This is a genomic window from Pseudomonas sp. BNK-45, from assembly GCF_047456255.1.
Lineage (GTDB): Bacteria > Pseudomonadota > Gammaproteobacteria > Pseudomonadales > Pseudomonadaceae > Aquipseudomonas.
The window spans coordinates 6339982-6397280 of sequence record NZ_CP179909.1 but is presented as its reverse complement, the minus strand read 5'-3'; the positions used below and the strand labels follow the sequence as shown (position 1 = coordinate 6397280).

Annotated in this window: 49 protein-coding genes (2 of these 49 only partly in view); 31 read left to right on the top strand and 18 right to left on the bottom strand. The window is 64.5% G+C overall.

Translation table 11 applies throughout. The annotated features are described in order from the left end of the window. Positions 1–475: the end of an ATP-binding protein gene (locus ACMGG8_RS29075; RefSeq protein WP_060837695.1), read on the top strand. It extends 3131 nt beyond the left edge of the window; only the last 475 of its 3606 coding nucleotides appear in the window; the start codon falls outside the window, past its left edge; the stop codon is at positions 473–475. Between the two features lie 91 nt (positions 476–566). Next, positions 567–1832: an EAL domain-containing protein gene (locus tag ACMGG8_RS29070; RefSeq protein WP_414158860.1), complete on the top strand. Its 1266-nt coding sequence runs from the start codon at positions 567–569 to the stop codon at positions 1830–1832. Here ACMGG8_RS29070 and ACMGG8_RS29065 read toward each other — a convergent pair. Then, positions 1829–2482 (bottom strand): response regulator transcription factor, encoded by a 654-nt coding sequence (locus tag ACMGG8_RS29065; protein WP_173655887.1) that lies wholly within the window; start codon positions 2480–2482, stop codon positions 1829–1831. The two genes, ACMGG8_RS29070 and ACMGG8_RS29065, sit on opposite strands and share 4 nt — an antisense overlap. A gap of 218 nt (positions 2483–2700) precedes the next feature. Here ACMGG8_RS29065 and ACMGG8_RS29060 point away from each other — a divergent pair, with 218 nt between their 5' ends. Continuing rightward, positions 2701–2988: a DUF3509 domain-containing protein gene (locus tag ACMGG8_RS29060; protein ID WP_060837698.1), complete on the top strand. Its 288-nt coding sequence runs from the start codon at positions 2701–2703 to the stop codon at positions 2986–2988. A 168-nt stretch (positions 2989–3156) separates the two neighbouring features. Here ACMGG8_RS29060 and ACMGG8_RS29055 read toward each other — a convergent pair whose 3' ends face one another. Next, on the bottom strand, positions 3157–4008 hold the full coding sequence (locus ACMGG8_RS29055; RefSeq protein ID WP_414158859.1) for a TIGR02285 family protein: 852 nt from the start codon (positions 4006–4008) through the stop codon (positions 3157–3159). A gap of 76 nt (positions 4009–4084) precedes the next feature. Then, positions 4085–5284: a CaiB/BaiF CoA transferase family protein gene (locus ACMGG8_RS29050; protein ID WP_060842569.1), complete on the bottom strand. Its 1200-nt coding sequence runs from the start codon at positions 5282–5284 to the stop codon at positions 4085–4087. 316 nt (positions 5285–5600) lie between these two features. Between ACMGG8_RS29050 and ACMGG8_RS29045 the strand changes: the two genes are divergently transcribed. The 6 genes from ACMGG8_RS29045 to ACMGG8_RS29020 all read left to right on the top strand — a co-directional run bounded on the left by ACMGG8_RS29045 (position 5601) and on the right by ACMGG8_RS29020 (position 15821). After that, positions 5601–6221 carry a YjfI family protein gene (locus ACMGG8_RS29045; protein ID WP_414158858.1) on the top strand — a complete coding sequence of 207 codons (621 nt, stop codon included), beginning with the start codon at positions 5601–5603 and terminating at the stop codon, positions 6219–6221. Between the two features lie 15 nt (positions 6222–6236). Further along, positions 6237–6932, top strand: coding sequence for a PspA/IM30 family protein (locus ACMGG8_RS29040; RefSeq protein WP_060837701.1), 696 nt, complete (start codon positions 6237–6239; stop codon positions 6930–6932). Positions 6933–6998: 66 nt separating this feature from the next. Beyond that, the gene (locus ACMGG8_RS29035; protein WP_414158857.1) at positions 6999–7640 is read left to right on the top strand and encodes a hypothetical protein; all 642 of its coding nucleotides are present in this window, start codon (positions 6999–7001) and stop codon (positions 7638–7640) included. A gap of 36 nt (positions 7641–7676) precedes the next feature. Then, a complete protein-coding gene (locus tag ACMGG8_RS29030; protein ID WP_060842570.1) occupies positions 7677–9752 on the top strand; it encodes a flotillin family protein in 2076 nt (691 codons plus the stop codon). A 195-nt stretch (positions 9753–9947) separates the two neighbouring features. Further along, the gene (locus ACMGG8_RS29025) at positions 9948–15092 is read left to right on the top strand and encodes a DNA repair ATPase (RefSeq protein ID WP_414158856.1); all 5145 of its coding nucleotides are present in this window, start codon (positions 9948–9950) and stop codon (positions 15090–15092) included. A 39-nt stretch (positions 15093–15131) separates the two neighbouring features. Next, positions 15132–15821, top strand: a complete 690-nt coding sequence (locus tag ACMGG8_RS29020) for a phospholipase D-like domain-containing protein (protein WP_060842572.1) — start codon at positions 15132–15134, stop codon at positions 15819–15821. A gap of 29 nt (positions 15822–15850) precedes the next feature. On the opposite strand, the gene ACMGG8_RS29015 is transcribed toward ACMGG8_RS29020, so the two are convergent. Beyond that, on the bottom strand, positions 15851–17581 hold the full coding sequence (locus tag ACMGG8_RS29015) for a hypothetical protein (protein WP_060842573.1): 1731 nt from the start codon (positions 17579–17581) through the stop codon (positions 15851–15853). Positions 17582–17719: 138 nt separating this feature from the next. Beyond that, positions 17720–19456, bottom strand: a complete 1737-nt coding sequence (locus ACMGG8_RS29010; protein WP_414158855.1) for a hypothetical protein — start codon at positions 19454–19456, stop codon at positions 17720–17722. Between the two features lie 219 nt (positions 19457–19675). On the opposite strand from ACMGG8_RS29010, the gene ACMGG8_RS29005 reads away from it, so the two are divergent. The 6 genes from ACMGG8_RS29005 (at position 19676) to ACMGG8_RS28980 (ending at position 25594) form a co-directional block, all read left to right on the top strand. Then, the gene (locus ACMGG8_RS29005) at positions 19676–20218 is read left to right on the top strand and encodes a YaeQ family protein (RefSeq protein ID WP_060837708.1); all 543 of its coding nucleotides are present in this window, start codon (positions 19676–19678) and stop codon (positions 20216–20218) included. Between the two features lie 57 nt (positions 20219–20275). Then, positions 20276–21985, top strand: a complete 1710-nt coding sequence (recJ, locus tag ACMGG8_RS29000) for a single-stranded-DNA-specific exonuclease RecJ (RefSeq protein ID WP_414158854.1) — start codon at positions 20276–20278, stop codon at positions 21983–21985. Positions 21986–22338: 353 nt separating this feature from the next. Then, positions 22339–22722 carry a hypothetical protein gene (locus ACMGG8_RS28995; RefSeq protein ID WP_414158853.1) on the top strand — a complete coding sequence of 128 codons (384 nt, stop codon included), beginning with the start codon at positions 22339–22341 and terminating at the stop codon, positions 22720–22722. A 233-nt stretch (positions 22723–22955) separates the two neighbouring features. Next, on the top strand, positions 22956–24062 hold the full coding sequence (locus ACMGG8_RS28990) for an NADH:flavin oxidoreductase/NADH oxidase (protein WP_060837711.1): 1107 nt from the start codon (positions 22956–22958) through the stop codon (positions 24060–24062). A 396-nt stretch (positions 24063–24458) separates the two neighbouring features. Next, positions 24459–24761 (top strand): transposase, encoded by a 303-nt coding sequence (locus tag ACMGG8_RS28985; protein WP_414158852.1) that lies wholly within the window; start codon positions 24459–24461, stop codon positions 24759–24761. Positions 24762–24787: 26 nt separating this feature from the next. Beyond that, entirely contained in the window at positions 24788–25594 is an 807-nt protein-coding gene (locus ACMGG8_RS28980) for an IS3 family transposase (protein WP_414158851.1), read from the top strand. 270 nt (positions 25595–25864) lie between these two features. Here the strand turns inward: ACMGG8_RS28980 and ACMGG8_RS28975 are convergent, their stop codons facing one another. Then, complete coding sequence (locus tag ACMGG8_RS28975; RefSeq protein ID WP_414158850.1) at positions 25865–27484, bottom strand: glucan biosynthesis protein D; 1620 nt, start codon at positions 27482–27484, stop codon at positions 25865–25867. Positions 27485–27685: 201 nt separating this feature from the next. Between ACMGG8_RS28975 and ACMGG8_RS28970 the strand changes: the two genes are divergently transcribed. Continuing rightward, a complete protein-coding gene (locus tag ACMGG8_RS28970; RefSeq protein ID WP_047301982.1) occupies positions 27686–28219 on the top strand; it encodes a GNAT family N-acetyltransferase in 534 nt (177 codons plus the stop codon). Here the strand turns inward: ACMGG8_RS28970 and ACMGG8_RS28965 are convergent. The 10 genes from ACMGG8_RS28965 to ACMGG8_RS28920 all read right to left on the bottom strand — a co-directional run bounded on the left by ACMGG8_RS28965 (position 28216) and on the right by ACMGG8_RS28920 (position 39326). Next, the gene (locus ACMGG8_RS28965) at positions 28216–29409 is read right to left on the bottom strand and encodes a DUF418 domain-containing protein (protein ID WP_414158849.1); all 1194 of its coding nucleotides are present in this window, start codon (positions 29407–29409) and stop codon (positions 28216–28218) included. The two genes, ACMGG8_RS28970 and ACMGG8_RS28965, sit on opposite strands and share 4 nt — an antisense overlap. A 170-nt stretch (positions 29410–29579) precedes the next feature. Then, positions 29580–30590: a hypothetical protein gene (locus tag ACMGG8_RS28960; protein WP_235758902.1), complete on the bottom strand. Its 1011-nt coding sequence runs from the start codon at positions 30588–30590 to the stop codon at positions 29580–29582. Positions 30591–30625: 35 nt separating this feature from the next. After that, a complete protein-coding gene (locus ACMGG8_RS28955; protein WP_060842578.1) occupies positions 30626–31036 on the bottom strand; it encodes a hypothetical protein in 411 nt (136 codons plus the stop codon). Positions 31037–31241: 205 nt separating this feature from the next. Beyond that, positions 31242–32666 carry a gamma-aminobutyraldehyde dehydrogenase gene (locus ACMGG8_RS28950; RefSeq protein WP_414158848.1) on the bottom strand — a complete coding sequence of 475 codons (1425 nt, stop codon included), beginning with the start codon at positions 32664–32666 and terminating at the stop codon, positions 31242–31244. 39 nt (positions 32667–32705) lie between these two features. Beyond that, entirely contained in the window at positions 32706–33515 is an 810-nt protein-coding gene (locus ACMGG8_RS28945) for an ABC transporter permease (RefSeq protein ID WP_060837717.1), read from the bottom strand. Next, positions 33505–34449, bottom strand: a complete 945-nt coding sequence (locus ACMGG8_RS28940; RefSeq protein WP_060837718.1) for an ABC transporter permease — start codon at positions 34447–34449, stop codon at positions 33505–33507. The genes ACMGG8_RS28945 and ACMGG8_RS28940 overlap by 11 nt, the downstream gene beginning before the upstream one ends. A 1-nt stretch (position 34450) precedes the next feature. Beyond that, positions 34451–35488 (bottom strand): ABC transporter ATP-binding protein, encoded by a 1038-nt coding sequence (locus tag ACMGG8_RS28935; protein WP_235758898.1) that lies wholly within the window; start codon positions 35486–35488, stop codon positions 34451–34453. 85 nt (positions 35489–35573) lie between these two features. Next, the gene (gene ydcS / locus ACMGG8_RS28930) at positions 35574–36725 is read right to left on the bottom strand and encodes a putative ABC transporter substrate-binding protein YdcS (RefSeq protein ID WP_414158847.1); all 1152 of its coding nucleotides are present in this window, start codon (positions 36723–36725) and stop codon (positions 35574–35576) included. Between the two features lie 88 nt (positions 36726–36813). After that, complete coding sequence (locus ACMGG8_RS28925) at positions 36814–38304, bottom strand: gamma-aminobutyraldehyde dehydrogenase (RefSeq protein WP_082729824.1); 1491 nt, start codon at positions 38302–38304, stop codon at positions 36814–36816. 107 nt (positions 38305–38411) lie between these two features. Continuing rightward, entirely contained in the window at positions 38412–39326 is a 915-nt protein-coding gene (locus ACMGG8_RS28920; protein WP_060837722.1) for a LysR family transcriptional regulator, read from the bottom strand. Between the two features lie 190 nt (positions 39327–39516). Here ACMGG8_RS28920 and ACMGG8_RS28915 point away from each other — a divergent pair, with 190 nt between their 5' ends. From ACMGG8_RS28915 to ACMGG8_RS28880, 8 genes are all read left to right on the top strand, one after another. Then, positions 39517–40242, top strand: coding sequence for a tellurite resistance TerB family protein (locus tag ACMGG8_RS28915; RefSeq protein WP_108544445.1), 726 nt, complete (start codon positions 39517–39519; stop codon positions 40240–40242). A gap of 269 nt (positions 40243–40511) precedes the next feature. Further along, entirely contained in the window at positions 40512–42074 is a 1563-nt protein-coding gene (locus ACMGG8_RS28910) for a methyl-accepting chemotaxis protein (protein ID WP_414159990.1), read from the top strand. Then, a complete protein-coding gene (locus ACMGG8_RS28905; RefSeq protein WP_060842585.1) occupies positions 42074–42610 on the top strand; it encodes a chemotaxis protein CheW in 537 nt (178 codons plus the stop codon). The genes ACMGG8_RS28910 and ACMGG8_RS28905 overlap by 1 nt, the downstream gene beginning before the upstream one ends. Then, positions 42607–43896 carry a CheR family methyltransferase gene (locus ACMGG8_RS28900; protein WP_060837726.1) on the top strand — a complete coding sequence of 430 codons (1290 nt, stop codon included), beginning with the start codon at positions 42607–42609 and terminating at the stop codon, positions 43894–43896. Before ACMGG8_RS28905 ends, ACMGG8_RS28900 begins: the two co-directional genes overlap by 4 nt. Then, positions 43893–44582, top strand: coding sequence for a chemotaxis protein CheW (locus ACMGG8_RS28895; RefSeq protein WP_060837727.1), 690 nt, complete (start codon positions 43893–43895; stop codon positions 44580–44582). The genes ACMGG8_RS28900 and ACMGG8_RS28895 overlap by 4 nt, the downstream gene beginning before the upstream one ends. Beyond that, positions 44579–46882, top strand: a complete 2304-nt coding sequence (locus ACMGG8_RS28890) for a hybrid sensor histidine kinase/response regulator (RefSeq protein WP_060842588.1) — start codon at positions 44579–44581, stop codon at positions 46880–46882. Before ACMGG8_RS28895 ends, ACMGG8_RS28890 begins: the two co-directional genes overlap by 4 nt. Continuing rightward, positions 46879–47889 carry a chemotaxis response regulator protein-glutamate methylesterase gene (locus ACMGG8_RS28885; protein WP_060837729.1) on the top strand — a complete coding sequence of 337 codons (1011 nt, stop codon included), beginning with the start codon at positions 46879–46881 and terminating at the stop codon, positions 47887–47889. The genes ACMGG8_RS28890 and ACMGG8_RS28885 overlap by 4 nt, the downstream gene beginning before the upstream one ends. Positions 47890–47937: 48 nt before the next feature. Then, positions 47938–48939 carry a response regulator gene (locus ACMGG8_RS28880; RefSeq protein ID WP_016967768.1) on the top strand — a complete coding sequence of 334 codons (1002 nt, stop codon included), beginning with the start codon at positions 47938–47940 and terminating at the stop codon, positions 48937–48939. An 18-nt stretch (positions 48940–48957) separates the two neighbouring features. Here the strand turns inward: ACMGG8_RS28880 and ACMGG8_RS28875 are convergent, their stop codons facing one another. Continuing rightward, positions 48958–49341 carry a hypothetical protein gene (locus ACMGG8_RS28875; RefSeq protein ID WP_231979007.1) on the bottom strand — a complete coding sequence of 128 codons (384 nt, stop codon included), beginning with the start codon at positions 49339–49341 and terminating at the stop codon, positions 48958–48960. Between the two features lie 426 nt (positions 49342–49767). Between ACMGG8_RS28875 and prfB the strand changes: the two genes are divergently transcribed. The 7 genes from prfB (at position 49768) to ACMGG8_RS28840 (ending at position 56523) form a co-directional block, all read left to right on the top strand. Then, a protein-coding gene (gene prfB / locus ACMGG8_RS28870; protein ID WP_108544449.1) for a peptide chain release factor 2 occupies positions 49768–50863 on the top strand; the annotation gives its coding sequence in 2 pieces (ribosomal slippage) (positions 49768–49839 and positions 49841–50863; 1095 coding nt in all). Positions 50864–50978: 115 nt separating this feature from the next. After that, on the top strand, positions 50979–52481 hold the full coding sequence (lysS, locus tag ACMGG8_RS28865; protein WP_060837731.1) for a lysine--tRNA ligase: 1503 nt from the start codon (positions 50979–50981) through the stop codon (positions 52479–52481). A 105-nt stretch (positions 52482–52586) separates the two neighbouring features. Continuing rightward, positions 52587–53303, top strand: a complete 717-nt coding sequence (locus tag ACMGG8_RS28860) for a TetR/AcrR family transcriptional regulator (RefSeq protein WP_060837732.1) — start codon at positions 52587–52589, stop codon at positions 53301–53303. 69 nt (positions 53304–53372) lie between these two features. Then, positions 53373–53918, top strand: a complete 546-nt coding sequence (locus tag ACMGG8_RS28855) for a hypothetical protein (protein WP_060837733.1) — start codon at positions 53373–53375, stop codon at positions 53916–53918. A 35-nt stretch (positions 53919–53953) separates the two neighbouring features. Continuing rightward, positions 53954–55231, top strand: coding sequence for a flavohemoglobin expression-modulating QEGLA motif protein (locus ACMGG8_RS28850; RefSeq protein ID WP_414158846.1), 1278 nt, complete (start codon positions 53954–53956; stop codon positions 55229–55231). Between the two features lie 54 nt (positions 55232–55285). After that, positions 55286–56200, top strand: a complete 915-nt coding sequence (locus ACMGG8_RS28845; RefSeq protein WP_060841879.1) for an alpha/beta hydrolase — start codon at positions 55286–55288, stop codon at positions 56198–56200. Next, positions 56197–56523, top strand: a complete 327-nt coding sequence (locus ACMGG8_RS28840) for a hypothetical protein (protein WP_016967760.1) — start codon at positions 56197–56199, stop codon at positions 56521–56523. The genes ACMGG8_RS28845 and ACMGG8_RS28840 overlap by 4 nt, the downstream gene beginning before the upstream one ends. 115 nt (positions 56524–56638) lie before the next feature. On the opposite strand, the gene ACMGG8_RS28835 is transcribed toward ACMGG8_RS28840, so the two are convergent. After that, positions 56639–57299, bottom strand: partial view of an OmpA family protein gene (locus ACMGG8_RS28835; RefSeq protein ID WP_016967759.1) — the 3' portion only. 128 nt of this gene lie beyond the right edge of the window; the window shows 661 of its 789 coding nt (coding positions 129–789); the start codon falls outside the window, past its right edge; its stop codon occupies positions 56639–56641.

Genomic DNA, 57299 nt, shown 5'->3' with positions numbered 1-57299 from the left:
CTGTCCGGTGATCGGTTGTACCGCCAATGCTTTCGAAGACGAGCGAGAGCGCTGCGAGCGTGCCGGCATGGATCAATTGCTGGTCAAGCCGGTGACCCTGGATCAATTGGCTCAGTCCCTCGCGCGTTTCCTGCCGTCACCGTCATTCAATATCCAGACCTTGCGCGGGATGACTCAGGCCGATGAGCCGGTGCTGCAGCGCATGTTGCAGGAGTTGTTGCGTAATCTCGACGAGGAGCAGCAGGCGCTGGAGGCGGCCCTGGCGGCGCAGGATTGGCGGGGCCTGGGAGGCACCTTGCACCGTCTCAAGGGGGTGTGTTGCCTGATTGACGCCTTGCCCCTGGCCAAGGTCTGTATCGCGTTGGAAGAGGTGGTCAAGGGGCAGCAGGCGCAGGCGCTGGCCAGTCATTGGCCGGAGTTGCGAGACGTTATCGGGATCTTGCGTAGCGACATTCAGGCGGCTCTGGACGAATAAGACTTGTCCTATGTGTGCCTAGGAAATATCTGACTACCGTGTCGGCTCGTAGTGGACTGTTTCACTTGCGCCGTCTCGGAGGTTGCCCCCCATGCATACGCTTAACGTGCTGATTCTCGAAGATAACTCGTTCCAGTTGATGGCCTTGCACCAGATGCTCAACGCCAATGGCGTTTTCAACGTGCTGGCTGCCGAGAACGTGGCATCCGCGCGGCGTTCGCTGGACAGCAAGGGGCCGGTGGATATCGCCATCTGCGATCTGTACCTGGAGCAGGCTGACGGCCTGGAACTGATCCGTGATCTGGCCCGGCACCAGCAGGCCAAGGCCCTGATCATTCTCAGCGACGCGGAGCCGGATGTGCTTGAGGGCGCGTCCGGCATGGCCCGTGAATTGGGCCTGAAAGTGCTCGCATGCCTGCCAAAACCGGCGTCGGCCGCGGTGATTGGCGACTTGCTCTGTGCCTATCAGTTGCACTCCAGGGCCGATGGCCCCGAGCTGAATCAGACACTGCTCCGGGACTTGCTGGGCCTTGAACCCTTTGTTCGCGAACCTGTGACCACGGACGAGGGGCTGGCGGCGGTGCTGGGTTGTGGCGTGGCGCACTTTCAGCCCGTCATCCACCAGCAGGGCGGGTTGCAGGGTGTCGAGGCACTGGCCCGCTGGCAGCATCCCGAGCGGGGCTTGCTGATGCCGGGCGAGTTTCTTCCCCTGATCGAGTTCGCCGGCCTGCAAGAACTCTTCACCTGGCACATGCTGGAGCAGGCACTTGAGCTGGTGGCCGGGGTGAAGCTGGTGCTGGGCTACTGGCTGCCGATTGCGGTGAACATTCCCACCAGCATCCTTGAGCGGCCGCTGTTCCCTCGGCAGTTGGAAGCCTTGCTGAGGCGCTTCGAAGTCCCGGCGCGGATGTTGACCCTGGAGCTGGTCGACACCACCCAATTGCAAACCGATAGCGCCCATGTCGAGGCACTGTTGCGCCTGCGGATGCTGGGCTGCAAGTTGTCCATTGGCGATTTCGGTACCGGGGGCACCAGTCTGCAGCGCCTGCTGGAGCTGCCTTTCACCGAGCTGAAGATCCCTCCGGTGTTTGTTGCAGGCATGGCGGCCGATGAACGCAAGCTGGCACTGGTCGGTGGCGCCACGAGCATGGCTCGGCGCATGTCCCTGGCGGTGGTGGTGACGGGCATCGAGAGTGAGGCCGACTGTTTGGCGGCCAGGGCGTTGGGGGCGGTTCATCTGCAGGGTTGTTTTATCGCGCCACCGATGAGCGCCGCCGAGTTGCGCCAATGGCTGGTCGAAACTTCAGGAGCGGGATGCAATGGGCCGGGCGAGCAGTTGGCCGGTTTGTGTGCCTAGGACAGCCCATGTTCCTGAACGTAGATGTATAGCGCCGCTTCGCTGGAAAGACCCAGTTTGCGCATGGCGCTGACTTTCTGTGCGCTGACGGTCTGTTTGCTGCGGTTGAGCCGGGTGGCAATTTCCCCCACGGCATGGCCGGCGGCCAGCAGGCGGATCACTTCCAGCTCCCGGGGGGACAACTGGTCCTTGGACACCAGGCGATCCGGGCCCACTTCGCCGGCAAGGCTCAGGGCCCGGCTGATGGCCTGGGCGACATAGCGCTTGTGCTGTCGTGCCCGGGCAATGGCGGACGGCAACTCATCGGCCAGGCTGGCCTTGCTCAGCAGGCCCATCACGCCGAGGTCGAGGATCGAGCGGAACAGTCCGGCGTGGTTGAGCATGGTCACCACCACGATGGGCAGATCGGGATGATGCCGGCGCAGTTGTTCGATCAGGCGCAGGCCGTCGTTCTGTTGCTCCTCGGGCATCATGAAATCCGTTACCAGCACATCGCATTCCGTGTCCTGCAGCAACTGGACGAGGGCGGAGGGGGATCGGGCTTCACCGACGATCATCAAGCTGTCGTTTTGCTCCAGCACGGCACGCAGGCCGATCAGGAAGATCGGGTGGTCGTCGGCAAGGATGATGCGCAATCTGTGGTTCGACATTGCTTTCAAAGCTTGGGCTCCAATGCAACGGCGGCGTGGGTTGCGCCTGGTTGGCCGTTTTATATCTGTCATGTTACCCGTGCATGCTCGATTGACTCAGGTCGGCAGCAGTAGGCGTGGCGAACTTTCTTCTCTGAGCGATGGTCACTTGAATGTCAGAAAGCTACCGGCATTTTTGTTTTCGAACCTCTAATTCGAGCTATTGAGTGGTGATCTAGATGGAAAGTATCAGTCTTTTATTGAGTGAGTCGTTGAGTCCCTACCAGGTCACGCTGATGCCCTGTGGCGCCCACGGTGAATGCCTGGTGAGGCTGAAGAATACCGCTGGCGCGATTGTCGTGGAGCGTGAGGTCAATCAGGCCCAGCTCACCGACAAGCGCCTGCTGACCGATGTGGTCGATGGGCTGCACCGTGATGTGTTGATCGCTGAAGGGCGGCTGGAGCCTTGCGTGATCGCAGCCTTGCGCCACGCCGCCGAAGGCAAGGTGTTCGATCAGCACCGCTGATGCAAATTTTTACGGAACCTTCCGCCAGTCGTATCAGTCAGACTCAGTATCAGCAGGATCAGGCATTGTGCTCCGGTGCTTGCAGCCGGCTGATACCGGTCGTCAAAGACCGCGTTTAACCCCGAGTCGTCTCCCCACTTCTCGGGGTTTCTTTTTGCCCGGGATTTGTCAGTGGTCGTGCAGGTCCTGGAAGTAGGCGCGGGCGTCGGCGCGGTATTCGTCGCGCATTCCGGGGTCCAGCCAGGCGGCATACAGCTCCACCAGTTGCTCTTCGCGCAGCTTGAGCAGGGCCAGGTTGATCTGGGTGATGGCCTGCCTGCCCTGTGGGGTGTCGGAGCAGCCGACGTGGATTTCCTGATACTTGCTGGTGCCTTCGATCGGATAGAACTCCAGATCCTGCGGGTCGATACCCTGCTGCATGGCCTGATAGCGGATTTCCGGCCAGTAGCCCAGGAGCAGTTGCAGGCGGCCCAGGCGCTGCATCTGCAGCAGGCTGCCCAGGGCGTCGTTGCCATAGTGGGCGCGAATCTGCTGCGGCGACACTTGCTGTAGCAGGTTGTCGAGCTGTTGCCCGTAGCTGCGCTCGGCCACCACGCCAATCAGTTCCTTGCCGCTCTCGAGCAGGCCATGCAGGTCGACCTTGCCGTCATGCAGGAAGTGCGCGAGTTGTTCGCGGTCGGCGCGGCGGATCGCCAGGCCATTGCTCAATACGCGAAAGCTGGTGATGGAGTAGGCGACCCACTGCGCGCGCTCCTTGCTCCAGATCAGCGCCGGGTCGCAGGTGAAGCTGGGCTCGCGCAGCATCTGCATGCCTCGGGCGCGATTGACCCGGACCAGCTCGTGCTGGTACTCGGGCAGGCTGGCGATCAGTTGTGGCATCAGCAGGTCGATGACGCCGCGGCCTTTCTGCTGGCCTTCGAACACATTCAAGGGGGGCAGGTCGCGCAGCAGCCAGGTGAGCATTTCCCCGGCGTGGCCGGGTGGGCAGGGCAGCCACAGCAGGCACACCGCGAGCGCCATCGTCAGTCGGCCAAGGCCGGGGTTCGAGCGTCGATGTGCCGGTTGTGGAGCGTCGGTGTGAGACGGCTGTTTCAGGTTAGATTGCCCCAGAGTTGCGCAAGTGCTGGATCTGCTCGCTGCTGTAGCCCAGGCCCTCCAGGACCTGTGCCGAATGTTCGCCCAGTTCGGGGCCGACCCAGTCCGCGGAGCCGGGCGTCTCAGAGAGTTTCGGCACGATGCCGGGCATCTTGAAGGCCTTGCCGTCCGGCAGCTTGGCCTGGAGGAACATTTCCCGGGCCAGAAATTGCGGATCGTTGAACATGTCTTCGGCGCTGAAGATCCGGCTGGCCGGGACTTCGGCCTGGTTCAGTTGCTCCAGCACCCGTTCCAGGGGCAGGGACGCCACCCAGCGATCGATCACCCCGTACAGTTCGTCGCGGCGAGTGTCGCGTCCGTCGTTGCTGGCCAGCGCGGGGTCGTTGGCCAGGTCGTCGCGGCCAATGAGGTGCATGAAGCGCTTGAAGATCGCGTCGCCGTTGGCGCCGATCTGCACATGCCTGCCGTCGGCGCTGGTGTGGATCGACGACGGGGTGATGCCGGGCATGATGTTGCCGCTGCGCTCGCGGATAAAGCCGAACACGTCGAACTCCGGAACCATGCTCTCCATCATGGCGAAGATCGCCTCGTACAGCGCCACGTCCACCACTTGCCCCTGGCCGCCGTTGACCTCGCGATGACGCAGGGCCATCAGGGCGCCGATCACGCCCCACAGAGCGGCGATGGAGTCGCCGATGGAAATTCCGGTGCGCACCGGCGGGCGGTCCTCGAAGCCGGTGATGTAGCGCAGGCCACCCATGGATTCGCCCACGGCGCCGAAGCCCGGCTGGTCCTTCATCGGTCCGGTCTGGCCGAAGCCGGACAGGCGCACCATCACCAGTTTCGGGTTCAGGGCGTGCAGCACGTCCCAGCCCAGGCCGAGCTTCTCCAGCACGCCGGGGCGGAAGTTCTCGATCAGGATGTCCGCTTCGCCCAGCAGCTGCTTGAGCACCGCCAGGCCTTCGGGGTGCTTGAGGTTCAGGGTCAGGGATTTCTTGTTGCGCGCCTGGACGAACCACCACAGCGAAGTGCCTTCATACAGCTTGCGCCACTTGCGCAACGGATCGCCGCCGTCCGGGGATTCGACCTTGATCACCTCGGCACCGAACTCGGCGCAGATGCGCGAGGCGAAGGGGCCGGCGATCAAGGTGCCGAGTTCGATCACTTTCAATCCGGCGAGGGGCTTGCTGAGACTGTTCATGGGGCATCCGCTGGGCAGGAAAATCCGCCTAGCCTAGACCATTGGTCGTGATTAAGTCAGCGTCCGGTGCCGGCCCGCGTTGATTATTTCCGGGTGGCTGCGCAGACAATTGTGCTTCTCATTCCCTTTGGTGACAGGTTTAATGACGCCTTTCGAGAGAACGCGCTTGCAAAGGACGCAATCTGGTCTATGTCCGTGACGGAGCCTGTGCTCTTGCTGGAACGGTAAGTCTGATAAATCTCGTTACAAATACTCGATCAAAAACTTACATGTGATGAATTGAACTCCTTACATGTGATGCTCTAGTCTGTGCGCCATGGAAAACAAATCCTCAGCCCATTACCAACGTTTATTCCGCCAGCGCCTGCGTGATCAGGGCCTGGTGAAAAAGGAAGTCTGGATACTGCCGGAGAACGCCCAGGCGTTGCTGGCGGTTGAACGCAAACTGCGTCAGCCCTCCAAGGGGCTGGCTCCTGTGGAAAAGGATGGAGAAATGAGCATGCCGCAGATCTGGAATGCCCGATCGCTGTGCCAGGCCCTGATGGCCACCGAGTTGTTCAGCAGCGGCGAAGCCTGCGTTGAGCTGCTTGAAGGCGCCGAACCGAGCTTGCACGTGACCATGCGCGAATACGGCGACCTGCCGCTGTTCATTGCCCTGTCCGGCGAGCAGATCCTGGTCGAAGCCCTGCTCTGGCCGCAAAGCGAAGTGACCGATGTGCAGGCCTTCAATGAAGAGGTCCTGCTCAGTCGCCAGCTGTTCCCGCTGTCGAGCATCGGCCTGGAAACCCGGCTTGGCGGCGAGCGCTTCTACATGATGTTCGGCGCGCTCAGCGCCACCTCGATCCTCTCCAACGTGCTCTACGAGATCGAAACCCTGGCCAGCAACGTGATCAGGGCTACCGAGGCCTATGAAGGCTACCTGAAGGCTCAGGCCTGACCTGGAGGAATGCACATGAACGTATGGAGCAAGTTGCTTACCGCCCTGCGCGGTGGCGCCAACGAAGCGGGTGAAGCCCTGGTGGACAGCCAGGCACTGAGGATTCTCGATCAGGAAATCCGCGACGCCGATCAGGAACTGCGCAAGTCCAAGGAGGCCCTGGCCGAGATCATGGCCCGGCAGAAACTCGCCGCCGAGCGCGCCAATGGCAGCGCGGCGAAGATCGCCGAATATGAAACCTACGCCCTCAAGGCCCTGGAGTCGGGCAACGAACAGCTCGCCCAGGAAGTGGCGCAGAAAATCGCCAACCTGGAGAACGACCTGGCCGTGGAACGCGAGCAGGCCGACGGTTTCGCCGCCAGCGTGGCCCAGTTGCGCAAGGCCGTGACCCAGGCCGAGGGCAATATCAAACATTTGAAACAGCAGGTGGATACCGTCAAGGCCACCGAGAGCGTGCAGAAGGCCCAGCAGGCCGTGGCCCAGCGCTACGGCGGCTCCCAGAGCAAGCTGCACACCGCGGTGGAGTCCCTGGAGCGGATCAAGCAGAAGCAGGCCGAGCGTGCGGCGAAGATGGAAGCCGCAGCGGAGCTGGCCAGCACCAGCAACCCCGACGACGCCCTGGACGCCAAGTTGCGCGAGGCCGGGATCGTCGCCGGCAGCACCAGCGCCGACAGCGTTCTGGCGCGCCTCAAGGACCGTAACAAGTCCTGATTCATCGTTGTGTTGTAGGGGCGGGGTCGTCGGGCCTTGCCCGGCTTTTTCAGGGATAGGAAAGCAATGGAAATCTTCCTGCAGACAGTGTTGTCGTTCCCCACAGTGCTGTTCAGCTTCATGCTCTGCCTGGCCGTGATCTACTGGGTCGTGGTGGCCATGGGCATGCTTGAAGTCGACCTGCTGGACTTCGAGGCCGACTCGCTGCTCGACAGCGCCCACGCCGGCGAAGGCCTGGCCGGGCTGCTGATCAAGTTCAAGCTCAACGGGGTGCCGGTCACCCTGGTGCTGACCCTGCTGATGTTCTTCAGCTGGTTTTTGACCTATTTCGCCGAACTCTACGTCCTCAGCCACCTGCCCCTGGGCTGGCTGCGCTATCCCCTGGGCCTGTTGCTGGCCGTGGTTGCGCTGTTTCTGGCAGCGCCCATCAGCGCGGCCATCTGCCGCCCGCTGCGTCCGCTGTTTCACAAGATGGAAGCCACCAGCAGCCAGTCGGTGCTGGGGCAGACCGCTGTGGTGCGTAGCGGCAGAGTCACCCTGGAACACGGCGAAGCCGTGCTCGAGAACGGCGGCGCGGGCCTGATCCTGCGTGTGCGTGCCGATGAGGCGCGAGCTTTCAAACGCGGCGATCGCGTCGTGTTACTGGAGTATCTGGAGGCGCAACACGCCTATCGGGTCATTACCGAGGACGAGTTTCGCGGCCTCTGAGCCCGGGCTTCCTCAGAATCAAAGGAGATTGATTGCATGAATTTACCGTCGCTGCTGCCCATCCTGCTCGGGATCGGCCTCGTCGTCCTGGTGGTCTTCGGCCTGCTGGCCCTGTTCAAGGCCTTCTACATCAAGGTCCCCCAAGGCACGGCGCTGATCGTCAACGACATGTCCTCGACCCCCAAGGTGCACTTCACCGGCGCCCTGGTGTACCCGGTCATCCACCTCAAGGAGTTCATGCGCATCTCGCTGATCACCCTGGAAGTCGACCGTCGGGCCAAGGATGGTCTGATCTGCCGCGACAACATGCGCGCCGACATCACCGTGGCCTTCTACCTGCGGGTCAATGAAACCCAGGAAGACGTGCTCAAGGTGGCCAAGGCCATCGGTGTCGACCGCGCCTCCGACCGCGCCGCGGTCAACGAGCTGTTCAACGCCAAGTTCTCCGAAGCGCTGAAGACCGTGGGCAAGCAGTTCGACTTCGTCCAGCTGTTCGAAAACCGCCAGGACTTCCGCGACCGCATCATCGAGATCATCGGCAACGACCTCAACGGCTATGTGCTGGAAGACGTGGCCATCGACTACCTGGAGCAGACCGCCAAGCACTCCCTGGACCCGAGCAACATTCTCGACGCCGAGGGTATCCGCAAGATCACCGAGCTGACCGCGGCGCAGAACGTCATCACCAACGAACTGGAGCGCAACCAGGAATTGGCGATCCAGAAGAAGAACGTCGAGACCCGCGAAGCCTCGCTGTCGCTGGAACGCCAGCAGGCCGATGCCGAAGCACGGCAGAAGCGCGAGATCGAAACCATCCGCGCCCGCGAGGAAGCCGAGACCGCCAAGGTCAAGGAAGAAGAGCGTCTGAAGGCCGAACAGGCCCGTATCCAGGCGCAGCAGGAAATCGACGTGCGCACCGAGAACCATCAGCGCGAAGTCGAAGTGGCCCAGCAGAACCGCCAGCGCGCGGTGGTCATCGAAGTGGAGAAAGTCACCCGCGCCAAGGACCTGGAAGTGGTGGCCCGCGAGCGTGAAGTGGAACTGCAGCGCATCGAGAAAGAAAAGGCCCTGGAAGAGCAGCGCAAGAACATCGCCACGGTGATCCGTGAGCGGGTCGCGGTGGAGAAGACCGTGGCCCAGGAAGAAGAGCGGATCAAGGAAGTGCGCGAGGTTTCCGAAGCCGAGCGTGCCAAGCAAGTGGTGGTGATCCAGGCCCAGGCCGAAGCCGAGCAGGATCTGGTACGCCAGGTCAAACAGGCCGAAGCCGACGAAACCCGCTCCAAGCACAAGGCGGTGGAAATCAACAACCTGGCCCAGGCCGAGCTGGAAGCCGCGGCCAAGCAGGCCGAAGCCAAGAAACGCCTGGCCGAAGGCCTGGAAGCCGAGCGCGCCGCGCCTGGCCTGGCCGATGCCCGCGTGCTGGAAATCACTGCAGCGGCCCAGGAAAAAGAAGGCCTGGCGCAAGCCCGCGTCCGCACCGAGCAACTGATTGCCGAAGCCCGTGGCGAGCAGGAAAAAGGCCTGGCCGACGCCCGCATCATGGAAGCCCAGGCGGCGGCCAAGGAGAAGGACGGCCTGGCCGAAGCCAAGGTCATGGAAGAGAAACTCGGGGCTCAGGCCCGTGGCGAAGAGCAACTGGGCGCGGCCAAGGCCAAGGCCACCAAGGACCTGGGTTCGGCCGAAGCCGAAGTGCTGCTGCAGCGCCTGAACGCCGAAGCCGAAGGCCTGGGCAAGAAGTTCGGTGCCCTGGATTCCCTCAGCGACAGCGCGCGGTCCCACGAAGAGTTCCGCATGCAACTGGAGAAGAACTTCGAGGAAGCGATGGCCGCCATCGCCGCCAACAAGGAGATCGCCAAGGACCAGGCCGAAGTGCTGTCGGCGGCCCTCAGCAAGGCCAAGATCGAGATCGTCGGCGGCGAAGGCGACTTCTTCAACTCCTTCGCCAAGTCGCTGTCGGTGGGCAAGGCCATCGAGGGCGTGGTGGGCAAGAGCCCGGTGGTCCAGGACGTCCTGGCACGCCTGCTCAATGGCAAGGGCGCCCCGGCGGTTGCCGCCGAACTGGCCGCCGCTGCCGTCTCGCGCAAGGCCGACGCGCCGTCTGCCGAAGCCTGACCCACACCTGACACACCTGTAGCCGCTGCCGAAGGCTGCGACCGACTCCGTAGGAGGCGCAGCCCTTGAGGGCTTTCGGGCCCTCAAGCACGCACGCAGCCCGCGGCAGCGGCTACCGGCCTTGTGTCGGGCACCGGGCTCCAGGTTTGAGGAGCCCGCTTTTTTGCACACCGCCGTAGATCCAGGAAGGCCACGATGTCGGACGCTCAAGTCGCAACTCCCCCGCAGGACGTATTGGATAAGGCCGTCGCCGAAGGCGGCGCCTATGAGGTGCTGCACAAGCGCCTGCTGGAGCAGGGCCAGCGCCTGCGGGCCACCACCGACGACCTCAACCAGAGGCGTCTCGACGAGTTCGGCAACAGCCGCATGGAAGTGGTCGGGCGGGTGCGCATCCGCACCGAGAACAACTGCATCGCCCGGGACATCGTCCAGGTCGGCGACTGCCTGTTGTTCGGCTACAACGTGTTCATCGGCCTGAAGAAGGAAACCAGCGTCGCCGACGTGTTTTCCCTTTACCGGCTGGTGGAGGAGGGCGAAGGCTACGAAGCCGAGCCGGTGCCCCTGGAAGGCAGCTTCCTGGCGGCCCAGGGCTTCCTCAACGATTTCAACGAGCTCTACACCTATTACAAGAACACCCGCCTGCTGCAACTGGCGATCCGTGACGGCAAGCTGCTGGCGAGTTTCCAGATCGGCGAGCGCGTCACCGATGTGCGGGTGTTCCGCTGGTCGATCTCGGTGGACGGGCGCGAAGTCCGTTACATCGACAACCGTGGCGAACGGGATATCGCCCTGCCAGCGCCCTTCGACTTCGAATGGAAGAAAGCCACCCGCGAGATGGTGGTCGAAGGCCGCTTCCCGCACCTGAACATCCTCGACACGGTGTTCGTCGAAACCATCGGCGGCGACCTGACCATCAAGGTCGAGAACAACACCGAATCGGGCCTGGGTATCTACCGTGAAGAGGTGCTGGACAAGACCCAGTCCCTGGACGACTCGCAGATCGAGTTCGCCCGCCTGGGCAGCCTGATCCTGCTCAAGGTCCTGCCGTACCGCGAAGAGCAGTGGCGCTACCTGGTGTTCAACAGCCTGACTCGCCAGGTGGAGCGCATCGACGCCATCGGCCTGGCCTGCGTGCAACTGCCGGAAGACCACGGGATCATCTTCCCCGGTGGCTATTACCTGCAGAGCGGCGAGTACAAGACCTTCGAACAGTCCATGGACGGCATGCGCTTCAAGCGCTCGGTGCGCTCGCCCAACGGTGAAGATGTGCAGTACATCTTCTACCACCCGGAGCAGGGCCGCTCGGTGCTGCTGACCTACAACATGATCAACCGCCAGTTGCAGAACCCGCTGTTCGGCCACGGTTACGCGCGCCTGGAAGACGGGCGCATGGTGATCTTCGCCGCCGAAGGCGACGAGCCGACCCGGGTCCACCCGATGCAGGTCTGGCAGACCCCGTTCTTCACCGAGGAATACGCCGCGCGGCAACCGACCCGCAGCGGTTTCCTCGGGCGCATCGGCAATGCCGAGCTGGTGCGCAGCGTTTCCGATCTCTACGACCTGTGCCGCGAGATCGACACCCCGGCGGTGTCGGTGCAGCGCTATTCGCTGCTGTGCCAGAACACCCGGCGCCTGTTCGATGTGTACCACTGGCTGGGTAGCGCCGAGCTCGAAGGCCTGGCCCCATTGCTGCGCGAGGTGGCCTCGACCTCGGAGCTGGTGCTGGATGAATACGAGAAAGTCGAAAGCATCCGCCGCCAGTCGGACCAGGCCATGGTGGCCGCCGAGGCCAAGCAGAAAGCCCTGCTCGACAGCCTGCTGGTGGACAGCTGGGACCAGGTGCAGAGCTTCGTCGATGCGCTCAACGGCATCACTGCCCAGCGCGGCCTGCTGCTGACCATTCGCGACTACCGCTACATCGACGTGGCGCGCATCGACGCCATGGAAGCCGAGCTGCTCAAGGCCCAGGAGCGCACCGCCGCTGGCACCGCGACCTTCCTCGCCAGCGACCAGGCCCTGCTGCCCTTCGTCACCCAGTTGGAAACCCTCGACGCCCAGGCGCAGAAAGCCGAAACCGTGGCCCAGCTCAACGAGCCCCTGGGCGCCCTGCAAGCCATGGCCGGCGACCTGGACATGCTGTCGAGCCTGATGGCCTCGTTGCAGATCGACGACGCCACCCAGCGCACCCGGATCATCGAATCGATCTCGCAGATCTACGCCCGCCTGAACCAGGCCAAGGCCCGCGCCGAGCAACGGCGCAAGGGCCTGGGCTCGACCGAGACCGTGGCGCAGTTCGGCGCGCAGTTCAAACTCTTCAGCCAGGGCATCACCAACGCCCTGGCCCAGGCCCAGGACCCCGAGCGTTGCGACGAGCAACTGTCGCGGCTGCTGGTGCAGCTCGAAGAGCTGGAGAGTCGCTTCGGCGATCACGAACAGTTCCTCGGCGACATCCTCGGCAAGCGTGAGGAACTGCTGGAAACCTTCGAGGCCCACAAGCAATCGCTGCTCGACGAGCGCCAGCGCAAGGCCCAGGGCCTGCTGGACGCGGCGCGGCGGATTCTCGACAGCCTCGGCCGGCGCACCGCCAAGTTCACCCAGGCCGAGGAACTCAACGCGTTCTTTGCCGCCGACCCGCTGATCCTCAAGCTGCGGGAGCTGGCCGAGCGCCTGCGCGAGCTCAAGGACAGCGTCAAGGCCGACGATGTCGAGTCGCGCCTCAAGGGCGCCCGGGATCAGGCCGTACGTGCCCTGCGCGACAAGACCGAGCTGTTCGAAGAGGGCGGCAATGTCATCAAGCTGGGGCCGCGCCACCGCTTCAGCGTCAACACCCAGGAGCTGGACCTGACCCTGATGCCCCGGGGCGACGAACTGCACCTGCACCTGACCGGCACGGATTTCCTCGAACCGTTGCGCGACCCCGAGCTGGAAGCCCTGCGGGACTTCTGGCAGGTGGCCCTGGAGTCGGAGTCGGCCCAGCTGTACCGCGCCGAGTACCTGGCCGGGCAAGTGCTGGATGCCGCCGACCGCGGCCAGGAAGGCCTGAGCCTGGAAAGCCTGAAACCCTTGCTGGCGCACCCTGAGGAACTGGCGCGGGTGATCCGCGACTTCGCCGCGCCGCGCTACAAGGAAGGCTACGAGAAGGGCATTCACGATCACGATGCCGCGGCGATCCTCCTGCAACTGCTGCCCCTGCGCGACAGTGCCGGCCTGCTGCGCTTCGGCGCGGCGGCGCGGGCTTTTGCCGCGTTGTTCTGGGACCGCCAGCAGCACCAGCCGCAACCGCAGCAATGGGCCGAGCGGGCCCGCACCAGCCGGCATATCCAGCAACTGTTCGGTCGTCGTGAAGGCTTGTTGCAGTTGCAGGACGAAATCTTCCTGGCGCTGCAGGACTGGCGTCAGCAGCAGGCCTTCAGCCTGCCGGCGGAGCTGTTGCCGGAAGCCGCCGAGTACCTGGTGCAGGAACTGGCTGCAGAACGCATCGAGTTCACCTTCAGCAAGTACGCCAGGCAGTTGCAGGAAGCCCTGACCCTGCGCCTGCAAGGCGCGCGCATGTGGGACGACTACCAGCAGGCCCTGGCCCAACTGGCCGAGCGGCCCGCCGCGCAGTGGGCGCTGGCCGGCAACTGGCTGTCGGCGCTGTGTGCCGAGGGCGAGTTCGCCGAGTGGAGCGACTACGTGCCCGAGGCCGTGGCCCTGTCGCTGTTGCGGGACGACTTTGCCAAGCGCATCACCGAAGTCGACCTGCGGTTCAGCGTCGGCAACCTGATGGGCGAACACCCGCGCATCCAGGAGCGCAGCCTGTCCCTCACCGTGGACGGTTTCTTTGCCCGCCTGCGGGCCCACCGCGAACAGTTCCTGCCCGGCCTGCAGCGCTACCAGGCGCTGCGCCAGGGCATCATCAGCCGCGAACGCTCGGCCCTGCGCCTGAGCGAATTCAAGCCGCGGCCGCTGAGCTCGTTCGTGCGTAACAAGCTGATCAACGATGTGTACCTGGGCTTTATCGGCGACAACCTGGCCAAGCAGATGGGCACCGTGGGCGAGAACAAGCGCACCGACCTGATGGGCCTGTTGATGCTGATTTCGCCACCGGGCTACGGCAAGACCACCCTGATGGAATACGTGGCGCACCGCTTGGGCCTGATCTTCATGAAGATCAACGGCCCGGCCCTGGGGCACCAGGTGCGCTCCCTGGATCCGGCCCAGGCGCCGGACGCTACTTCGCGCCAGGAGCTGGAGAAGCTCAACCTGGCCCTGGAGATGGGCAACAACGTGATGCTCTATGTCGACGACATCCAGCACACCCACCCCGAGTTCCTGCAGAAATTCATCTCGCTGTGCGACGGCACCCGGCGCATCGAAGGCGTGTGGAAAGGCCGCACCAAGACCTACGACATGCGCGGCAAGAAGTTCTGCGTGGTGATGTCGGGCAACCCGTATACCGAGTCCGGCGAGGTGTTCAAGATCCCCGACATGCTGGCCAACCGGGCCGACATCTATAACCTCGGCGACACCCTGGGCGGCATGCAGGAAGCCTTCGCCCTGAGCTACATCGAGAACGGCCTGACCTCCAACCCGGTGCTGGCGCCCCTGGCCACCCGCGACATGGCGGACGTCTACCGCTTCGTCGCCAAGGCCGAAGGCAAGGCCTTCTCCAGCAACGAACTGAGCCACAGTTACAGCGGCGCCGAGATCAACGAAATCACCACCACCCTGCAACGCCTGATGCAGGTGCGCGACGTGGTGCTGCGGGTCAACCAGCAGTACATCGCCAGCGCCGCCCAGGCCGACCAGTACCGCAGCGAGCCGCCGTTCAAGCTGCAGGGCAGCTACCGCAACATGAACAAGATGGCGGAGAAGATCTCGGCGGTGATGAACGACGCCGAGCTCCTGCAACTCTTGGCCGACCACTACCAGGGTGAATCCCAGCTGCTGACCACCGGCGCCGAGGAAAACCTGCTCAAGCTCGCCGAGCTGCGGGGCAACCAGACCCCGGAGCAGAGCGAACGCTGGGCCCAGATCAAGCGCGACTTCGTGCGCAACCGCTCCATGGGCGGCAGCGACAGCGATGTCGGCACCCGGGTGGTGGCCCAGCTCAACGATCTGGTGGAAGGCGTGCGCGGCCTGGCCCGGCCGGCGGAACAGCAGGGCATGCGTGAAGTGCTGGAAAACCTCTCCGAGCACCTGGAGCAGAGTTTCCTGCCGCTGCTCAAGGTCATGCACAAGAAGATCGACGTCGACCTGCACAGCCACCAGCGCATTGGCGACATCGCCACGCGGGTGGACGAATTGAGCCGCATGCTCAGCCACGGTGATGTGCCGACCCTCAAGGACCCCCAATAGTAGGAGCCGGCTTGCCGGCGAACAGCCAAGGATCACGACATGGATTTTGCCCACCTGGACCGGCAACTGCGCGACAGCCTGCTGGACCTGAAACTGAGCAACGAAGAACGGGACGAACTGCGCCAACTGGGCAGCGAACTGGGCAGCGACCAGGTGCGCTACCTGCGCAACCGGGCCTTTGACCTGGTGCGCGAGCTGGCGCTGGCGGACAGCGCCAATGTGCTGCCGGCGCTGAAATGGCTGGAGCAGGTGATCAAGACCCTGGACACCCACAGCGCCCCGGTGCGCGACATGGCCAGCGCCCACTTCAGCCCCGGTGAAGACTGCCGGCGCAAGATCCGCGACCTGTGCCGCCAGGCGCGAGTCTCGGTGGATATCTGCGTGTTCACCATTTCCGACGATCAACTGAGCGACGAAATCCGCGCCTGCCACCAGCGCGGCGTGGCCGTGCGGGTGATCAGCGACAGTGAAAAGCAATTCGATGTCGGCAGCGATATCGCCGCGCTGCGCGAGGCCGGGGTTCCGGTGCGGATCGACGACACGCCGTTCCACATGCATCACAAGTTCGCCGTGTTCGATGGTCGAACCCTGCTCAATGGCAGCTTCAACTGGACCCGCAGCGCCACCACCGGCAATGAGGAAAACCTGCTGGTGATCGACCACCCGCAACTGGTGGCCAGTTACCTCAAGGAGTTCAACGAACTCTGGGCCCGCTACGCGCCGCGTTAAGGCGTGTAGCGGCGGGTCAGCACCCGGCCTCAGGCAGCGCTCGGCTGACTCCAGAGGCTGTCGTCGGCCAGCCTGTCGAGGAGTTTCTGGCGCAACCTATAGGCCTGTTCCGGGGCGCTCTGGCTCAGGGTTTCCAGGGCTAGGTGCAACTGCTGCAGCGGGTTTTCGCTGTTAAACAGGCTGCCCAGTTCCAGGCCGGCAATGGCTTCTTCGAAACGTTGCTGACGGATATGGTTCAGCAGCGTGGCGTGGCTCAACTGGCTGGTATAGGAAACGTGCTGTTCCAGGCGGCTCTTGAGCTCGGCGGCCTTTGCCTGCTCGTCGATGTAGAGGTAGACCAATGCCAGCTGTGCCAGGTGGTAGTTTTTTTCCGCTGGGTCCATCGCCGCATTCTGAGCTTCGTCGTCGAGCGCTTGCACGGTCTGGTCCAGCAGTTCGATGGCTGGCCGGGTCTGTTCCAGGTCGTGCAGTAATTTGGCCTGTGCTGTCTGTTTCACCGGGCGATCGGTGTATTCGAGCTGGGTGTTGAGGAGCGCCATTTCCTCAAGACCGTTGCGGATCAGTTCGCTATCCCGCCGCTCGGGCGCCAGGGCAGCCTGCACCCACAACTGGGTTTCCACGATCAGCAGGCGATGCCACGGCCATTGCTCAGCGCCACGCCAGGTCTCCAGTGTCAGCAGGGCCTGCTCCAGCAGGTGGGCGCACCAATGCGGGTGTTCCTCGAAATAGGTGCGCCACAGAGAGAGCAGGCACCACAGACGCTGCGAGGGCGCGACTGCGCAGGCCTGCAAGGCCGCCTCGGCCTCGGCCAGCTCATGGCGCGCGACATGCCAGTGCAACAGGCTCAGCAGCATCTCGCTGGCGTGTCTCACCGGCACCTGGGCGATCAGCGATGCCGCCAGATCCGGACGGCTGGCGTCCAGGATCAGCTTGAGCAGCGGTGGGTAGCCGCAGTAGTCCTCGGGCTCGGGGTTCTGCGCCAGCAGTTTGAACCCGGCGTCGAATTCCCCGGCTTGTATCAGCAAGACCACGACGATGATCTGGGCCGACGCGGGCAATTGCGCGGCCATGGTCGGGAACTGCACGTCCTGCCCCTGGGCACGGTACTCGCGCAGGGTCTGTTCCACTTCATACGGGTCCAGTTCGTCTGCCGGCTGTTTGAGCAGCAGTTGCCAGGCCAGGCCGATGCTGATGGCGGCTTGCTCGGCCAGGCCCACACTGCGTTGCAGGGTTGCCAACTTTCGGTGCTCACTGGCACAGCCCTGGTTCAACTGCTCGACACCGAAGGTCACCAGCAAGGCGCGGGCCTGCTCAAGCTCACCGCGGGCCACCAACAGCGGGATGCGCAGCAGGGGCGCTGACGGCAGGGGCTGATGCAGGCGCTCCAACAGGCTCAGCACCGCCTGCGGGCCGTCCTTGTCGAGCAGGGTTTCGAGCAGTCGGTACAGCGCCATGGGCTGGTAGGTTTCATCGAGCTCGGCCAGGATCTCCAGGGCCTGGGCCTGGTTGCCTTGCCGGTACAGCGCGGCGGGCATCGGCAGCAGCCCCTGTTGCCGGGCTTTGCCCGTCAGGCGCTGGGCCAGTTGCAGGGCCACCTGCGGTTCGACGGCGCTCAGGTACGCCGCGCGATAGATCTGCGCCTCCTCGTCCAGGTTGATGCCCAGGCTGCTGCCCTGGTCATTGCTGCTGCCCTTGTGGGCGTAGACCACCAGCAGCGAGATCACGCCGGTGATGAGCAGCAGGATGAGAAACACTTCCATGATTCGGTTTTCCTTGGGGGCGAGAACTGAGCCTGGCGGACCGCGGCAATCTGCTGCCGGCATTGAAACGGCTGGAGCCGATGGTCAAGCCCTTGGACGCCAACAGCGCCCCGTTGGGGGGCGCCAAAGGCCGCTGGGTCAGTTCGCCTGAGAGGCGCGCCAGGCCTGCCCGCTGCTGAACCGCTCCATCAGCTGTTGCTGAAGTTCGGCGGCGCGCTCGGGGGCGCGCTGGTGCAGCTCTTCCAGGGCCTGATACAGGCGTGACAGAGGTTTCTTGTCGCTGAGCAGGACGCTCAGGTTCAGGGCCTCGATGGCCTGGGCGTAGCGCTGGTGCTCGATGTGATTGAGCAGCAGGTCCTCTTCCAGGTCGCGACTGCCGGCCTCCAGGCTGTGCAATCGATCCTGCAGGGCCTGGGCCTGCTGTGCTTCGTCGATGCTCAGGTAGGCGCTGGCGATGTCCTCCAGGTAGAAGGTTTTGTCCATCTCATCGACCTCCGGCAGGCTGTCGCTGTCCAGCAACGCCAGGGCCTGCTCCAGCAGGGTCCTGGCCTGGGCCGTCTGCCCCAGGTTGTGCAGCAGCTTGGTCTGCTCGCGAATGCACAGCAATTGCTGTTCGCCTTCCTCCTGCTGATGCAGCCTGTGCAGTTCCTCAAGGCTGCTGCGTACCAGCCAGCTGTCCCGACGATGGGCCGGCAGTCGGCTTTGCAGCTGGAGTTGGGTTCGCAGCGCCTGGATGCGCATGCCGCTCCAGAACTCATGGTCATGCTTGTAACCGTCGATCTGTTGCAGCGCCTTGGCCAGCAGTGCCTCGGCCCATTGCGGCTGCGTGGCGTGGTGCTGTTCACAGAGACTGAGCATCAGCCCCGGATGCTGGCTCGGCTCAGTTTCCAGCGTCGGCAGCAGTGCTTCGGCTTCTGCGGTCTGGCCTTGTGTCGCCATGTGGTTCAGCAGGCTCAGCAGCAGGCTGTAGCGATGCAGGTCGGGGGCCTTCTCCAACAGGCGCAGGGCGTTGTCGATGGGCGGCAGGGCCAGGGCCAGGTCCATCAGTTCGCTGTGCGTGGTGGAGTAGAGATCGTCGCTGATGGGGGCCAGCAGGCTGAGGGCAGAGTCCAGTTGACCGGCCTTGATCAGGGCGGCGACCGCCTGGGCCTGCTCTTCGGCCGGTAGCGACGCGGCGCGGGTGAGGATCGAGTCGAACTGGCCCAGGGTCGCGCTGGCCTCGAACAGTTGGCGCAGAATCGACTGGCGATGGCCCTCCTCGGGCCCCTCGAACACCGACCATGCCTGCTCGACGCTGACCTGCGCCGCGTCCTGCATCCCGGCCTGATGCTGCAGGCGCGCCAGGGTCAGCAGGTTGCCGATGCTCTGGCGCTCATGGGCGGCCGCTTGGCGCGGGTCGCTCAGTTCGCCGAGCACGGCCAGGGCCCGCTCCTGTTCGCCACGGGCCTGGAGGATACGCACTTGCAGCAGCGGCCAGCTGGGCAGGGATTCCCCCCAGTTCTCCAGGAGTTCCAGGCAGGCTTGGCTATCGTCGGTGTCGAGCAGCGTTTCGATCAGGGTATTGAGTACGTAGTCCCGGGCGTGGGGCGGCAATTGCTGGTACAGCTCCCGGGCCTGGGCCTTGTGGCCCGCCAGGTAGAGCTCGCTGGCCACCAGCTGCGAGGCCAGTTCCCGGGCTTCGCCGGGCAGTTGCTCTGCCAGTTTCAGCGCCAGCAGCGGTTCGGCCTTGCTCAGCAGCAGGGTCTGGTTGATCTGGGCGGTGAGGTTGCCGGTCAGCTCCAGGCTCTCGTTGCGATCGGCGGTTTTTTGGCGGGCATACAAAATCAGCGCGATGAACAGCAGCACGATGACAAGCAGGGTGACAAAGAGAGTCATGGACGTCCTTTTCTATTGAACTGCGGCGTTGGCGCGGTGCGCGCCGGCCGATTCGCGCGGGGGTTATAAAACCCTGGTGGCAGGCTGGCAACCAACTTTACCGAGGCAATGCATTTCTGCGGATTTCAGCGCAAGGGCCTCCGGCCGGTCAGCGGTCGGGCAGGGCGGCAGGTTTCGGGTTAGACTTGCCGCCTTTTCGCACACTCAAGAAGCCCGCACATGGCCCAGCCGTCCACCACCTACAAATTCGAACTGAACCTGACCGACCTCGACCGCGGGGTCTACGAAAGCGTCAAGCAGACCATCGCCCGTCACCCTTCGGAAACCGAGGAACGCATGACCGTGCGCCTGCTGGCCTACGCCTTCTGGTACAACGAGCAGCTGTCGTTTGGTCGTGGTCTGTCGGAAGTGGATGAGCCGGCCCTGTGGGAAAAGAGCCTGGACGACCGCGTGCTGCACTGGATCGAAGTCGGCCAGCCGGACGCCGATCGCCTGACCTGGTGCTCGCGCCGTACCGAGCGCACCAGCCTTCTGGCCTACGGCAGCCTGCGGGTCTGGCAGACCCGGGTGGTGGACGCGGTGAAGAACCTGAAGAACCTCAACATCGCCGGCGTGCCCCAGGAGGTCCTTGAGACCCTGGCCAAGGACATGCCGCGGGTCATCAAGTGGGACGTGATGATCAGCGAAGGCACGATCTTCGTCACCGACGATCGCGGCCAGCATGAAGTGCAGCTGGAATGGCTGCTGGGCGAGCGCGGCTGATTGCCCGCGCCGCTCCTGAACGACCCACCGTCCCCCAAGAGAAGTTGCTGTTAGCCCATGCGTATCGAACCCCGTGAGTTGCCCGCCGTCCTGCCCTTTCTCGGCGACCTGCCGCCGCTGCTGACCCGCCTTTATGCCGCCCGGGGCGTGCAGTCGGTGGAGGAGCTAGACAAGAGCCTGGCGCGGCTGATCCCGTATCAGCAACTCAAGGGCATCGACGCCGCGGTGGACCTGCTGGTGACCGCTCTGGACCAGCGCCAGCGCATCCTTATCGTCGGCGACTTCGACGCCGACGGCGCCACCGCCAGCACCGTGGGCGTGCTGGGCCTGCGCCTGCTGGGCGCGGCCCATGTCGATTACCTGGTGCCCAACCGCTTTGAATACGGCTACGGCCTGACCCCGGAAATCGTCGCCGTGGCCCTGCAGCGCGAGCCGCAATTGCTGATTACCGTGGACAACGGCATCTCCAGCGTCGAAGGCGTGGCCGCAGCCAAGGCCGCAGGCTTGCAAGTGCTGGTCACCGACCACCACTTGCCCGGCCATGAACTGCCGGCGGCGGATGCCATCGTCAACCCCAACCAGCCGGGCTGCGAATTCCCCAGCAAGGCCCTGGCCGGGGTCGGGGTGATCTTCTATGTGCTGATGGCCCTGCGCGCGCGCCTGCGCAGCATGGGACGCTATGAAACCCGGCCGCAGCCGAACATCGGCGAGCTGCTGGACCTGGTGGCCCTGGGCAGCGTGGCGGACGTGGTGCCCCTGGACGCCAACAACCGCATCCTGGTGCACCAGGGCCTGGAGCGGATTCGCGCCGGTCGCGCGCGGCCGGGGCTCAAGGCGATTCTCGAAGTGGCCAAGCGCGATCACTCGCGCATCACCTCCACCGACCTGGGCTTTATTCTCGGCCCGCGGCTCAACGCCGCCGGGCGCCTGGACGACATGAGCCTGGGCATCGAGTGCCTGCTCAGCGACGACGTCTCGGCGGCCCGGGCCATGGCCGCCCAGCTCGACGAGCTGAACCAGGACCGCAAATCCATCGAGCAGGGCATGCAGCGCGAGGCCCTGGCCCAGCTCAAGGAACTGCCGGTGGAGTCCATGCCGTTCGGCCTGTGCCTGTTCGATGCCGACTGGCACCAGGGGGTGATCGGGATTCTCGCTTCGCGCCTGAAAGAGCGTTACCACCGCCCGACCATCGCCTTTGCCGATGCCGGCGACGGCATGCTCAAGGGCTCGGCGCGTTCGGTGCCGGGCTTTCATATCCGCGACGCCCTGGACGCCGTGGCCGCGCGCCATCCGCAACTGATCAGCAAGTTCGGTGGCCACGCCATGGCCGCCGGGCTGTCGCTGCCGGAGCAGAACTTCCCGGCCTTTGCCGAGGCCTTCGACGCAGAAGTGCGGCGCCAGCTGCGTGAAGAAGACCTCACCGGGCGCCTGCTGTCGGACGGCACCCTGGCGGTGGAAGAGTTCCACCTGGAACTGGCCCGCGCCCTGCGCCATGCCGGGCCCTGGGGCCAGCACTTCCCCGAGCCGATGTTCCATGGCGTGTTCGAACTGGTGGAGCAGCGCATCGTCGGCGAACGCCACCTGAAAGTGGTGCTGCGTAGCGAATGCGGCTCGCTGAAGCTGGACGGCATCGCCTTCGGCATCGACCGCGAAGTCTGGCCCAACCCGACCATCCGCTGGGTGGAACTGGCCTACAAGCTCGACCTCAACGAGTTCCGTGGCCAGGAAACCGTGCAGTTGATGATTGCCCATATCGAACCGCGTTAAGGGCGACGAGGGTGGTTTCGCCAGACTTTTGGAAAGCGGGATGGCGGTATGTCTCTTTCTTTTGTAAGGGGTTTCCGAGACACTCCCGGGCGCTTGTGGCGATCTACTCAGCTGACTAGTCTCGGTTCATCACTGCTTATCAGTGATCGGGAATAGCAGCCCGGGTCGAACGCAAGCGATGCCATCAGCACTGCCATGCAGATTTGCAGTGTGTTGTTATGGCGGCTGTGCGTGGGGGCGCTTTCGGGCGCACCGGTTCCTCGACCCGGTCTGCTAGCCCGCGTACAGCCGCCACCCTGTTTAAACGTCTAGCAGCGTTAGGTGTGGAGGCTTCATCGTCGAGGAGCTACACCATGAAAAAGATCGTCCCCGATCCGCCGGTTCTCCATCCTTCTTCCCGTCGTAATCCAGACCACGATCTGGCCAATGAAGCTGTGCGCCATGCGCTGGCCAACACTTGCGTAAATGGCTCGTTGATCGCGACTCTGCAACCCACCGTGGCCGGCCCTGCAGGGCCTGATAACCCCTTCGCTGTGCGCCCCGGCATCAGTGCCGAAGAAGCATTGATTCATGTGTCCATGCTGCTCAAGGCCGCCGAGGAGGTGTCCGATGAAATCACCGAGCACGCCAGCGGCGTGGAGCGCGGCCTGATCTGGTCGCTGGTGCATTCGGTGGAGATGGCCCGCGGCGTGGTGGAAGCCTTGCTCGATGGCAATCGCCGCGCCCCACTTAGCTGACATTGGCCTGGCCGCTGCCGCTGGCAGCGGCCAGTGCAACAGGTTTTTTGCCCGGTGCCGTGTCAGGAACCCAGCCGACGGCAGTGTTGTCGACTAGTCTCTAAGCACTGTCTGATTGGCCTTGTGACCTTTTGTCATTCTTCTACCCGCGGGGGCGGGCGCTTCACTTCGCAGTCACTCGTCGACCGTTCAAACAGAACCCTGGAGCCTGACCATTGATCGAGAGGTGCCCCATGAGTCTGCTGCTTGAACCCTATACCTTGCGTCAACTGACCCTTCTCAACCGCATCGCCGTGTCGCCCATGTGCCAGTACTCGTCGGTGGACGGGCTGGCCAATGACTGGCATCTGGTGCACCTGGGCAGCCGTGCCGTCGGCGGCGCCGGGCTGATCTTCACCGAAGCCACGGCGGTCACCGCCGAGGGCCGGATCACCGCCCAGGACCTGGGCCTGTGGAACGATGCGCAGATCGAACCCTTGCAGCGCATCACCCGTTTCATCACCGCCCAGGGCGCCGTGGCCGGCATCCAGCTGGCCCATGCCGGGCGCAAGGCCAGTACTCATCGGCCCTGGCTCGGCAAGTCCGGCAGCGTCAAGCCCGAGGATGGCGGCTGGGTGCCGGTGGGGCCCTCGCGGATTGCCTTCGACCCACAGCACACGCCGCCCACCCAACTGGACGAAGGGCAGATCGGCGAGATCATCCAGGCCTTCGTCGCGGCCGCCAAGCGGGCCCTGGTGGCCGGCTTCAAGGTGGTGGAAGTGCATGCCGCCCATGGCTATTTGCTGCACCAGTTCCTCTCGCCCCTGAGCAATCAGCGTCAGGACCAGTACGGCGGCTCGTTTGAAAATCGCATTCGCCTGGTGTTGCAAGTGACCGAGGCGGTACGAAAAGTCTGGCCCGAGGAGTTGCCGCTGTTTGTGCGGGTGTCGGCCACCGATTGGGTGGAGGACGGCTGGAACCCCGACGAAACCGTGGAGCTGGCGCGGCGTCTCAAGGACCTGGGGGTGGACTTGATCGATGTGTCGTCCGGCGGCACCGCGGCCAATGCCGAGATACCCACCGGGCCGGGCTATCAGACGCGCTTTGCCGAGCGGGTGCGCAAGGAGTCGGGGATCGCCACCGGCACCGTAGGCTTGATCACCGAACCGGCTCAGGCCGAGCACATTCTGCGCACCTGCCAGGCGGACATCATCTTCCTGGCCCGGGAGCTGTTGCGCGACCCGTACTGGCCGCTGCATGCCGATGACGACCTGGGCGGGCGCAAGGCGATCTGGCCGGCGCAGTACCAGCGGGCCACCCACAGGGACCAGCCGATTCATGAGTCGGACTTGCGCGATTAAGGTTGTGCCGATGTAAAAAAACCGGCCCGTGTGGGCCGGTTTTTTTGTGTCTGACTGCTGGCCGCCTTCGCGGGCAAGCCCGCTCCTACGGAGGCGGTGCGGTCTGTAGGAGCCGGCTTGCCGGCGAAGAAGCCCTTGAGGCAGGCGCTGTATGCACCGACGCCTTCGCGGGCAAGCCCGCTCCTACGGGGGCGGTGCGATCTGTAGGAGCCGGCTTGCCGGCGAAGAGGCCCTTGAGGCAGGCGCTGTATGCACCGACGCCTTCGCGGGCAAGCCCGCTCCTACGGGGGCGGTGCGGTCCGTAGGAGCCGGCTTGCCGGCGAAGTGAACTGGCCTAATAATTTTGGACACCCCAATCGGGCGCTATGATGGCGCCCAAATCTGAGGTGTTTGGATATGCGTAATTCTTATTCGGGTGAATTCAAGCTCAAGGCAGCCAGCATGGTGTTGGACGAGGGACTATCGGTTCCCGAGGTTTGCGCCAGTTTGAGTGTTGGTCCTACGGCGCTGCGTCGCTGGGTTGAACAAGTTCGTCAAGAGCGCCAGGGATCAACTCCGGTCGGGGCCAAAGCGATTACCGCCGATCAGCGAGAAATCCAAAAACTCAAAGCCTTGCTCAGGCAAAAAGATCGGGATATCGAAATCCTAAAAAAGGCCAGTGCTCTCCTGCTGTTGGACGCCAAAGATCACTCTCGCTGATCGATGAGCTGGGTGAGCAATACGGCGTGAACAAGTGCTGCCGCGTGCTGGGAATTAGCCGCAGCAGCTTTTACGCATGGCGCGAGCGCCAAGGCCGAGCTCGGCCCGAACGAGAGAAACTCAAAGCCTTGCTGGTCAAGCACCATAAGGCTTCCAGGGCATCTGCCGGCTCGCGCACCCTGGCCAAGGTGCTGCAAGCCAATTGGCATAGTGTCGGACGGTACATGGCTCGCAGCCTGATGCGAGAAGCCGGTATCGCCAGTCGTCAGCGTCGACGCCACAAGTACAAGTCCTCCGGCGTGGAAGCGCTGGTGGCGCCCCACGTGCTCAAGCGTCAGTTTGAGGTTACGGCGATGAATCAGGTGTGGTGCGGCGACGTCACGTACATCAAGGTCGGCAAGCGCTGGCTGTATTTTGCCGCAGTTCTGGACTTGTTCGCCCGCAGGATCGTGGGCTGGTCGTTTTCGATGATCTCTGATGCCTCGCTGACCTGTGAAGCCTTGCGGATGGCCGTCGAGCTACGGGGGCGTCCCAAAGATGTGTTGTTTCACTCCGATCAAGGTTGCCAGTACACCAGCCATAAGTTCAGGAATGAGCTGCTGGAACATGGGCACCGGCAAAGTATGAGTCGTAAAGGTGAATGCTGGGACAACGCTCCGATGGAACGTTTCTTTGGCAGTTTGAAGTCGGAGTGGGTACCTGAAACAGGCTACAACTCGGAGCATGAGGCCCGAACGGATGTACAGCGCTACGTCATGCGCTACAACACCATCAGGCCTCACAGTTATAACGACTATTGGTCGCCGGTGGCGATGGAGAAACTGGCGGCGTAGAACCTTAATCGGTGTCCAGGATTACTTGACCAGTTCAAAGAGGCCCTTGAGGCAGGCGCTGCATGCACCGACGCCTTCGCGGGCAAGCCCGCTCCTACGGGGGCGGTGCGGTCTGTAGGAGCCGGCTTGCCGGCGAAGAGGCCCTTGAGGCAGGCGCTGTATGCACCGACGCCTTCGCGGGCAAGCCCGCTCCTACAGAGGCGGTGCGATCTGTAGGAGCCGGCTTGCCGGCGAAAAGGCCCCTAGGGCGTGCCGGGGGCTGTCAGCCGATCAGGGGTATTTGCGCTTGTCCGGCGCCGGGGGGAAGTACTGGTACAGCCAGGTTTCGCTCAGGGTGCGGTCGTGGGTGCGGATGAACAGCCGCAGTTCCACCGGATCGACGCTGTCGTTGGTGGGGTACCAGTCGAAGAGGATGCGGTAGCCCTTGATCTCGTCCAGCACCAGGATGCTGAAATCCTTGACCTCGCCGTGGGAGGCGGTGACCACCGGTTCGATGCCGGTGCCTGCTGGCAGGCGATCGAGGCCGCCGCCAGTGAAGTCCACGGCAAAGCGTCGGGCCCAGACTGGCGGGTAATGCTCGCCCGGGGCCCAGCCCTCGACGAAGCCGCCCATGCCCGAGCGGGTGGCGTGCACTCGCGCCAACGGCGTGCCCACCGGCGGCAGGGCGCTCCAGTAGAGCTTGTAGCCGTAGTTCAGGGAGTCGCCGGCGGCCACGGGTTGCTTCGGGGTCCAGAAGGCCACGATGTTGTCCATGGTCTCGCCGGTGGTGGGGATCTCCAGCAGGTCGATGCTGCCTTCGCCCCAGGCGGTGGTGGGCTCGACCCACAGGCTCGGCCGGCGGCTGTACCAGTCCACGGTGTCCTGGTAGCTGGCGAATTCATGGTCGGTCTGAACTAGGCCGAAGCCTTTCGGGTCCTTGTCGGCGAAGGCGTTGAATTGCAGGGTCGCCGGGTTGTTCAGCGGGCGGCAGATCCACTCGCCATTGCCGCGCCACATGGCCAGGCGGTCGGAGTCGTGGATCTGCGGGTGGATGGTGTCGCACATGCGCCGTTCATGGGTGCCGCAACTGAACATGCTGGTCATGGGGGCGATGCCCAACTGCTCGATGGCGGTGCGGGCGTTGATGTGGGCGTCGATCTCCATCACCACGCGCTCGGCCTGGCAGTCGATGTCGAAGCGGTAGGCGCCGGTGGCGCTTGGCGAATCCAGCAGGGCGTAGACCACGAAACGGGTGCTGTCCTTGTCCGGAGTCTCGAACCAGAACTGGGTGAAGTCGGGGAATTCCTCGCGGCGCTTGGCGTAGGTGTCGATGGCCAGGCCCCGGGCCGACAGGCCGTACTGGCCGGTGGCGTCCACCGCACGGAAATAGCTGGCGCCGAGGAAGGACACCACGTCATGCCTGTCCAGCTCCGGGGCCTTGAACAGCTTGAACCCGGCAAAGCCCAGGTCGCCCTTGAGCTGGGCGGTGTCGACGCTGGTGTTCTGGTAGTTGAACAGCGACGGGCGGAAGTGCACCTCCCGGGCCAGGCGGGTCTTGGGGTCGACGCTGTGCATGCGCACCGGTTGCTTGAAGCCCATGCCGACGTGGAAGAACTGCACATCCAGCTGGCCGTTCAACTCATTCCACAGCGAATGCCGGCTGTCGTACTGGATGGCGTTGAAGTGCTGCGGCGTCATCTGCGCCAGGGTTGGCGGCAGCACTTGCTTGGTGTCTACATACGGGTTGCCGGCCAGCTGCTTGGCCTGGGCCTTGAGGCGCTCGAAATCGAAGGCCTGGGCGTCGCCGTCAGCGGCGCCGGCCCAGGCTCGTGCGGCCAGCAGCCCGCTGGCCGAGAGGCCGGTGTAGGCCGCCAGGGCCATGGAAGCTTTGAGGAGGTGCCTGCGGTGCATAGATGAACCTTGTGGGGGGCTGGGATCGTCAGCCGCTCCTGGCTGACTGGGGGGATCGCAAGGTGAGGTCCGGCCATGCCATTGGCCAGACGCAGCGGACGATAAATAGAGGGTCGCTAGAATAAACGGTTCGCCCCAGGCAGAAAAATGCTTAGCTTGTGTCCATTGGTAACCACTTGAATCGCCTCAGGAACCGGCCTCATGTTGCACCCGCGTGCCCTTACCGCAAACGATATCCCGCAGCTCAAATGGATCGACCGCGCCGAAGTCATCGACGGCTTCTACCGTGTGCAGGATGGCCGTCTGATCGGCTATGCCCAGCATGAGGTGGTCAGCGGCTGGCCGGAGGGCGAGGCCGAGCATGACGCGCTGATCTTGCAGCAGTGTTACCAGCGTGGCGGCTGGTTGTACGGGATTTTCGACGCTGAGGTGCTGGTGGCGGCAGCGGTGGTCGATTGCCTGGCGATCGAGTGCGCCGGGCTGGATTTGCGGCAGTTGAAATTCCTCCACGTGAGCCAGGCTTATCGCGGCCTTGGCCTGGGCCGGCAGCTGTTCGCCCTGGCCCGGGAGCAGGCCCTGGCCATGGGCGCCCAGGGCTTGTATGTATCGGCCACGCCGTCGTGGCACACGGTGGACTTCTACCGGCGCCTGGGCTGCGAAGTGCTGGCGACCCCGGACCCGGAGTTGCTGCGCATCGAGCCCGAGGATATCCACCTCTGTCTGCGGCTGGTTTAAGCCTGCGCGCGCTTGCGCCAGTGCGGCCAGGCGCCGATGGTCAGCGCCCGCAGCAGCCATTCGCAGGGGCCGTACTGATGGCTGCGCAGCCAGCCTGCGCTGAGCTGCATCTGCAACAGGTAGATGGCGATCACCAGCAGGGGAATCCACAGGGGCTGCAGGTGGTTGATCAGCCCCAGCCCGTAGCCGGTGAACAGCAGGCACAGGATCAGCGATTGCAGCAGGTAGTTGCTCAATGACATCCGTCCCAGCGGCGCCAGGCGTTGGCACAGGCGCTGGCCCAGAGGCGAGTCGAAGGCCCGAAGCAGCAGCATGGCGTAGCTGGCCGAGAGCAGCGGTGCGCTGACCTGGCTGATGCCGTAGCCGATGACCTCCAGGCCGCCACCGGGCGCGTAGGCGCTGCAGTAACCGTAGAACAGGGCGCCCCCCAGGCCGATGGGCAGGGTCAGGGCCAGCAGCCGGGGCACCCGCGCGGCAAAGCGCTCGGGCGCCACCAGCAGGCCCTTGCGTCCGGCCACATAACCCAGGAGGAACATCGCCAGGGTGCTGGGCCCCTGCAGCAGCCACAGGGCCGAGGCGGTTTCCAGCAAATGCGCAGCGTTGTAGCCGAGGGTGTCCAGCGCATCTCCACCCAGGGCCAGATCCTTGAGCAGCGGCTGGTCGTCGGCGGCCCCGGTATAGAGGCCGGCGTTCAGCAACTCGATGCCAAACAGCAGAATCAGCAGCGCCGTGGCGCCGATCAACAGGATCGCCAGGATGGCCGCCATCCGTGCTGTCAGCCCGCGCAACGCCAGCAGCACCAGGCCCAGCAGCGCGTACAGGGTGAGGATCTCGCCGTAGAACAGCAGCGTGCCATGCACCAGGCCGATGGCCAGCAAGGCCAGTTGCCGCCGCAGCATGCGCGGCACGAAGCGTTCACCCGCCCGCTCGGCGGAGGCCATCTGCAGGGTGAAGCTGTAGCCGAACAGGAAGGAGAACAGCAGGTAGAACTTGGCCTCGAACAGCACCGACACCAGCCAGCGGATCAGGTGGTCGAGGTCGCTGGCGTAGGCCGGGTTGCTGACCGGCGAGGCGTAGTAGGGATCGGCGAAAGACCAGATGTTCACCGCCAGGATGCCCAGCAGTGCGAAGCCGCGCAGGGCATCGACCTGCTGCAGGCGTGCGGCCTGGCGCGGCAATGGCGCGTTCATGTCCGGGGCCCGGGCAACAGGGCATGTTCCAGAGGGACGAGGGGCATGGGCTGGCCTGTCGGTTAAAGGAGTGAAGGCTCAATTAACGCGATCAGGCGGCGTGGGGGCAATCAAACTCTTGTGAAAAAAAGTCAACGGGCCTGCGCCGGGGCTGGCACGCCGCTCCGGGTTCAGCTCTGCGCCGGCAGGCACTGGGCTCCGGCGGCGGGCGTTTCGCCCTTTTTGGTCCACCAGGTCAGGCGGTTGAGGCTGTTCAGGTCGCCACGCTTGATCGCTTCCCGGTAGCAGGCCAGGGCCCGGGGGGCATCGGTGGTGCCCCACTTACCCTCGGCGTAGCCGCTGCCCAGGTAGTAGAAGGCGCTGGCCGAGTCCAGTTCCCGGGCGGTGCGCTGCACCAGCTCTTCGGACTTGCGGGGTTGCTGGCATTCATTGACCGAGCCATCGCCGAGCGGATCGCAGTAGTACATCGACAGCATCAGCGCCGCCTCGGCATCGGTCTGGGCATAGGGCAGCAGCAGTTCTTCCGGCTCCCCGGGCTTGAGCTCCGGCGCCATGCCCGAGTAGCCCAGGCTCACGGCCTGCACGGCCGCCTTGGCCGAGCCATGGCGGGCGGCGTCCAGCAGAATCTGCTGACCCAGCTCGAAGAAGTACTGGGTCAACAGGTATTGCTCCCGGCCGCCGTAGCCCAGGAACAGATCGGCCTTGCGCATCTGCCGTTGCAAGGCTGTTTCGTTGGCCGGGGCGTCCTGGTCGAGCAGGCCGTCCATGGACCACTGCTCCACCCGCACCAGTTGCCAGCAGGCGCCCTGTTGAAAGACGAAGGCCTGGACCACATCGCCCAGCGGGTCATGCACCACCAGGGTCTGGCTCTCCCAGAAGGATTGCAGTCCGGCCCGGGCCTGGGCCTTCGGATCGAGCAGGGTCAGCAGGTGTCGGGTATCGCCCGTCAGCTTGTGCCGGGTGGTGATCTCGCGTCCGTACTCGTCGTGGGCCGGGCGCTGTTCGATCAGCGGCGAATCGGTGAACGCCTGCTGCAGTTCCGGGCTGCTGGCAAAGGCCTGGAGGAAGGTCGGCAGGTCGCTGGACGGGCAGGCGGGGGCAGCGGCCTGGGCCGCTTGAGCGGCACCACCGAGCAACAGGGCGGCGCACAGTGGGCGCAAAAGATGACGAAGGGCGGGCATCGGCGAACTCGTTGAGGTGGGAGACAGAGCGTCGGTCATGGGCTGTCCGGGGCGGGCGCGGGCAGCAGGCGGCGGCACAGCCACTGGGCCAGAGCGATCGCCAGCAGCGGCGGCACGCTCATCAGCAGGCAATAGACGTAGCCGCGTACCGGATGGTTGGGAAACATCGCCCAGGCGGTGAACAGCACCAGGGCGCCGACCAGGCCCAGCTTGGCCTTCAGGTTGGGCACCAGGGCCACCAGCACGCTGACGATGATCAGCAGATAAAACAGTAAATCCACCATCACACCCAGGCCAAAGCCCTTGGCCAGGGCGCCGAAGTAGCTGCGATACACCGGTATGCCCCAGACATGCGCCAGATAGAACAGCGGCGCCGGCAGCGCAAGCGGCACCAGGCTGGTGCAGATGCGCAGCAGGTGATAACGGCTTGTGGCGTCCAGGCTCATGGACGGCGCTCGCGGGCGGTGGTGGTGGGAGGGCGGGGCATGGGCGCATCCTTGCTGCCGGAAGGTGTTCAGCGATTCCGGTCGATGGCGCCGGGGTTTTCAGGCGGCGGATAGTGCCGCAACTGGGGGCGCTAATCCAGTCTGGCGGCTGGGGATCGAGCGGCAGGCGCTGTGGGGCCAGCGCCTGCCGATGGCCCGTGCAGGCTCAGTGCTTGAACATGACGTGGCGGACCGTGGTGTAGTCCTCCAGGCCATACAGGGACATGTCCTTGCCGTAGCCGGACAGTTTCTGTCCGCCGTGGGGCATTTCGCTGACCAGCATGAAGTGAGTGTTGACCCAGGTGCAGCCGTATTGCAGGCGTGCCGACAGGCGATGGGCGCGGCCGACGTCGGCAGTCCACACTGAGGAGGCCAGGCCGTAGTCCGAGTCGTTGGCCCATCCCAGGACCTGGGCTTCATCCTCGAAGCGGGTCACCGAAACCACCGGGCCGAAGACTTCGCGGCGGACGATTTCGTCGTCCTGCCGGGCGTCGGCCAGCACCGTGGGTTCGAAGAAGTAGCCGTTGCCCGGCACGGCCTTGCCCCCGGTGATCAGGCGCATGTGTGGCTGGGCGAGGGCGCGCTCGACAAACCCGGCCACGCGGTCGCGATGCGCGGCGGTGATCAGCGGCCCCAGCTCGGTCGCCGGGTCGTCCTGCAGGCCGTGGCGGATGCTGCCGACGGCGGCGCCGAGCTGCTCGACGAAGCGTTCGTAGACCCCGGCCTGCACGTAGATCCGGCAAGCGGCAGTGCAGTCCTGGCCGGCGTTGTAGAAGCCGAAGGCGCGGATGCCCGCCACCGCAGCGTCGAGGTCGGCGTCGTCGAAGATGATCACCGGGGCCTTGCCCCCCAGTTCCATGTGCATGCGTTTGACGCTGTCGGCGGTGCTGGAAATGATGTTCGCGCCCGTGGCGATCGAACCAGTGAGCGACACCATGCGCACTTTGGGGTGGGTCACCAGCGGCTGGCCGACGCTCGGGCCACGGCCGAACACCAGGTTGAGCACGCCGGCCGGGAAAATCTCGCTGGCCAGTTCGGCCAGGCGCAGAGCGGTCAGCGGGGTCTGTTCCGAGGGCTTGAGCACCACGGTATTGCCGGCGGCCAGGGCCGGGGCGATCTTCCAGGCGACCATCATCAGCGGGTAGTTCCAGGGGGCGATGGAGGCGATCACCCCCACCGGGTCGCGGCGGATCATCGAGGTGTGCCCGGGCAGGTATTCCCCCGCCGCCGAGCCGCCCAGGCAGCGGCTGGCGCCGGCGAAGAAGCGGAATACGTCGGCGATGGCCGGGATTTCATCATTCAGGGCCGCGCTCAGGGGCTTGCCGCAGTTGTCCGACTCCAGCCTGGCCAGCTCGGCGCCGTGGGCCTCGATGGTATCGGCGAGCTTGAGCAGCAGCAGCGAGCGGTCCTTGGGCGGGGTCTGCGACCAACTGGCGAAGGCGTCGTCGGCGGCCCGCACCGCGGCGTCCACCTGGGCCTGGCTGGCCTCGTTGATCTCCACCAGCACGCTGCCCAGGGCCGGGTTGTACACCGGCTGGGCCGGCCCCTCGCCGGCCACCAGTTGGCCGTTGATCAGCAATTTGGTCTGCATGTTCATCTCCTTTCTTGGCGCTGAGGGTAGGGAAGCGGGTTATTTGCCGCCGCTGCCGGCCACGCTTTCGCCGCCACGGGTCAGGTAGTAGGCGCCGAGGATCGGCAGCATGGTCACCAGCATCACCAGCATGGCCACCACGTTGGTCACCGGTACGTCCCGGGGCCGGCTCAACTGGTTGAGCAGCCACAGTGGCAGGGTGCGTTCATGGCCGGCGGTGAAGGTGGTGACGATGATTTCATCGAATGACAGGGCGAACGCCAGCATGCCCCCCGCCAGCAAGGCCGAACCGAGGTTGGGCAGGATGATGTAGCGGAAGGTCTGCCAGCCGTCGGCGCCCAGGTCCATGGAGGCTTCGATCAGGCTGTGGGAGGTGCGCCGCAGCCGGGCGATCACGTTGTTGTGGACGATCACCACGCAGAAGGTGGCGTGGCCGACGACGATGGTGAACAGACCCGGCTCGATGCCCAGGGTCTTGAAGGTCGCCAGCAGGGCGATGCCGGTGATGATGCCCGGCAGGGCGATGGGCAGGATCAGCATCAGCGAGATGCCCTGCTTGCCGAAGAACTCGCGGCGGTACAGGGCCGCCGAGGCCAGGGTGCCGAGGACCAGGGCGATCAGGGTGGCGATGGCGGCGATCTGCAGCGACAGCTGGATGGCGTCCAGCACGTCGGGGCGGTTGAAGGCCACGCTGAACCACTTCAGGGTCAGGCCCCGGGGCGGAAAGCTGAAGGCCGCGTCCTCGGTGTTGAAGGCGTAGAGGACGATGATCAGGATCGGGAAGTGCAGGAACACCAGCCCGCCCCAGGCCGCCAGACGCAGGCCGAAGGATGCTCGTTCAGAGTGCATCGAAGGCCCCCAGGCGTTTGACGATGGACAGGTAGATGGCGATCAGCACGATGGGCACCAGGGTGAAGGCGGCGGCCATCGGCAGGTTGCCGATGGCGCCTTGCTGGGCGTAGACCATGCTGCCGACGAAGTAGCCCGGCGGGCCCACCAGTTGCGGCACGATGAAGTCCCCCAGGGTCAGGGAGAAGGTGAAGATCGAGCCGGCGGCGATGCCCGGCACCGCCAGCGGCAGGACCACCAGCATGAAGGTCTGGCGCGGCGTGGCCCCGAGGTCCGCCGAGGCTTGCAGCAGCGAGGGCGGCAGGCGCTCCAGGGACGCCTGGATCGGCAGGATCATGAACGGCAGCCAGATGTAGACGAACACCAGGAAGCGCCCCAGGTGCGAGGTTGACAGGGTGCTGCCGCCGACCCCGGGAACGCCCAGCAGCCATTGCAGCCCCGTCTCCAGCCCCAGGTGCTGGATGAACCACTGGGCCACGCCGCCCTTGGCCAGCAGCAGGGTCCAGGCATAGGCCTTGACGATGTAGCTGGCCCACATCGGCAGCATCACCGCGATGTAGAAGAACGCTTTGGTCTTGCCGCTGGTGTAGCGGGCCATGTAGTAGGCGATGGGAAAGGCGACGATGGCGCTGGCGATGGACACCGCCACGGCCATGCCCAGGGTGCGCAGGATGATGTCGACGTTCGACGGCTGCAGCAGCGCGGCGAAGTTGCCCAGGGTCAGCTCCGGGGTGACCGCCATGGTGAAGTCGTCGAAGGTGTAGAAACCCTGCCACAGCAGGGTCAGCAGGGAGCCGAGGTAGATCGCGCCGAACCAGATCAGCGGCGGCACCAGCAGCAGCGTCAGGTACAGGTTGGGGCGCCGGTACAGCAGGTTGGACAAGCGCCGCAGGGGCGTGTCGCCGCTGCCTTGGACGAGGGCCTGGGTGCTCATCTCAGGCCTCGCTGGTCGGGGTGTCGGTCAGCGGGATCATCGCCTCCCGGGCCCAGCGGGCGCTGATGCGTTGTCCGGTGCAGTGGCTGCTGCCGGTGTCCAGCCATTGGTTGTTGGCCTGGCTGATGTTCAGGGTCTGGCCATTGTCCAGCTTCATTTCGAAGCGGGTGGCGCTGCCCTGGTACTGGATGTCTTGGAGCAGGCCGCTGATCTCGATCTCCGAGGCCGCCAGCGGGCCTTGGGCGAAACGCACGTGTTCCGGGCGGATGGAGAAGGGCTGCGGGCTGCCGCTGAGCTGTTGCGCCAGCTCGCCGCGAATCACGTTGGAGGTGCCGACGAATTCGGCGACGAAGGTGGTGGCGGGTTTCATGTACAGGTTGCGCGGGCTGTCCACCTGTTCGATGCGGCCCTTGTTGAATACCGCCACCCGGTCGGACATCGACAGGGCCTCGGTCTGATCGTGGGTGACGAAGATGAAGGTGATGCCCAACTGGCGCTGGAGTTTCTTCAGTTCGCCCTGCATCTGCTCGCGCAGTTTCAGGTCCAGCGCCCCCAGGGGTTCATCCAGCAGCAGTACCCGTGGCCGGTTGACCAGGGCCCGGGCCAGGGCCACCCGCTGGCGCTGGCCACCGGACAGTTGCGCCGGCTTGCGCTCGCCATAACCGCCCAGGGCCACCATCTGCAGGGCCGCCTCGGCGCGCTCCAGGCGTTCGTGGCGGGCCACCCCCTTGACCTTCAGGCCGTAGGCGACGTTGTCCCGCACGTTCATGTGGGGGAACAGCGCGTAGTCCTGGAACACCGTGTTGACGTCCCGTTGATAGGGCGGCAGGCCCGCGGCCTCGGCGCCGTGAATGCGGATCGATCCGGCGCTGGGCTGCTCGAAGCCGGCAATCAGCCGCAGGCAGGTGGTCTTGCCCGAACCGGACGGGCCGAGCATGGAGAAGAATTCACCGTCGTGGATATCGATGGACACCCGGTCGACGGCCTTGACCTCGCCGAACTGCCGGGAAACCTGGGTGAACTGGACTGCAAGGGTCATGGTGCACTGCTCCGCAAAGGCAGGGCCGCCACTGGCGGCCTGCCTGGACTGCTGGGTCGACGAGGGCCGGGTTGGACAGGTCGTTCTAGCGGCCACCCATGATGGCGATGTAGTCCTGGGTCCAGCGGCTGTAGGGCACGAACTTGCCGCCCTCGGCCTGTGGGGTTTTCCAGAAGGCGATCTTGTCGAACTGATCGAAACCGTTGGTCTTGCAGCCCTCGGCCCCCAGCAGCTCGCTCTCTTTGCAGGCCGCTGGCACCGCCGGCAACGAGCCGAACCAGGCGGCGACGTCGCCCTGGACCTTGGGCTTGAGCGACCAGTCCATCCACTTGTAGGCGCAGTTGGGGTGCTTGGCCTCGGCGTGCAGCATGGTGGTGTCGGCCCAGCCGGTGGCGCCTTCCTTGGGAATGGTCGAGGCGATCGGCTGTTTCTCGTTGACCAGGCCATTGACCTGATAGGGCCAGGCGCTGGAGGCCACCACGCCCTCGTTCTTGAAGTCGCTCATCTGCACCGTGGTGTCGTGCCAGTAGCGGTGGATCAGCGGTTGCTGGGCGCGCAGCAGATCGAGCACCGCCTTGTACTGGGCCTCGGTCAGCTCATAGGGACTCTGGATGCCCAGTTCCGGCCGTGCGGTCTTGAGGTACAGCGCCGCGTCGGCGATGTAGATCGGGCCGTCATAGGCCTGGACGCGGCCTTTGTTGGGCTTGCCGTCCGGCAGGTTCTGCGCCGTGAACACCACGTCCCAGCTGGTGGGCGCCTGCTTGAACACCTGGGTGTTGTACATCAGCACGTTGGGGCCCCATTGGTAGGGGGTGCCGTAGGTCTTGTGCTCGACCACGTACCAGGGGCCGTCCTTGAGGCGCGGGTCGAGGTTCTTCCAGTTGGCGATCAGCGCGGTGTTGATCGGTTGCACCCGCTTGCCGGCAATCAACCGCAGGGAGGCGTCGCCGGAGGCGGTCACCAGGTCGTAGCCGCCCTTGGCCATGAGGCTGACCATCTCGTCGGAGGTGGCGGCGGTCTTGACGTTGACCTTGCAGCCGGTTTCCTGCTCGAAGCCGGTGACCCAGTCGTAATTCTTGTCGCTCTCGCCCCGTTCGATGTACCCCGGCCAGGCGACGATATCCAGTTGGCCTTCGCCCGGGCCCACGGCCTTGAGCGGTTCGGCGGCCTGCAGGCTGGCGCTGGCCAGCAGGGCGGTGGTGAGAACACTGAGGATTGCGGTCTTGTGCGCGGACATAGGAATTGCCTCTGCTTTTATTAGGATCGGGGCAGTGGTTGACGATGTGTGCTGCGGCCGCGGACGGCTTGTTATTAGCGTAGTGGTGTTATTCCAGCTCGTTGCCGTGGCGCGCCATGATGTGGCGCACCACGCTGTAGTCCTGCAGTGAGTCGCTGGACAGGTCCTTGCCGTAGCCGGAGCGCTTGAGGCCGCCGTGGGGCATTTCACTGGCCAGCATGAAATGACTGTTGATCCAGGTGCAGCCGTATTGCAGGCGCGCCGCCACTTGCATGGCCTTGTCCAGGTTTTGTGTCCAGACCGAAGAGGCCAGGCCGTATTCCGAGTCGTTGGCCCAGTCCAGGGCCTGCTCCAGTTGTTCGAAGCGGGTGACGGTGACCACCGGTCCGAACACCTCGCGCTGGACGATCTCGTCGTTCTGGCGACAGCCGGCCAGCAGGGTCGGCTGGTAGTAGAAACCGGCGCCGGAGTGCACCGCCGCGCCGGTGATGCGTTCGATGTGGGGCTGGCTCAGGGCGCGCTCGACGAAGCTGGCCACCCGGTCGCGCTGGCGGGTGCTGATCAGCGGGCCGATTTCGTTGTCGGCGTCGCGCTTGCTGGCAAAGCGCAGGCTGCTGACGGCGCTGCCCAGCTCCGCCACCAGGCGGTCGTGGATGCCGGCCTGGGCGTAGACCCGGCAAGCAGCGGTGCAGTCCTGGCCGGCGTTGTAGTAGCCGTAGCTGCGCACGCCCTCGACCACGGCCTCCAGGTCGGCATCGTCGCAGACGATCACCGGTGCCTTGCCCCCCAGTTCCAGGTGGGTGCGCTTGAGGGTCTTCGCCGCGGCCTGGAGGATTTTCTGGCCGGTGACTATGTCGCCGGTCAGGGACACCATGCGCACCTTCGGATGGCTGACCAGATGGCTGCCGACCCCTTCGCCGCCACCGCAGACGATGTTGATCACGCCCCGTGGCAGCAACTGCGCCAGGCTCGGGGCCAGGGCCAGGATCGACAGCGGGGTGTGTTCCGAGGGCTTGAACACCAGGGTGTTGCCCGCCGCCAGGGCCGGGGCGATCTTCCAGGCGGCCATCATGATCGGGTAGTTCCAGGGCGCGATCGAGGCCACTACGCCGATGGGATCGCGGCGCACCATGCTGGTGTAGCCGGGCAGGTACTCGCCGCTCAACTGGCCGGTCTGGCAGCGCACCGCACCGGCGAAGAACCGGAACACGTCGATGCTGGCGCCGAGGTCGTCCTGGCGCGCCAGGTGCAGCGGCTTGCCACAGTTCAGGGCTTCCAGGCGGGCCAGGTAGTCGGCCTGTCTTTCCAGGCTGTCGGCAATCGCCAGGAGCAGGTTCGAGCGTTGCTGCGGGGTGGTCCGCGACCAACTGGAGAACGCCCGGTGGGCGGCGAGGATCGCGCTTTCCACCTGCTCGCTGCTGGCTTCGGCGATCTGCGTCAGCACCTCGCCGGTGGCCGGGTTGAGAATCGGCTCGACCCGACCCTGGCCGTTCACCAGTTCGCCGTCGATCAGCAATGCCGTGCACAGCGGAGTCTGTGGGCCAGCCATTTTGCGGGTTCTCTTTTCTGCTAGGGCCATGGGGCTCCCCTGGGGGTGAGTGCCCGGCCTGCTCTTATCGGGAATGCCCAGAGACTAGTGGCGGGGCCTGAGGTCGACAAATTCTTAATACTGAAGGGGCCGTTCGATTAAATAGATGGCTTGCGCCCGCCCGGGGGCTGCTCCCGGGCCACGGTGAGGAAAGGGTCCACCAGGGCCGGGCGCGCGGTGCCCCGGCGCCAGGCCAGGCCCACATCCAGGGTCTGGTTGAGGTCCGCCAGAGGCCGGGCCTCGATGATGTCGCCCTCCAGGGACCAGGGGCGGTAGGTCATGTCCGGCTGGATCGACAGGCCGAGCCCGGCGGCCACCAGGCTGCGCACCGCTTCGGTGGAGGCGGTGCGCAGGCTGATCCGCGGCTGCAGCCCGGCCGTGCTCCACAGGCGCTGGGCATTGCGCTCCATTTCATCGACGTTGAGCTGGATCAGCGGCTCCCGGGCCACGTCCGCCAGGTTGATGCTGTCGTGTTCCAGCAAGGGATGCCGGGGCGGCAGCCAGAGGCGGTGCGGCGAGTGGGTCAGGACTTCGGTCTGCAGCGCGTGGCGGTCTTCGAGGTTGGACAGGATCAGCACCCCGACGTCGATTTCGCCACTGACCAGCAGGTGTTCGATATAGGGCCGTTCGTCCTCCATGACCCGGATGTCGACATTGGGGTAGGCGCGCTGGAAGCGGGTCAGCAGGTCCGCCAGGTAATAGCCGGCCACCAGGCTGGTCACCCCCACGGTCAACTGCCCGGCCACTGGGTCGCTGTTCTGTTGCAGGCTGCGCTTGGCGTTGTCCACCGTGGCCAGGATCAGGTGCGCCTGACGCAGGAACTGGTGCCCCTGATGGGTCAGGGTCATGCCCTTGGCATGGCGGCTGAACAGGTTGACGCCGATTTCCTGCTCCAGTTGCTGGATGGCCAGGGTCAGGGTCGACTGGGAAATGAACACCGCCTGGGCGGCGGCGGAGATCGAGCCGGTTTCGGCCACGGCGATAAAGTGACGGATCTGGCGCAAGGTCATCATGGCGGGGCTACCGGGCGGCTTATTAGAAGTATTGGGCGCTGTATTGGTAAAACCGATGCCTTGTTTAGCACCTTTCCCTGATCCGGTGAAAGCAACATTCAGAAGCACTATCGTCCCCTGAGCCTCGGCACTTCTCTCTAGGCTTGCGGCCTGATGTGTCGACACGACACTGACTTTGCGGAGGCGGCAGATGAACACCCGTGGATTGCTCGATCAATTACTCAGGTCCGGCCAGGAGCTGTTGCAGAACCAGGCCGGCACCGCGTCCGGCGAGCGCGGCAAGGCCCGCCAGGGCGGCCTTGGCGATTTGCTCGGGGGCAAGTCCGGCGGTCTTGGCGGACTGCTCGGCGGCGCTGGCGGCGGGGCCCTGGCAGCCGGGGCCATGGGCTTGCTGCTGGGCAACAAGAAGGCCCGCAAGTTCGGCGGCAAGGCCCTGACCTATGGCGGCCTCGCGGCTCTCGGCGTGCTGGCCTACAAGGCCTACGGCAACTGGCAGGCGCAACAGGGCACGGCCCCGGCCAATGAGCCGCGGACCCTCGACCGGTTGCCGGCGCAACAGGTCGAGCTGCACAGCCAGGCGATCCTCAAGGCCCTGGTGGCGGCGGCCAAGGCCGACGGCCATGTCGACGAGCGCGAGCGGGCGCTGATCGAGGACCAGTTGCGCAAGCTGGACAACGACCCGCAGCTGCAGCAGTGGCTGCACAGCGAGTTGCACAAGCCGCTGGACCCAGCGGACGTGGCCCGCGCCGCCAGCACCCCGGAAATGGCCGCCGAGATGTACCTGGCCAGCGTGATGCTGGTGGATGAAGAACACTTCATGGAGAAGGCCTACCTGGATGAACTGGCGCGCCAACTGCAACTGCCAGTGGGGCTCAAGGCCGAACTGGAAAACCAGGTGCGCCAGAACGCTCACTGACTTGCACGGGCCCCCTTTGCCATGGATGGCGGTTCTGCCCGAGGGATTTGCCGATATGCCTTCAGGGGCGGAAAAAGCCCGCTAAAGCGCGAGCCAGAGCGGGCGCGCAAATTTGCCCAAAGTGCTGCCTGTGTCGTTAAACCACCCGTAAAACCGCGATCGTCCTCGGCTATACTCCCTCCATTTTTGAATGGCCCCGAGGACTGACTGTGAAGAACTGGACGTTGCGCCAACGCATTTTGGCGAGCTTTGCGGTGATTATCGCCATCATGCTGCTGATGGTCGTCGTCTCGTACTCGCGCCTGTTGAAGATCGAAGCCGGTGAAAACAGCATGCGTGACGATGCGATCCCCGGGGTCTATTACAGTTCGATGATCCGCAGCGCCTGGGTCGATACCTACCTGCAGACCCAGGAGATCATTGGCCTCAAGCAGAATCAGGACATCAGTTCCGAAGACAAGGCCGACTTCAAGGTATTCGAAGAGCGCCTGCAGACCCAGATGGGCAACTACAAGCAGACCCTCAACAGTCGCCAGGATCAGACCGAGTTCGATGCCTTCGAGAAAGACCACCAGGAGTTCAACCGCATCCAGGCCGCGGTGCTCGACCTGCATCAGAAGCGCCAGGAAGCCGAGGCGATTCGCCTGTTCAATGAGCAACTGACCCCGGCCTGGATTGCCGGACGGATGAAGCTCAATGACATCATCAGCGAGAACAAGGCCGTGGCCGACGCCGCCAGCGACGCCATCGACGAGGCCGTGGCGACGGCCAAGGTCAGCATGGGCGTGTCCTTGCTGGTGGCCATTCTTGCCGCCGGTCTGTGTGGCCTGCTGCTGATGCGGGCGATCATGGCGCCGATGAATCGCATCGTGAGCATTCTTGATGTCATGCGCACCGGCGATCTGAGCGGCCGCCTGAACCTGGACCGCAAGGACGAGTTCGGTGCCGTGGAAACCGGCTTCAACGACATGATGACCGAGCTCACCGCCCTGGTGTCCCAGGCCCAGCGCTCGTCGGTGCAGGTGACCACCTCGGTGACCGAAATTGCCGCCACGTCCAAGCAGCAACAGGCCACCGCCACCGAAACCGCGGCCACTACCACGGAAATCGGCGCCACTTCGCGGGAGATCGCCGCGACCTCCCGGGATCTGGTGCGCACCATGACGGAAGTCTCCAGCGCCGCCGACCAGGCCTCGGTGCTCGCCGGCTCGGGCCAGCAGGGCCTGGCGCGGATGGAAGACACCATGCACTCGGTGATGGGCGCCGCGGACCTGGTGAACGCCAAGCTGGCGATCCTCAACGAGAAGGCCGGCAACATCAACCAGGTGGTGGTGACCATCGTCAAGGTGGCCGACCAGACCAACCTGTTGTCGCTCAACGCCGCCATCGAGGCGGAAAAAGCCGGCGAATACGGCCGCGGCTTCGCCGTGGTGGCCACCGAGGTGCGCCGCCTGGCGGACCAGACCGCCGTCGCCACCTACGACATCGAGCAGATGGTCCGCGAGATCCAGTCGGCGGTGTCGGCGGGGGTCATGGGCATGGACAAGTTCTCCGAGGAAGTGCGTCGCGGCATGGCCGAAGTGCAGCAGGTGGGCGAGCAGCTGTCGCAGATCATCCATCAGGTCCAGGCCCTGGCGCCGCGGGTGCTGATGGTCAACGAAGGCATGCAGGCCCAGGCCACCGGCGCCGAGCAGATCAATCACGCCCTGGTGCAATTGGGCGATGCCAGCAGCCAGACCGTCGAGTCCCTGCGTCAGGCCAGCTTCGCCATCGATGAGCTGAGCCAGGTCGCGGTGGGCCTGCGCAGCGGCGTCTCGCGTTTCAAAGTCTGATGGACGAACTGGCGCACAAGCGCAGTGGCGCTGCGGGGGCGAAAAGCGCTCTGTTCCTGATGTTTCGCATCGGTCAGGAGCGCTACGCCCTGCGGGCCGTGGATGTGGTGGAGGTGCTGCCGCGCCTGCAGCTCAAGCCCATTGCCCGGGCGCCGTCCTGGGTCGCCGGGGTGTTTGCCTACCGCGGGGTGGTGGTGCCGGTCATCGACCTGTGCGAGCTGACCTTCGGCCGTCCCGCACAATTGCGCACCAGTACCCGGCTGGTGCTGGTGCACTACCGCAGCGATGCCGAGCGGCCGCCGCGGGTGCTGGGGCTGCTGCTGGAGCAGGCCAATGACACCCTGCGCTGCGATCCCCGGGAATTCCAGCCCTATGGCCTGGACAACCGCCAGGCCCCTTACCTGGGGCCGGTGCGTGAGGATGACCTGGGGCTGCTGCAATGGGTGCGGGTCGACGACTTGCTGGCGGCCGAGGTGCGTGAGCTGCTGTTTCCCGAGGAGCCCCTGGACCCGGCGTCGCTTGAGGAGCCTCGATGAGTGACGAGCAACGGTTTTTCGATTTTCTCAAGGAGCGCATCGGCCTGGATGTAGCGTCGGTCGGCCCGGCGATCATCGAGCGCGCGGTGCGCCAGCGCTGCAATGCCCTGTACGTCCACAGCAGCGACGAATACTGGCAGAAGCTGCAGGGCTCCCGGGAGGAGCAGCAGGCCCTGATCGAGGCGGTGATCGTTCCGGAAACCTGGTTTTTCCGCTACCCGGAATCCTTCGCCACCCTGGTCAAGCTGGCCAAGGCCCGCCTGGGGCAGATCAAGGGCATGCGCGCCCTGCGCCTGCTGAGCCTGCCGTGCTCCACCGGTGAAGAGCCCTATTCGATCGCCATGGCCCTGCTCGACGGTGGCCTGGCGCCTCATCAATTCAAGGTCGACGGCCTGGATGTCAGCCCACTGTCGGTGGAGCGGGCCCGGGGCGCCAGCTATGGCAAGAACTCCTTTCGCGGCCAGCACACCGAGTTTCGTGAGCGGCACTTTCATGTCGAGGGCGATCGTTATTGCCTCAGCGAGCGGGTGCGCGAGCAGGTGCGGCTGCAGGTGGGCAATGTCCTGGACCCCGGATTGCTGGCCGCAGAGCCGCCTTTCGACTTTGTCTTCTGTCGCAACCTGCTGATCTATTTCGACCAGCCGACCCAGCGTCAGGTGTTCGAGGTGCTCAAGCGCCTGACCCATGAAGAAGGCGTGCTGTTTATCGGCCCCGCCGAGGGCAGTCTGCTGGGGCGCCTGGGCATGCGTTCGATCGGCATTCCCCAGTCCTTTGCCTTCAGTCGGCACCAGGAGCCGGAACCGGCGCCGCTGCCGGTGACCTTGCCGCAGCCGCTGTCCCTGCCGTTGCGGCCGCGTCATCCGCTGACCCCGGCAGCCCCGGCGCCGCGGCCGCGGCCCTTCGCCACCCGGGCGGTTCCGGTGCCGGCTCCAGCGCTGGACAGCGCGCCGCCCAGCGATGCGGCGAGCCTGTTGGCCACCATTGCCGCCCTGGCCAACGAGGGCAAGAGTGCCGAGGCCCGTGCCGCCTGTGAGCGCTACCTGCAGCAGCATGAGCCGGTGGCCCAGGTGTTCTACTGGCTGGGGCTGCTCAGTGACGTGGCCGGCAACGCCATGGAGGCCCAGGGCTTTTACCGCAAGGCCCTGTACCTGGCGCCCCAGCACCCCGAGGCCCTGGCGCACCTGGCGGCGCTGCTGGCGTCCCAGGGCGATGTCGCCGGCGCCCAACGATTGCAGGCGCGGGCTGTGCGTAGCACCCGCGCTGCCGACAGTGAGTTGAAACGATGAGCCATTCCCTCTCATTGGACCTGACCCGTGACGATGCCCAGGCCATCGACGATTGCTGGAACCGCATCGGTATCCACGGCGACAAGTCCTGCCCGTTGCTGGCCGAGCACATTCATTGCCGCAACTGTTCGGTGTACTCCGCCGCGGCCACGCGCCTGCTGGATCGCTATTCGCTGCGCCAGGAGGACCGCGAGCAATCGGTGGCCCTTTCGCCCGACAGCGATGTGGTCACCCGCTCGCTGCTGATCTTGCGTCTGGGCGAGGAGTGGCTGGGGCTGGCCACCCGCTGCCTGCTGGAAGTGGCGCCGCTGCAGGCGATCCACTCCTTGCCCCACCAGCGTTCGCGGGCGCTGCTGGGGGTGGCCAATGTGCGCGGGGCGCTGGTGGCCTGCCTGTCGTTGAGCGAACTGCTGGGGCTCGATGGCGCGCCAGCCGGCGCCGCCCCTTCGGCGCGGATCATGCCGCGGATGCTGATCATCGGTGCCGAGGGTGGCCCGGTGGTGGTGCCGGTGGATGAGGTGGACGGTATCCATGCCATTGACGAGCGCATTCTCGATGGCGCGTCGCTGTCCGGCGAGCAGGCCAATGCCAAGTACACCCGTGGCGTGTTGCAATGGCAGGGCCGCAGCCTGCGCTTGCTGGATGAAGAGCAGTTGCTCTTGGCCGTGACCCGGAGCCTGACATGACCCCCGATCAAATGCGCGATGCCTCGCTGCTGGAGCTGTTCAGCCTGGAAGCCGAGGCCCAGACCCAGGTGCTCAGTGCCGGACTGCTGGCGCTGGAACGCAATCCGACCCAGGCCGACCAGTTGGAAGCCTGCATGCGCGCGGCCCATTCCCTCAAGGGCGCGGCACGGATTGTCGGGGTGGATGCCGGGGTCAGCGTCGCCCACGTGATGGAGGATTGCCTGGTCAGTGCCCAGGAAGGGCGACTCTACCTGCAGCCCGAACACATCGATGCGCTGTTGCAGGGCACCGACCTGTTGATGCGCATCGCCACGCCCGGAGGCGCCGAACTGGCCGCCCCGGACGTGCTTGCCTACGTGGCGCTGATGGAGCACCTGCTGAGCCATGGGCCGGCGACGCCGGATGCGCCCTTGCCCATGCCCGCCGTGGCGGAGCCGGTCGACGCCATGCCGGAGGCGTTGAGCGAGCCCGAATCCCTGGCGTTGCCGAATGAGCCAGCGGTGGAATCGAGCGTGAGTGCGGCGCGTCCGGGCCGGCGCGTGACCGAAGGCGGCGAGCGGGTGCTGCGGGTCACCGCCGAACGCCTCAACAGCCTGTTGGACCTGTCGAGCAAGTCCCTGGTGGAAACCCAGCGGCTCAAGCCCTACCTGGCCACTATGCAGCGTCTCAAGCGGATCCAGAGCAACAGCCTGGCGGCCCTGGAAAACCTCAACCTGCACCTCAAGGAACACAGCCTCAGCCTGGAGGCCCAGGAAGCCCTGGAGGATGCGCGGCGGCTGCTGGCCGAATCCCAGCAACTGCTGGCGCAGAAGACCGCCGAACTCGATGAGTTCGGCTGGCAGGCCAGCCAGCGGGCCCAGGTGCTGTATGACACGGCCCTGGCCTGTCGCATGCGGCCCTTTGCCGATGTGCTCAGCGGCCAGGCGCGCATGGTCCGTGATCTGGGGCGCAGCCTGGGCAAGCAGGTGCGCCTGGAGATCGAGGGTGAGAAGACCCAGGTCGATCGCGACGTGCTGGAGAAACTCGAAGCGCCGCTGACCCACTTGCTGCGCAACGCCGTCGACCATGGCATCGAATTGCCCGAGCAGCGCTTGCTGGCGGGCAAGCCGGCAGAAGGGGTGATCCGCCTGCGGGCCTCGCACCAGGCCGGCCTGCTGGTGCTGGAGTTGGGCGACGACGGCAACGGCGTGGACCTTGAGCGTCTGCGCCAGAGCATCGTCGAGCGCCAGCTGTCGCCGGCGCAGACGGCCGCCCAGCTCAGCGAGGAAGAATTGCTGACGTTCCTGTTCCTGCCCGGCTTCAGCCTGCGGGACAAGGTCACCGAAGTGTCCGGGCGCGGCGTCGGCCTGGATGCGGTGCAACACATGGTCCGGCAGTTGCGCGGGGCGGTGTTGCTGGAGCAGACCAGCGGCCAGGGCAGTCGCTTCCACCTGGAGGTGCCGCTGACCCTGTCGGTGGTGCGCAGTCTGGTGGTGGAAGTCGGCGACGAGGCCTATGCCTTTCCTCTGGCTCACATCGAGCGCATGTGCGATCTGCAGCCGGAGGAGATCGTCCAGGTCGAAGGGCGTCAGCATTTCTGGCACGAGGGGCGGCATGTCGGCCTGGTGGCGGCCAGCCAGCTGTTGCAGCGCCCGGCGACCCCGAGCAGCGCGCCAACCCTCAAGGTGGTGGTGATCCGTGAGCGTGACTCGGTGTACGGGATCGCCGTGGAGCGCTTTATCGGCGAGCGCACTCTGGTGGTGCTGCCCCTGGACGACCGCCTGGGCAAGATTCAGGATATTTCCGCCGGAGCCCTGCTCGATGATGGCCGGGTGGCGCTGATCGTGGATGTCGAGGACATGCTGCGTTCGGTGGACAAGCTGCTCAATACCGGACGCCTGGAGCGCATCGCGGGCAATCATTCGTTGCACGCACAGGCCGCGCGCAAGCGTATTCTGGTGGTCGACGACTCACTGACGGTGCGTGAGTTGCAACGCAAGCTGCTGATCAACCGCGGCTACGATGTGGCCGTGGCGGTGGATGGCATGGACGGCTGGAATGCCTTGCGTTCGGAAAGTTTCGACTTGCTGATCACCGATATCGACATGCCGCGAATGGACGGAATTGAATTGGTCACACTCTTGCGTCGCGATAATCGCCTGCAGTCCCTGCCGGTGATGGTGGTGTCCTACAAGGATCGTGAGGAGGACCGGCGCCGTGGCCTGGATGCCGGCGCCGACTACTATCTTGCCAAGGCCAGTTTCCATGACGACGCGCTGCTGGACGCGGTGGTGGAACTGATTGGAGGCGCGCGGGCATGAAGATCGCCATCGTCAACGACATGCCCATGGCGGTGGAGGCCCTGCGCCGGGCGCTGGCCTTCGACCCCAGCCATGAAGTGGTGTGGGTCGCCACCAATGGCGCCGACGCGGTGAAGTACTGCGCCGAGCTGACCCCGGACCTGATTCTCATGGACCTGATCATGCCGGTGATGGACGGCGTCGAGGCCACGCGGCGGATCATGGCCGAGTCGCCGTGCGCCATCGTGATCGTCACCGTCGATCGCCAGCAGAATGTCCACAGAGTGTTCGAGGCCATGGGCCACGGCGCGCTGGACGTGGTCGATACCCCGGCCCTGGGGGCCGGCAATGCCCAGGAGGCGGCGGCGCCGCTGCTGCGCAAGATCCTCAATATCGGCTGGCTGATCGGCCAGCGTGGCAGCCGGGTCCGTTCGGCGCCGGTGCCCTTGCGCAGCGGCGCTCCCCGGCAGGGGCTGGTGGCCATTGGCTCCTCCGCCGGAGGCCCGGCCGCTCTGGAGGTGCTGCTCAAAGCCTTGCCAAAGGACTTTCCCGCCGCCATCGTGCTGGTCCAGCATGTTGATCAGGTGTTTGCCGCCGGCATGGCCGAGTGGCTCAGCAGCGCCTCCGGCCTGCAGGTGCGCCTGGCCCGGGAGGGCGAGCCGCCGCAAAGTGGCACGGTATTGCTGGCGGGCACCAACCACCACATCCGTTTGCTGAAGAACGGCACCCTGGCCTACACCGCCGAGCCGGTGAACGAGATCTACCGGCCCTCCATCGACGTGTTCTTCGAAAGCGTCGCCAGCTACTGGAATGGCGATGCGGTGGGGGTGCTGCTGACCGGCATGGGCCGTGACGGAGCCCAGGGCTTGAAGCTGATGCGCGACCAGGGATTCCTGACCATCGCGCAGGACCAGAACAGTAGCGCGGTGTATGGCATGCCCAAGGCGGCCGCTGCCATCGGTGCCGCCACAGAGATTCGCCCACTGGACAAGATCGCTCCACGTTTGCTGGAGATATTTGCCAAATGACTGATAAACGCAGCTGTCCTGGCCAGGTAGCAACTCAGGTGACAACCCATGAATGATTTACAGCTCGACGAATTCAAGACCGACGAAAATGCCGCCATGGTGTTGCTGGTGGACGACCAGGCCATGATCGGCGAAGCGGTTCGGCGTGGGTTGGCGAATGAAGAAAACATCGACTTCCACTTCTGCGCCGATCCGCACCAGGCCATTGCCCAGGCGATCCGCATCAAGCCCACGGTGATCCTTCAGGACCTGGTGATGCCGGGGCTGGACGGCCTGACCCTGGTGCGCGAGTACCGCAACCACCCGGCGACCCAGAACATCCCGATCATCGTGCTCTCGACCAAGGAAGACCCGCTGATCAAGAGCGCGGCCTTTGCCGCGGGGGCCAATGACTACCTGGTCAAGCTGCCGGACAACATCGAGCTGGTGGCGCGGATCCGCTACCACTCGCGCTCCTACATGACCCTGCTGCAACGTGACGCCGCCTACCGGGCGCTGCGGGTCAGTCAGCAGCAGTTGCTGGACACCAACCTGGTGCTGCAGCGGCTGATGAACTCCGACGGCCTGACCGGGCTGTCCAACCGCCGGCACTTCGACGAATACCTGGAGCTGGAGTGGCGCCGGGCGATGCGCGAGCAGAGTCAGTTGTCATTGCTGATGATCGACGTCGACTACTTCAAGATCTACAACGACACCTTTGGCCACCTGGAGGGCGATGAAGCCCTGCGTAAAGTGGCCACGGCGATTCGCGAGGCCAGCAGCCGGCCTTCGGACCTGCCGGCGCGCTATGGCGGCGAGGAGTTCGTACTGGTGCTGCCCAACACTTCACCGGGCGGGGCGCGGCTGGTGGCCGAGAAGCTGCGCCAGACCGTCGAAGCCCTGAAGATTCCCCATAACGCCCCCGTGGAAGGCTCCAGCCTGACCATCAGCATCGGACTTTCCACCATCACCCCGCAGCCCAACAGCCATTGCCGGCAGTTGATTTCGGCGGCGGACAAGGGGTTGTACCTGGCGAAAAACAATGGCCGCAATCAGGTCGGGATCGAGTAGGCGGGTTGGGCGTGCGCTCTAGGCGTCAGCCATTGGCGTGGCCGGCGCCTGATCCTGTGCGACCTCCACCAGGGTGTCCCTGAACAGGTAGTAGCTGTGGCTCGCGGTGTGCCGACAAGTGAGCTTTACCGCTTCGATGCGATAGGTGGTGTAGGTGTTGAGTGTCTTGTCGATGAACCAGTTGTTCAGCAGGTTGCCAGGGGCGATCGGGTAGTCGCCAAAGCGGTAGTCCATGTAGCCGCCCCTATGGACGTGGACCCAGCGACAGCTGAACCTGGCCTGCAGCCATTGGGTTCGCTCACCGACCTCATCCACCAGCATTCTTGTGCGGTAGTAGATCCACCACCACAAAAAGATCAGCCAGGGCACGACCAGGGCGCAAGCCAGCGCTGGTGAGACCATCAGCCAGATTCCCATCAATGGCATAAAGGCCAGTGCGCTGAAGAGCGTGGCGAAAAACGTCTGGACGCCTCTCCCGTTTCGCCGCTCCCTGCGCTGGATCTCTTCTATTTCGGCGTTGTTGAGTGTGCGTCCCATGAGCCTACTGCTTGCGTGTCATTTCAGGCGGCATTGTATTGCGCCGGCCGGTCTCAAGGGCGCCGTGATTTTACGTCGCGGCCTGTGAGTATCGAAGGCGATGTGACTTGCCGGACAGGGCTTGCAGGTCAGTGAGGGCAATGAATTTCAGTGTGCACTTGGATTTCAGTGGGGCTGTCGCTGAAATTAGATGGCCGATTGGCCGCTAAAGCCGCTAAGCGGGCTGCCGTGATTCGGTGATTCCGTTATAATCGCCGGCTTTCAAAAGTTCGCCAACGAGTGCCGCCCCCCATGGAAATCAACCCGATCCTGAACACCATCAAGGACCTGTCCGAGCGCTCCGAAACTATTCGGGGGTATCTTTGACTACGATCAAAAGCATGAGCGTCTGACCGAGGTCAATCGCGAGCTTGAAGATCCGAGTGTCTGGAACAAACCCGAATACGCCCAGGAACTGGGGCGCGAGCGCGCTGCCCTGGCGCAGATCGTCGAGACCCTGGACGAGCTGAATGGCGGCCTGGCCGATTGCCGCGACCTGCTGGACATGGCGGTCGAAGAAAACGACGAAGGCGCGGTGGGCGATGTCGTCGCCGAGCTGGCCCGTCTCGAGGAAAACCTCGCCAAGTTAGAATTCCGCCGCATGTTCAGCCACGAAATGGACCCGAACAACGCCTACCTGGACATCCAGGCCGGCTCCGGCGGCACCGAGGCCCAGGACTGGGCCAACATCCTGCTGCGCATGTACCTGCGCTGGGCCGACAAGCGCGGTTTCGACGCCACCATCATGGAGCTGTCCGCCGGTGAAGTGGCCGGGATCAAGGGCGCGACCGTGCACATCAAGGGCGAATACGCCTTTGGCTGGCTGCGTACCGAGATTGGTGTACACCGCCTGGTGCGCAAGAGCCCGTTCGACTCCGGCAACCGTCGCCACACTTCGTTCTCGGCAGTGTTCGTTTCGCCAGAGATCGACGACAAGGTGGAAATCGAAATCAACCCGGCCGACCTGCGGATCGATACCTATCGTTCCTCCGGTGCCGGTGGTCAGCACGTAAACACCACCGACTCGGCCGTGCGTATCACCCACGTGCCGACCAACACCGTGGTCAGCTGCCAGAACGAACGTTCCCAGCACGCCAACAAGGACACCGCCATGAAAATGCTGCGGGCCAAGTTGTACGAGCAGGAAATGCAGAAGCGCAACGCGGCTTCCCAGGCCCTGGAAGACACCAAGTCGGACATCGGCTGGGGTCATCAGATTCGTTCGTACGTGCTCGACGCGTCGCGGATCAAGGACCTGCGCACCAACATCGAACGCAGCGACTGCGACAAGGTGCTCGACGGCGACATCGACGAATACCTGGAAGCCAGCCTGAAATCCGGCCTGTAAAAAGACGCGATACAGGATCGGCTGATTCAACGCGATCCCTGTAGGAGCCAGCTCTGCTGGCGATCCCCGGGCCGCAAGGCCCGGGGGCAACGAACCTGATGGAATATCTAAAGACATGAGCGACCAACAACTCGACCCGCAAGCCCTGCAACAGGAAGAGAACTCCCTGATCGCCCTGCGCAAGGAAAAGCTTGCTGCCGAGCGCGCCAAGGGCAATGCCTTCCCGAACGACTTCCGCCGCGAAAACTACTGCCAGGACCTGCAGAAGCAGTACGCCGACAAGACCAAGGAAGAGCTGGCGGAGGCTGCAATCCCGGTCAAGGTTGCCGGTCGCATCATGCTCAATCGTGGCTCGTTCATGGTGATCCAGGACATGACCGGGCGCATCCAGGTCTACGTCAACCGCAAGACCCTGTCCGAAGAGACCCTGGCCGCGGTGAAAACCTGGGACATGGGCGACATCATTGCTGCCGAAGGCACCCTGGCCCGTTCCGGCAAGGGCGACCTGTACGTTGAAATGACCCAGGTGCGCCTGCTGACCAAATCCCTGCGCCCGCTGCCGGACAAGCACCACGGCCTGACCGACACCGAGCAGCGCTACCGCCAGCGCTACGTTGACCTGATCGTCAACGAAGACGTGCGCCAGACCTTCCGCGTACGTTCGCAAGTGATCGCGCACATCCGCAGCTTCCTGATGAAGCGCGACTTCCTCGAAGTCGAAACGCCGATGCTGCAGACCATTCCTGGCGGCGCCGCGGCCAAACCGTTCGAAACCCACCACAACGCCCTGGACATGGAAATGTTCCTGCGTATCGCCCCCGAGCTGTACCTCAAGCGCCTGGTGGTCGGTGGTTTCGAGAAGGTGTTCGAGATCAACCGCAACTTCCGTAACGAAGGCGTTTCGACCCGGCACAACCCTGAATTCACCATGTTGGAGTTCTACCAGGCCTACGCCGACTACGAAGACAACATGGACCTGACCGAAGAGTTGTTCCGTGAACTGGCGCAGCTGGTGCTGGGCAGCACCGACGTGCCGTATGGCGACAAGGTGTTCCACTTCGGCGAGCCGTTCGCCCGTCTGTCGGTGTTCGACTCGATCCTCAAGTACAACCCCGAGCTGACCGCCGACGACCTGAACGACATCGACAAGGCGCGTGCCATCGCCAAGAAGGCCGGGGCCAAGGTGCTGGGCTTCGAAGGCCTGGGCAAGCTGCAGGTGATGATTTTCGAAGAGCTGGTGGAGCACAAGCTGGAACAGCCGCACTTCATCACCCAGTACCCGTTCGAAGTGTCGCCGCTGGCTCGCCGCAACGACGACAACCCCAACGTCACCGACCGTTTCGAGCTGTTCATCGGCGGCCGCGAAATCGCCAATGCCTACTCCGAGCTCAATGATGCGGAAGACCAGGCCGAGCGCTTCATGGCCCAGGTGGCGGACAAGGACGCCGGCGACGACGAAGCCATGCACTACGACGCCGACTTCGTTCGTGCCCTGGAATACGGCATGCCGCCCACCGCCGGTGAAGGTATCGGTATCGACCGCCTGGTGATGCTGCTGACCAACTCGCCGTCGATCCGCGACGTGATCCTGTTCCCACACATGCGGCCGCAAGCCTGAATGTCGTGAATATGAAGCCGCCTTTGACAGGCGGCTTTTTATTGTCTGGTTGGAACTGACGTACCGCTTCTAATTCTGTGTGATTTTTCAGAGGGAATACCTGTCGTGAACCGCGCAATTGCTCAAGAAGGTGCAGCTGGCATCGCCACTGCGGTGGCTGAAAGCGTTCAGTACCAGGGGCGCAAGGCCAGCCGACAGGGCAGCGAACAGCGCAGACAGGAGATTCTCGACGCCGCCATGCGCATTGTCGTGCGTGACGGTGTGCGGGCCGTGCGTCACCGCGCGGTGGCCGCCGAAGCCGGTGTGCCCTTGTCGGCCACCACCTATTACTTCAAGGATATCGATGACCTGCTCACCGATACCTTCGCCCAGTACGTCGAGCGCAGCGCGGCCTACATGGCCAAGCTGTGGGCCAGCAACGAAGGGTTGCTGCGCGAGATGGTCGCCTACGGTGATGGCAGTCCGGCGTCGCGCGCGCAATTGGCCGATGACATTGCCCGCCTGACCGCCGACTACGTACAGCGCCAGTTGTACACCCGCCGCGAGCACCTGATGGCCGAGCAGGCGTTCCGCCAGGAGGCGCTGCTCAATCCGCGCCTGGCGCAACTGGTGCGCTCGCACCAGCAGATCCTGTTGCAGGGCACCTGCCAGTTCTTTCAGGTCCTGGGCTCCCGGGAGCCGCAGCAGGATGCCAAGGTGTTGACGTCTATAATCGGCCGGATGGAATATCAGGGCCTGCTCAACGACAGCGAGCCGCAGGCGGAGGAGGAGATGCTTGGCATCCTCACCCGCTACATGCATCTGGTGCTGGCTTCGGTCTGATTTATCCGTCCCGGGCTGTGCAGCCGGCGTCAGCGGCTAGAGTGATTCTGGTGTTCAAGGGAGAGTTGCATGCAAGCCTGGCGCGTCCTGATGGCTCTGGCGTTTCTTCTGCTCAGCGGTTGCCTGGTGGTCTTCAAGGAGCCACTGCCTGCCGAGCAGGCGGCGCCTGCCGCGTTGCTGGGCAAGTGGGCCAGCCAGAACGCCTGGGGCGAGCCGCTGAACATCGAACTGCGCCAGATCGGCCCCAACCGCTATCGGGCCGCGAGTTTCCCCGGTGGCACGGCGCGCCCGCGCGACACCTACGAGTTCACGGTGGCGCAACATGGCAATCGCTGGTATCTGTCGGCCGCGGTGCCCCAGGCCTTCGGCGGGCACTACAGCATTGCCGGGTTCGAACTGACGGCCAGGCACGAACTGGTGCTCTATACCCTGGACCTGGAACAGATGCGCCAGTCCCTGGGTCAAAAGGCCCTGAGCGGGCAATCCATGCCCACGGCCGAAGGCGAGGGGGTGCTGATCAGCAGTCCGTTGCCCGAGGTCTTCGCTTACCTTGACGACCCCGCCAACTCCGACCTGTTCGTCGAGACGGCACGTTTCAAGCGCGTGGCCCGCTGAGCCTGCGCCACAGACCCAATCAATAGGAACTTCCGGTGGACGACTACCAGCAGACGATACGCACTTTGTCCGATCGCATAGTGCTGGCGCAGACCCCGATCCGCGTACTGGATGCGGTGAAGTGGGACGAGAACATCCGCAAGGGCTTTCTCAAGGCCAAGGGCAAGGAATTGCCCGCCGTGGATCGCGCCTATTACGAAGGACGGCCGCTGTCCTTCGATTCCGGAGCGGTAAAGCTGGAATTCCAGAACATCGAGCGCGACATCACCCGGCAACTGGGCCAGTTCAGCCCGGTGGGGCAGATCATGCGCCGCATGTGCAAGGAATACCGCATGGTGGTGCGCATGCTCGAAGCCCGGGGCACCGGCGACTTCGGGCTGATCTCCCAGGAACTCTACGGCGCCGCGTCCGATGCCTTCCACGCCGGCGATCCGACCCTGGCGGACCTCGGGCTGATGATGTCCGACTACCTGAACAACATCGACGGGCGCGGCGACCTCAAGGACGAACCCAAGATCCTCAGTGCCAAGCAGGCGGTCGGCCTGTTACAGGGCCGGCTGAACAAGGTGTTCGGCGAGGCCGAGGAAACCATCCGCGTGTTCGAGTCCGACGGTATCGTCGCCGACGCCGCGGCGGGCGCCGACTACATCAAGATCCGCAGCGACGCGATGTTCAACGAACGCGATGTGCGGGCCCTGGAAGTCCATGAAGGACTGGTGCATGTCGGCACCACCCTCAATGGCCTGAACCAGCCGATCTGTACCTTCCTGGCCAAGGGGCCGCCCTCGTCCACGGTGACCCAGGAAGGCCTGGCGATCCTCATGGAGATCATCACCTTCGCTTCCTACCCGAGCCGCCTGCGCAAGCTGACCAACCGCACCCGGGCCATCCACATGGTGGAGGAGGGGGCGGACTTCCTGCAGGTGTTCGAGTTTTTCCGCGAGCAGGGTTTCGAGATGGCCGAGAGCTACGGCAACGCCAGCCGGGTGTTCCGCGGTTCGGTGCCCACGGGGCTGCCGTTTACCAAAGACTTGTCCTATCTCAAGGGCTTCATCATGGTTTACAACTACATTCAGCTGGCCGTGCGCAAGGGCAAGCTGGAGCAGATCCCCTTGCTGTTCTGCGGCAAGACCACCCTGGAAGACATGCGTACCTTGCGCCAACTGGTGGATGAAGGTTTGGTGGTGCCGCCCAAGTACCTGCCGGACCAGTTCCGTGACCTGAATGCCCTGTCGGCCTGGATGTGTTTCTCCAACTTCCTCAACCACCTGAGCCTGGACCGGATCGAGGCGGACTACTCCAATATCCTTTGAATCTGTCCGGGGGGCACACATGGACGTACTGCTAGCTGCACGGAGTGGCCGATGATGCGCATCCTGGCCGCGCTGACCTTGTTGCTGTGCCTCAATGGCTGCAGCTCGCTGCTGTTCTATCCCGAACCCGGGCTGCCATTCACTCCCGAACGGGCCGGGCTCGAATACCGTGACGTGACCCTGACCAGCGCCGACGGCCTCAAGCTGCACGGCTGGTGGCTGCCGGCCAAGCCGGGGGTGGCGGTCAAGGGCACGGTGCTGCACCTGCACGGCAACGGCGGCAACCTGGCCTGGCATCTGGGGGGCAGTTGGTGGTTGCCGGAGCAGGGCTATCAGGTGCTGCTGCTGGACTATCGCGGCTATGGCCTGTCCGAGGGCGCGCCGAGCCTGCCGGCGATCTACCAGGACGTCGACGCTGCGTTCAAGTGGCTGGACCAGGCCCCTGAGGTGCAAGGCAAACCCTTGATCGTGCTGGGGCAAAGCCTGGGTGGCGCGCTGGCGATCCACTACCTGGTGGAGCACCCCGAGCGTCAGGCCCGGCTCAAGGCCATCGTCCTCGATGGCGTGCCGGCCAGTTATCGCGATGTCGGGCGTTATGCCCTGAGCACCTCCTGGCTGACCTGGCCGTTGCAGGCGCCGCTGTCCTGGCTGGTGCCGGACAGCGACAGCGCGGTTTACCTTCTGCCGCGCCTGACCGGGGTGCCGAAACTCATCTACCACAGCATCGATGATCCGATCGTGCCCCTTTCCAACGGCATCCGCGTGTATCAAGCTGCGCCTCCGCCCAGGGTCCTGCAACTGACTCGCGGCGGCCATGTGCAAACCTTTGCCGATCCGACCTGGCGCAGCGTGATGCTGCGCTACCTCGATGATCCGCAGCATTTCGACGGGTTGCGTCGGCTGGGGGAAATCCCCAATTACCCGACGCCCCCGAATTCAGCCGTTGAACCTCCAGAGAGTCCGCAATGAGTGAAGAACGCAACGCCATTCCCATGATCATCACCGGTATCTGCAGCATCATCGTTACCGTGGGCAGCCTGTGGTACTACGGCTATCTGCACTTCGCCAAACCGGAGGACGCGCTGCTGCTCAGCGACTTCACCATGCTCAAGACCGTGCCGGGCGAGGACTACAAGATCTCCCTGCAACCGGCCGATGAAGTGGCCCAGTGCATCGATGGCGTGCTGGTGCTGTTTGACACCCAGCAGAAGGGCCTGACCGGGGTCCTGGTGAACAAGAAGAAGCAGGCCGTGCGCTGCATGGGCCAGGAGACGCCCCAGCTGCAGCAGTGATCTGCAGGTTTTTTGCAGAAGCCGGCGTGCCGGCGAAGACGCACACAAAAACGCCGCCGACCTGAACAGGTCGGCGGCGTTGTGTTTCACCTGCCTATATAAGGCAGAGGCTGCATCAGTTGCGGCTGATGGCCGAACGTGGTGCCACCGGCTGGTTGTCGTTGGAAATGGTCACTTCCACGCGACGGTTCATGGCGCGACCGGAAACGCTGCCGTTATCGGCCACCGGATACTCCTTGCCATAACCCTGGCTGACGATGCGCGACGGGTCGACGCCCATGCGGATCAGGGCCATCTGCACCGAACCGGCACGGCGCTCGGACAGGGACTGGTTGTAGGAATCGCTGCCGGTGCTGTCGGTGTAGCCTTCGACGATCACCTTGCGGTCCGGGTTCTGCTGGAGGAATTGCGCCAGCTTGTTGATGTTCACCAGTCCGCTGGACTTCAGGTCGGACTTGTTGGTGGCGAACAGCACGTCACCAAAGGTCACCAGGGTGCCGCGATCGGTCTGCTTGGCGTTGAGGCTGTCCTGCAGTTGCTTGATCTGCGCGTCACGGGCCTCGAGGATCGCGCGGGCGCGCTGGTCGCCGGCGTCCTTGAGCTTGGCTTCGGCGGTGCGCAGGGCAATGGTTTCCTTGGCCACTTCAACCCGTTGGTTGGTCAGGTAGGCCAGCTGGTCGACTTTCTTCTCGTCTTCCTTGTTCAGGTAGGCCTTGTCGGCCTTGTCCATCCAGTCGGCGGCGTCCTTGGTTTCCAGGGCCGCGACCTTGCTCGCC

Bases quoted from the DNA above. Each gene is read 5' to 3' on its own strand.
- ACMGG8_RS28910 (WP_414159990.1), top strand. From the start codon at position 40,512: ATGCTGCTGATGGTCGTCGTCTCGTACTCGCGCCTGTTGAAGATCGAA.
- ACMGG8_RS28885 (WP_060837729.1), top strand. From the start codon at position 46,879: ATGAAGATCGCCATCGTCAACGACATGCCCATGGCGGTGGAGGCCCTG.
- ACMGG8_RS28985 (WP_414158852.1), top strand. From the start codon at position 24,459: ATGCGTAATTCTTATTCGGGTGAATTCAAGCTCAAGGCAGCCAGCATG.
- ACMGG8_RS28905 (WP_060842585.1), top strand. From the start codon at position 42,074: ATGGACGAACTGGCGCACAAGCGCAGTGGCGCTGCGGGGGCGAAAAGC.
- recJ (WP_414158854.1), top strand. From the start codon at position 20,276: ATGCGTATCGAACCCCGTGAGTTGCCCGCCGTCCTGCCCTTTCTCGGC.
- ACMGG8_RS28875 (WP_231979007.1), bottom strand. From the start codon at position 49,341: ATGGTCTCACCAGCGCTGGCTTGCGCCCTGGTCGTGCCCTGGCTGATC.
- ACMGG8_RS29055 (WP_414158859.1), bottom strand. From the start codon at position 4,008: ATGGCGCTCGCGGTGTGCCTGCTGTGGCTGCCCTGCCCACCCGGCCAC.
- ACMGG8_RS28940 (WP_060837718.1), bottom strand. From the start codon at position 34,449: ATGAGCACCCAGGCCCTCGTCCAAGGCAGCGGCGACACGCCCCTGCGG.
- ACMGG8_RS29005 (WP_060837708.1), top strand. From the start codon at position 19,676: ATGGCCCAGCCGTCCACCACCTACAAATTCGAACTGAACCTGACCGAC.
- ACMGG8_RS28855 (WP_060837733.1), top strand. From the start codon at position 53,373: ATGCAAGCCTGGCGCGTCCTGATGGCTCTGGCGTTTCTTCTGCTCAGC.
- ACMGG8_RS29065 (WP_173655887.1), bottom strand. From the start codon at position 2,482: ATGTCGAACCACAGATTGCGCATCATCCTTGCCGACGACCACCCGATC.
- ACMGG8_RS28950 (WP_414158848.1), bottom strand. From the start codon at position 32,666: ATGCAGACCAAATTGCTGATCAACGGCCAACTGGTGGCCGGCGAGGGG.
- ACMGG8_RS28995 (WP_414158853.1), top strand. From the start codon at position 22,339: ATGAAAAAGATCGTCCCCGATCCGCCGGTTCTCCATCCTTCTTCCCGT.
- ACMGG8_RS29040 (WP_060837701.1), top strand. From the start codon at position 6,237: ATGAACGTATGGAGCAAGTTGCTTACCGCCCTGCGCGGTGGCGCCAAC.
- ACMGG8_RS29025 (WP_414158856.1), top strand. From the start codon at position 9,948: ATGTCGGACGCTCAAGTCGCAACTCCCCCGCAGGACGTATTGGATAAG.
- ACMGG8_RS28840 (WP_016967760.1), top strand. From the start codon at position 56,197: ATGAGTGAAGAACGCAACGCCATTCCCATGATCATCACCGGTATCTGC.
- ACMGG8_RS28915 (WP_108544445.1), top strand. From the start codon at position 39,517: ATGAACACCCGTGGATTGCTCGATCAATTACTCAGGTCCGGCCAGGAG.
- ACMGG8_RS28970 (WP_047301982.1), top strand. From the start codon at position 27,686: ATGTTGCACCCGCGTGCCCTTACCGCAAACGATATCCCGCAGCTCAAA.
- ACMGG8_RS29020 (WP_060842572.1), top strand. From the start codon at position 15,132: ATGGATTTTGCCCACCTGGACCGGCAACTGCGCGACAGCCTGCTGGAC.
- ACMGG8_RS29050 (WP_060842569.1), bottom strand. From the start codon at position 5,284: ATGAACAGTCTCAGCAAGCCCCTCGCCGGATTGAAAGTGATCGAACTC.
- ydcS (WP_414158847.1), bottom strand. From the start codon at position 36,725: ATGTCCGCGCACAAGACCGCAATCCTCAGTGTTCTCACCACCGCCCTG.
- ACMGG8_RS29010 (WP_414158855.1), bottom strand. From the start codon at position 19,456: ATGACTCTCTTTGTCACCCTGCTTGTCATCGTGCTGCTGTTCATCGCG.
- ACMGG8_RS29035 (WP_414158857.1), top strand. From the start codon at position 6,999: ATGGAAATCTTCCTGCAGACAGTGTTGTCGTTCCCCACAGTGCTGTTC.
- ACMGG8_RS28845 (WP_060841879.1), top strand. From the start codon at position 55,286: ATGCGCATCCTGGCCGCGCTGACCTTGTTGCTGTGCCTCAATGGCTGC.
- ACMGG8_RS28925 (WP_082729824.1), bottom strand. From the start codon at position 38,304: ATGGCCCTAGCAGAAAAGAGAACCCGCAAAATGGCTGGCCCACAGACT.
- ACMGG8_RS28960 (WP_235758902.1), bottom strand. From the start codon at position 30,590: ATGCCCGCCCTTCGTCATCTTTTGCGCCCACTGTGCGCCGCCCTGTTG.
- ACMGG8_RS28955 (WP_060842578.1), bottom strand. From the start codon at position 31,036: ATGAGCCTGGACGCCACAAGCCGTTATCACCTGCTGCGCATCTGCACC.
- lysS (WP_060837731.1), top strand. From the start codon at position 50,979: ATGAGCGACCAACAACTCGACCCGCAAGCCCTGCAACAGGAAGAGAAC.
- ACMGG8_RS28935 (WP_235758898.1), bottom strand. From the start codon at position 35,488: ATGACCCTTGCAGTCCAGTTCACCCAGGTTTCCCGGCAGTTCGGCGAG.
- ACMGG8_RS28945 (WP_060837717.1), bottom strand. From the start codon at position 33,515: ATGCACTCTGAACGAGCATCCTTCGGCCTGCGTCTGGCGGCCTGGGGC.
- ACMGG8_RS29060 (WP_060837698.1), top strand. From the start codon at position 2,701: ATGGAAAGTATCAGTCTTTTATTGAGTGAGTCGTTGAGTCCCTACCAG.
- ACMGG8_RS29015 (WP_060842573.1), bottom strand. From the start codon at position 17,581: ATGGAAGTGTTTCTCATCCTGCTGCTCATCACCGGCGTGATCTCGCTG.
- ACMGG8_RS28895 (WP_060837727.1), top strand. From the start codon at position 43,893: ATGAGCCATTCCCTCTCATTGGACCTGACCCGTGACGATGCCCAGGCC.
- ACMGG8_RS29030 (WP_060842570.1), top strand. From the start codon at position 7,677: ATGAATTTACCGTCGCTGCTGCCCATCCTGCTCGGGATCGGCCTCGTC.
- ACMGG8_RS28975 (WP_414158850.1), bottom strand. From the start codon at position 27,484: ATGCACCGCAGGCACCTCCTCAAAGCTTCCATGGCCCTGGCGGCCTAC.
- ACMGG8_RS28920 (WP_060837722.1), bottom strand. From the start codon at position 39,326: ATGATGACCTTGCGCCAGATCCGTCACTTTATCGCCGTGGCCGAAACC.
- ACMGG8_RS29070 (WP_414158860.1), top strand. From the start codon at position 567: ATGCATACGCTTAACGTGCTGATTCTCGAAGATAACTCGTTCCAGTTG.
- ACMGG8_RS28965 (WP_414158849.1), bottom strand. From the start codon at position 29,409: ATGAACGCGCCATTGCCGCGCCAGGCCGCACGCCTGCAGCAGGTCGAT.
- ACMGG8_RS29045 (WP_414158858.1), top strand. From the start codon at position 5,601: ATGGAAAACAAATCCTCAGCCCATTACCAACGTTTATTCCGCCAGCGC.
- ACMGG8_RS28880 (WP_016967768.1), top strand. From the start codon at position 47,938: ATGAATGATTTACAGCTCGACGAATTCAAGACCGACGAAAATGCCGCC.
- ACMGG8_RS28900 (WP_060837726.1), top strand. From the start codon at position 42,607: ATGAGTGACGAGCAACGGTTTTTCGATTTTCTCAAGGAGCGCATCGGC.
- ACMGG8_RS28990 (WP_060837711.1), top strand. From the start codon at position 22,956: ATGAGTCTGCTGCTTGAACCCTATACCTTGCGTCAACTGACCCTTCTC.
- ACMGG8_RS28890 (WP_060842588.1), top strand. From the start codon at position 44,579: ATGACCCCCGATCAAATGCGCGATGCCTCGCTGCTGGAGCTGTTCAGC.